Source organism: Streptomyces sp. H27-H1 (assembly GCF_026627445.1).
Taxonomy (GTDB): Bacteria; Actinomycetota; Actinomycetes; order Streptomycetales; family Streptomycetaceae; genus Streptomyces.
On sequence record NZ_JAPNLJ010000003.1, the window covers coordinates 115343 to 173013 of the forward strand.

General features: G+C 73.0%; 42 protein-coding genes and 1 pseudogene (2 of these 43 running past the window's edge). 21 read left to right on the forward strand and 22 right to left on the reverse strand.

Features of this window, described 5'->3' with window-relative positions:
- The 3 genes from OTB20_RS03990 to OTB20_RS04000 all read right to left on the reverse strand — a co-directional run.
- Positions 1 to 702 carry the start of a discoidin domain-containing protein gene (locus tag OTB20_RS03990; protein WP_267815197.1) on the reverse strand. The gene continues 1290 nt to the left of window position 1, outside the view, so 702 of the gene's 1992 nt are visible here — the first part of the coding sequence; its start codon is at positions 700 to 702; the stop codon falls past the left edge of the window.
- A gap of 106 nt (positions 703 to 808) precedes the next feature.
- Entirely contained in the window at positions 809 to 1363 is a 555-nt protein-coding gene (locus tag OTB20_RS03995) for a peptidylprolyl isomerase (protein WP_267815360.1), read from the reverse strand.
- Between the two features lie 304 nt (positions 1364 to 1667).
- Positions 1668 to 3545: a hypothetical protein gene (locus tag OTB20_RS04000; RefSeq protein ID WP_267815198.1), complete on the reverse strand. Its 1878-nt coding sequence runs from the start codon at positions 3543 to 3545 to the stop codon at positions 1668 to 1670.
- Between the two features lie 1080 nt (positions 3546 to 4625).
- Here OTB20_RS04000 and OTB20_RS04005 point away from each other — a divergent pair.
- The 4 genes from OTB20_RS04005 (at position 4626) to OTB20_RS04020 (ending at position 10901) form a co-directional block, all read left to right on the forward strand.
- Positions 4626 to 6827, forward strand: coding sequence for a discoidin domain-containing protein (locus OTB20_RS04005; protein ID WP_267815199.1), 2202 nt, complete (start codon positions 4626 to 4628; stop codon positions 6825 to 6827).
- Between the two features lie 151 nt (positions 6828 to 6978).
- Positions 6979 to 9156, forward strand: a complete 2178-nt coding sequence (locus tag OTB20_RS04010; RefSeq protein WP_267815200.1) for a discoidin domain-containing protein — start codon at positions 6979 to 6981, stop codon at positions 9154 to 9156.
- A 154-nt stretch (positions 9157 to 9310) separates the two neighbouring features.
- A complete protein-coding gene (locus OTB20_RS04015) occupies positions 9311 to 10297 on the forward strand; it encodes a glutathione S-transferase family protein (protein WP_267815201.1) in 987 nt (328 codons plus the stop codon).
- A 118-nt stretch (positions 10298 to 10415) separates the two neighbouring features.
- On the forward strand, positions 10416 to 10901 hold the full coding sequence (locus OTB20_RS04020; protein ID WP_267815202.1) for a DUF6328 family protein: 486 nt from the start codon (positions 10416 to 10418) through the stop codon (positions 10899 to 10901).
- Between the two features lie 611 nt (positions 10902 to 11512).
- On the opposite strand, the gene OTB20_RS04025 is transcribed toward OTB20_RS04020, so the two are convergent.
- Both OTB20_RS04025 and OTB20_RS04030 read right to left on the reverse strand, forming a co-directional pair.
- A complete protein-coding gene (locus tag OTB20_RS04025) occupies positions 11513 to 11959 on the reverse strand; it encodes a DUF5133 domain-containing protein (RefSeq protein ID WP_267815203.1) in 447 nt (148 codons plus the stop codon).
- A gap of 187 nt (positions 11960 to 12146) precedes the next feature.
- Complete coding sequence (locus OTB20_RS04030) at positions 12147 to 12500, reverse strand: PRC-barrel domain containing protein (RefSeq protein WP_267815204.1); 354 nt, start codon at positions 12498 to 12500, stop codon at positions 12147 to 12149.
- A gap of 210 nt (positions 12501 to 12710) precedes the next feature.
- Between OTB20_RS04030 and OTB20_RS04035 the strand changes: the two genes are divergently transcribed.
- Both OTB20_RS04035 and OTB20_RS04040 read left to right on the forward strand, forming a co-directional pair.
- Positions 12711 to 12917, forward strand: coding sequence for a hypothetical protein (locus OTB20_RS04035; RefSeq protein WP_267815205.1), 207 nt, complete (start codon positions 12711 to 12713; stop codon positions 12915 to 12917).
- A 46-nt stretch (positions 12918 to 12963) separates the two neighbouring features.
- Positions 12964 to 15489, forward strand: a complete 2526-nt coding sequence (locus tag OTB20_RS04040) for a SpoIIE family protein phosphatase (protein ID WP_267815206.1) — start codon at positions 12964 to 12966, stop codon at positions 15487 to 15489.
- Positions 15490 to 15509: 20 nt separating this feature from the next.
- On the opposite strand, the gene OTB20_RS04045 is transcribed toward OTB20_RS04040, so the two are convergent.
- The 5 genes from OTB20_RS04045 to OTB20_RS04065 form a co-directional block, all read right to left on the reverse strand.
- Positions 15510 to 15980, reverse strand: coding sequence for an ATP-binding protein (locus OTB20_RS04045; protein WP_267815207.1), 471 nt, complete (start codon positions 15978 to 15980; stop codon positions 15510 to 15512).
- A 13-nt stretch (positions 15981 to 15993) separates the two neighbouring features.
- The gene (locus OTB20_RS04050; RefSeq protein ID WP_267815208.1) at positions 15994 to 16359 is read right to left on the reverse strand and encodes an STAS domain-containing protein; all 366 of its coding nucleotides are present in this window, start codon (positions 16357 to 16359) and stop codon (positions 15994 to 15996) included.
- A 108-nt stretch (positions 16360 to 16467) separates the two neighbouring features.
- Positions 16468 to 16755, reverse strand: coding sequence for an STAS domain-containing protein (locus OTB20_RS04055; protein WP_267815209.1), 288 nt, complete (start codon positions 16753 to 16755; stop codon positions 16468 to 16470).
- 62 nt (positions 16756 to 16817) lie between these two features.
- A complete protein-coding gene (locus OTB20_RS04060; RefSeq protein WP_267815210.1) occupies positions 16818 to 16997 on the reverse strand; it encodes a CsbD family protein in 180 nt (59 codons plus the stop codon).
- A gap of 165 nt (positions 16998 to 17162) precedes the next feature.
- Entirely contained in the window at positions 17163 to 17318 is a 156-nt protein-coding gene (locus OTB20_RS04065; protein ID WP_267815211.1) for a DUF6131 family protein, read from the reverse strand.
- Positions 17319 to 17710: 392 nt separating this feature from the next.
- Between OTB20_RS04065 and OTB20_RS04070 the strand changes: the two genes are divergently transcribed.
- Positions 17711 to 18940 carry an MFS transporter gene (locus OTB20_RS04070; RefSeq protein ID WP_267815212.1) on the forward strand — a complete coding sequence of 410 codons (1230 nt, stop codon included), beginning with the start codon at positions 17711 to 17713 and terminating at the stop codon, positions 18938 to 18940.
- 67 nt (positions 18941 to 19007) lie between these two features.
- Here OTB20_RS04070 and OTB20_RS04075 read toward each other — a convergent pair whose 3' ends face one another.
- The 4 genes from OTB20_RS04075 to OTB20_RS04090 form a co-directional block, all read right to left on the reverse strand.
- Positions 19008 to 19424 carry a GNAT family N-acetyltransferase gene (locus OTB20_RS04075; RefSeq protein ID WP_267815213.1) on the reverse strand — a complete coding sequence of 139 codons (417 nt, stop codon included), beginning with the start codon at positions 19422 to 19424 and terminating at the stop codon, positions 19008 to 19010.
- Entirely contained in the window at positions 19411 to 20718 is a 1308-nt protein-coding gene (purB, locus tag OTB20_RS04080) for an adenylosuccinate lyase (RefSeq protein ID WP_267815214.1), read from the reverse strand. Before purB ends, OTB20_RS04075 begins: the two co-directional genes overlap by 14 nt.
- Before the next feature lie 201 nt (positions 20719 to 20919).
- The gene (locus OTB20_RS04085) at positions 20920 to 22203 is read right to left on the reverse strand and encodes a putative Ig domain-containing protein (protein ID WP_267815215.1); all 1284 of its coding nucleotides are present in this window, start codon (positions 22201 to 22203) and stop codon (positions 20920 to 20922) included.
- Between the two features lie 131 nt (positions 22204 to 22334).
- Positions 22335 to 23228 (reverse strand): LysR family transcriptional regulator, encoded by an 894-nt coding sequence (locus tag OTB20_RS04090; RefSeq protein ID WP_267815216.1) that lies wholly within the window; start codon positions 23226 to 23228, stop codon positions 22335 to 22337.
- Positions 23229 to 23896: 668 nt separating this feature from the next.
- Here OTB20_RS04090 and OTB20_RS04095 point away from each other — a divergent pair.
- From OTB20_RS04095 to OTB20_RS04135, 9 genes are all read left to right on the forward strand, one after another.
- Positions 23897 to 31786, forward strand: coding sequence for a type I polyketide synthase (locus tag OTB20_RS04095; RefSeq protein ID WP_267815217.1), 7890 nt, complete (start codon positions 23897 to 23899; stop codon positions 31784 to 31786).
- Entirely contained in the window at positions 31779 to 36416 is a 4638-nt protein-coding gene (locus tag OTB20_RS04100; RefSeq protein WP_267815218.1) for a type I polyketide synthase, read from the forward strand. Before OTB20_RS04095 ends, OTB20_RS04100 begins: the two co-directional genes overlap by 8 nt.
- Complete coding sequence (locus OTB20_RS04105; protein ID WP_267815219.1) at positions 36406 to 36750, forward strand: acyl carrier protein; 345 nt, start codon at positions 36406 to 36408, stop codon at positions 36748 to 36750. Before OTB20_RS04100 ends, OTB20_RS04105 begins: the two co-directional genes overlap by 11 nt.
- A 7-nt stretch (positions 36751 to 36757) precedes the next feature.
- Entirely contained in the window at positions 36758 to 37615 is an 858-nt protein-coding gene (locus tag OTB20_RS04110; protein WP_267815220.1) for an alpha/beta fold hydrolase, read from the forward strand.
- Complete coding sequence (locus tag OTB20_RS04115; RefSeq protein WP_267815221.1) at positions 37612 to 38787, forward strand: glycosyltransferase; 1176 nt, start codon at positions 37612 to 37614, stop codon at positions 38785 to 38787. Before OTB20_RS04110 ends, OTB20_RS04115 begins: the two co-directional genes overlap by 4 nt.
- On the forward strand, positions 38784 to 40757 hold the full coding sequence (locus OTB20_RS04120) for a class I SAM-dependent methyltransferase (RefSeq protein WP_267815222.1): 1974 nt from the start codon (positions 38784 to 38786) through the stop codon (positions 40755 to 40757). The genes OTB20_RS04115 and OTB20_RS04120 overlap by 4 nt, the downstream gene beginning before the upstream one ends.
- Positions 40754 to 41746 (forward strand): galactokinase, encoded by a 993-nt coding sequence (locus OTB20_RS04125; RefSeq protein ID WP_267815223.1) that lies wholly within the window; start codon positions 40754 to 40756, stop codon positions 41744 to 41746. The genes OTB20_RS04120 and OTB20_RS04125 overlap by 4 nt, the downstream gene beginning before the upstream one ends.
- A gap of 65 nt (positions 41747 to 41811) precedes the next feature.
- A complete protein-coding gene (locus OTB20_RS04130) occupies positions 41812 to 43086 on the forward strand; it encodes an alkaline phosphatase family protein (protein ID WP_267815224.1) in 1275 nt (424 codons plus the stop codon).
- A gap of 11 nt (positions 43087 to 43097) precedes the next feature.
- On the forward strand, positions 43098 to 44387 hold the full coding sequence (locus OTB20_RS04135) for an MFS transporter (RefSeq protein ID WP_267815225.1): 1290 nt from the start codon (positions 43098 to 43100) through the stop codon (positions 44385 to 44387).
- A gap of 58 nt (positions 44388 to 44445) precedes the next feature.
- Here OTB20_RS04135 and OTB20_RS04140 read toward each other — a convergent pair whose 3' ends face one another.
- Complete coding sequence (locus OTB20_RS04140) at positions 44446 to 45732, reverse strand: MFS transporter (RefSeq protein ID WP_267815226.1); 1287 nt, start codon at positions 45730 to 45732, stop codon at positions 44446 to 44448.
- 98 nt (positions 45733 to 45830) lie between these two features.
- On the opposite strand from OTB20_RS04140, the gene OTB20_RS04145 reads away from it, so the two are divergent.
- The gene (locus OTB20_RS04145) at positions 45831 to 47882 is read left to right on the forward strand and encodes a prolyl oligopeptidase family serine peptidase (RefSeq protein WP_267815227.1); all 2052 of its coding nucleotides are present in this window, start codon (positions 45831 to 45833) and stop codon (positions 47880 to 47882) included.
- A 203-nt stretch (positions 47883 to 48085) separates the two neighbouring features.
- Positions 48086 to 48337, forward strand: coding sequence for an EF-hand domain-containing protein (locus tag OTB20_RS04150; protein WP_267815228.1), 252 nt, complete (start codon positions 48086 to 48088; stop codon positions 48335 to 48337).
- A 208-nt stretch (positions 48338 to 48545) separates the two neighbouring features.
- On the opposite strand, the gene OTB20_RS04155 is transcribed toward OTB20_RS04150, so the two are convergent.
- The 4 genes from OTB20_RS04155 to OTB20_RS04170 form a co-directional block, all read right to left on the reverse strand.
- Positions 48546 to 49784, reverse strand: coding sequence for a cytochrome P450 (locus OTB20_RS04155; RefSeq protein WP_267815229.1), 1239 nt, complete (start codon positions 49782 to 49784; stop codon positions 48546 to 48548).
- A 25-nt stretch (positions 49785 to 49809) separates the two neighbouring features.
- Entirely contained in the window at positions 49810 to 51204 is a 1395-nt protein-coding gene (locus OTB20_RS04160; protein ID WP_267815230.1) for an NAD(P)/FAD-dependent oxidoreductase, read from the reverse strand.
- Positions 51197 to 51466, reverse strand: a complete 270-nt coding sequence (locus OTB20_RS04165; protein WP_267815361.1) for a ferredoxin — start codon at positions 51464 to 51466, stop codon at positions 51197 to 51199. The genes OTB20_RS04160 and OTB20_RS04165 overlap by 8 nt, the downstream gene beginning before the upstream one ends.
- Positions 51467 to 51537: 71 nt before the next feature.
- The gene (locus tag OTB20_RS04170) at positions 51538 to 52224 is read right to left on the reverse strand and encodes a hypothetical protein (RefSeq protein ID WP_267815231.1); all 687 of its coding nucleotides are present in this window, start codon (positions 52222 to 52224) and stop codon (positions 51538 to 51540) included.
- 135 nt (positions 52225 to 52359) lie between these two features.
- On the opposite strand from OTB20_RS04170, the gene OTB20_RS04175 reads away from it, so the two are divergent.
- From OTB20_RS04175 to OTB20_RS04185, 3 genes are read left to right on the forward strand one after another with little or no spacing between them, the layout of a single operon-like run.
- A complete protein-coding gene (locus OTB20_RS04175) occupies positions 52360 to 52827 on the forward strand; it encodes a hypothetical protein (protein ID WP_267815232.1) in 468 nt (155 codons plus the stop codon).
- A 53-nt stretch (positions 52828 to 52880) separates the two neighbouring features.
- Complete coding sequence (locus tag OTB20_RS04180) at positions 52881 to 53054, forward strand: helix-turn-helix transcriptional regulator (protein ID WP_420716327.1); 174 nt, start codon at positions 52881 to 52883, stop codon at positions 53052 to 53054.
- Positions 53051 to 54022 (forward strand): NAD(P)-dependent alcohol dehydrogenase, encoded by a 972-nt coding sequence (locus OTB20_RS04185; RefSeq protein ID WP_267815233.1) that lies wholly within the window; start codon positions 53051 to 53053, stop codon positions 54020 to 54022. Before OTB20_RS04180 ends, OTB20_RS04185 begins: the two co-directional genes overlap by 4 nt.
- Positions 54023 to 54251: 229 nt before the next feature.
- On the opposite strand, the pseudogene OTB20_RS04190 reads toward OTB20_RS04185, so the two are convergent.
- From OTB20_RS04190 to OTB20_RS04200, 3 genes and pseudogenes are all read right to left on the reverse strand, one after another.
- Positions 54252 to 54893: pseudogene (locus OTB20_RS04190) on the reverse strand (VanW family protein); the annotation flags it as partial.
- Positions 54894 to 55230: 337 nt separating this feature from the next.
- Positions 55231 to 56478, reverse strand: coding sequence for an MFS transporter (locus tag OTB20_RS04195; RefSeq protein ID WP_267815234.1), 1248 nt, complete (start codon positions 56476 to 56478; stop codon positions 55231 to 55233).
- Positions 56475 to 57671, reverse strand: partial view of a GH1 family beta-glucosidase gene (locus OTB20_RS04200; protein WP_267815235.1) — the 3' portion only. It continues 180 nt past the right edge of the window; only the last 1197 of its 1377 coding nucleotides appear in the window; its start codon lies off the right edge, out of view — the gene reads right to left on this strand; its stop codon occupies positions 56475 to 56477. Before OTB20_RS04200 ends, OTB20_RS04195 begins: the two co-directional genes overlap by 4 nt.

The window sequence follows — 57671 nt, forward strand, 5'->3', positions numbered from 1 at the left end:
GACAGCCGCGTCCCACGGGTGGTTGGAGTCGTTGAAGCCGAACCCCCAGATGCACACCACCGGTTTGCCGTTCTGGCGGGCGTAGGCGGGTGAGCCCGTGTGCGCGGACATCTTGGAGGTCCAGTCGGCCTTGATCTCCGACCGCATGTTCGTCCAGCCGCTCACGTCGTACATGACGTAGAACTTGCGCCCGTGGGTCTCGGCCGAGTTCCGGACCTTCACCGCCATGGCGTCCCGCGTGGGGCCCTCACTGCTGTTCGGGTTGAAACGCTGCAGAGCCGCGGTGTCGCAGCCGTTCTGCCGCATCGACAGGAAGTGGGCGTCGACCGTCTGCTGGTCGTAGGAGGAGAACAACGTGGCCGGCCCGCCGCTGCCCAGCCGGCCGTAGCCGGTCTGGTAGGCCTGCGTGTAGTCCCGCATGTCGGGCCAGGCTTTGATCACGTTGTTGCCCGGGGACGGGGCTTGCGACCAGTTCTGGCTCCAGTGCCACCAGGCGTTGATCGGGGCGCCGTCGCCGGCACAGGCGAACCAGCCTTGGTATCCGACGGTGATCTTGCCGACGACGTCACCGGGCGCACTGGCCGCGCCGTCGACCGCGACCGCGACCGCGGCTGCGAGCCGGGGAGCGGGGACGCCGAGCAGGGCTCCGGTGGCTGAGCCGACCAACGCGGTGGCGAGGAAGGTCCTGCGGGTTACGGCCATGACAACCTCTCGGCGACGGGATGCGCGGTCCACGGTGGGGTTCCGGATCGGCAGCCGCAAAAATTCCATGGCACAGAGAAAAAGTCGACGGTTCAGACGAAATTATCTATGAGCAGGGTTCGTTGGTGGCGGCGCTCCGGGTGACGGCGTAGGGCTTCTTCACGGGCAGGGAGCCGGAGTCGGCGATCCGGACCTCCTGCTGGGGCCGGTCGCGGTCGTCCGTGGCCGTCTTCTCGATGGTGCGGACGGTCTTCATTCCGCAGACGACCTTGCCGAAGACGACATGGCGCCCGTCGAGATGGCCCGTCCGCGCGGCCGTGATGAAGAACTGTGATCCGTTGGTGTCCGGGCCCGAGTTGGCCATCGACAGCCAGCCCGCGCCGTAGTGCTTGAGTTTGAAGTTCTCGTCCTCGAACCGCTCGCCGTAGATGCTGCGGCCGCCGGTGCCGTCGCCCTTGGTGAAGTCACCGCCCTGGATCATGAAGTCTTTGATCACTCGGTGGAACTTCGATCCCCTGTAGCCCTTCCCGCTCGGCTTCTGCGCAAGTTCCCGGAAGTTGCGAACCGTCTTCGGGGCGGTGTTCCCCATCAGTCCGAGGGTGATCCTCCCGGCCGGTACACCGCCGATCGTGATGTCGAAGTACACCGTGTCGGTGACCACGGCGTCGTTGGCAGGGGCAGGGGCAGGGGCAGGGGCAGGGGCAGGGGCAGGGGCCTGGGCCGACGGCATGGTGGGCGTGGTCGCCTGGGCGGTGGCCGTCTGGAGGAGTACGAGGGCCGACGCCAGCGCGCCGAAGGCAAGTCGATGAAGTGTCCGCATGCCCGGGAAACTCGCCACGTCCGCCCTGGTTACGGGTATCGCGGGGTGGTGTGCCGGCCGACCGCCCTGCCTGCGCGCCTGCGCGGCGCGGGAGGGGATCCGTCGTACTCGGCATCATGGTGTCCCCGGTCGCGCCGGTGCGGGGTCAGTCGCAGGGCCATGCGGCGGCGGTGGCCACTCGCTCGCCGGCGGGGAGCGCGGAGAGCTCGCGGGAGGTGAGGGGCTCGGGATTGCTCTCGCAGGCTTCGGCGACGAGAGCGCCGGCGTCGGGCAGTGAGCGGCTCTTCGTGTCGTCGACACGGGTGGCGTCGACGACGGTGAGGGAATCGTCCGTGATGACGATCAACCGCAGCGTTTTCCCGTCCGCGCGGACGGGCACCACCATGGTCTGTTCCCCTCCGGCGATGTCCGCGGCACTCGAGCCGGCCGGGAGTATGGCCTGGAAGGTGCGGCCCAGCTGCGGGACGGTGACCCGCACGGAGTAGACGTCGTCGGCGAACCCGCGGCGTTCCACGAGGTACCGGTGCGAGGCGTCGCTGCGGGTGCCGCTCCCGGGGCCGGTGGTGACGTGGCTGCCGTAGCGGGTCAGGACCTCACCCTTGGCGGACGCGGACGCGGACGCGGGCACGGGCACGGTGACCGCGGTGCCCTTCAGGCCGTCGAGCCGGACATCGCCCACCGCCGGGCCGCGGGGGAGGACGACGTCGCTCTCGACAATGGGTACGTCCTGGTGCACCGCGACCACCTCACCGCGGAGCGCGTCGCGGGGGCCGTGCGCGTACAGGAGGCGGTGGGTGTCGTTGTTGAAGTCCAGGAACTGGCGTTCGCCCGCCGCACGGTCCACACCGTCGCCGTTCGACTCGAACGCCTTCACCGGCTCGGCGCCCATCAAGTTCCACACCTCGCGATGCCCGTCCGGCTCGGCGAAGGCGAGCATCCCGCCGCAGTCGCTGATCGCGAAGGCGGAGGCCGGGTCGACTGCGGGGCCGACCGTCGCCCACTTGGGGGCGGTGGCGTCCTTGCCGAAGGCCAACACCTGCATCCGGGCCAGAGCCGAACCCTTCTGCCGGGTCAGGACCGCCAGCTTGTGGCCCTCCGGCGCGACGTCCGCGGCGAGCATCTCACCGGCCGGGGCCAGTCCGAAGTGGGTCGTCACCGTGTCCTCGTACGTACCGCTGGAGCGCAGCAGCGCACCGTACAGTGCGTCGTCGCCGGTCGGGCGACCGGAGGCACCCCAAGCGGCGAGCGCGTAACGGCGGCTGTCGCGGCGCGCCTTGCCGAGGGCGCTCCGTTCCGCGGGGCTGCCGCTCGTGACGCCGGGGGCGTAGCCGATCGCGGTCGTGGTCAGGGCCATCGCGCGGAGCAGCGCCCCGGCTTCGCGTCCGGCCGGGCCCGGACGGGGGTCCTGCGCGGCGGAGCCGCCCGCGGCCGGCTTGTCGTCGTTGTGGGCGGCGTCGACCACGAACGGCGTGGCGACGACCGCGAGCGCGACGCCGCAGCCGGCTACGAGCGCCACACCGGCCCGACGCGACCGGCGCTTCCCGGACGCAGGCCCGTGGGCGTCGACGTCGGCTCCGGCCGGGGCGGTGGCGCTGACAGTGTCACCGTCGGCGTCCGCGCCGCTTCCTGACGGTGCGCCGACCGCTCCGGCGCTGCCCGCGGTACGGGCGATCACCCGGCCGTTGCGGCCGACGGCCGGAAGGGAGGCGGCGGGGGCGGCTGAGGCGGGGACAGCGGCGGCAGGTGCCGAGGACGATCCGCCAGGGTGTCGGACCCCATCGGGGAAATCTGAAGAATCCGAGGTATCCGAAGAATCCGAGGAAGCGGGCTCCTGGCCGTCACCGGCGGCGTTCCCGCTGTCCGGGCCGGCGGCGTGCCGGTGCTGCGCGGGAACGGTGGCCTTCGGGCCGCCCTCGGCCTCGGCCGCGGCGGACTCGCTCGTGCCGGTCGGGGCGCCAGCCAGGGCACCGGTCGGGGCTCCGGTCGGGCCGGCGGTCGCCTCGGGTCGCGTCTTCCTGGTCACGTGGGGCTACTCCTCCATGGATGGCGTTTCGACCGCCGTTTCGTCGGCCGGACTGCGGGCGTGGTCCGGCGCCGGCCATGGACTTCCCCGTACAGGGCGCTCAACTGCGTAGATTCGGGCGGATTCCGGCGGCCCATTGGAAGCAACCCGCAGCCCCGGGGCAACTCGGTTCCCCGTTCGGGTGAGCGCTCCCTCGCGCTGCCCGTCGTACCTCTCCCATGGCGCGACAGCAGGTCACACCCCCTCGGGCAGGACCGTTCCTCCACCCTGACCGTGGCCCCTCCCCGCTGTACCCACCGCCCCGGCATTCCGGCCACGGACCGTAACCGGGCTGCTCAGCGCCCAGAGATGCGAGGGAACGCATGTCCACGTGGGCAGATGCTCTGCAGGGTGACACCTTGACGTCGCCGGCTGACGTCGGCCGACCACCCGCTGCCGAACCAGAACCATTCGATGGCGGTCCCGGGCCCATTGGCGGCCCGGATCAGCAGGTGGCGGACGGGGTCGAAGCGGGCGAGGCTCTCGGCGAGGCCTCCGGGGCGGGAGCGCAGCAGCCAAGTAGGCCCTGTCCACCTGGTCGGTGTTGGTGACGAACCTCAGCCCGGTGATCTTGGCGGCGGACTTCCCGTTGTAGAACACCTCGATCTCACCGTCCGGGTTCGTTTTGCCGTGGGTGACGGTGTCCTTGAGGCGCTGTACGAGGTTGACCCACTGGCCCTTGGGCCAGTGGATGTCGGTGGTCCGAACCGGGCCGGCAGATCACCCCGCCCCGTCCCGTGTCCACATCAGCGACCGGCCGGACGCGAGGCCGGCGGATGGCCGGCCGGAGAAGTCCTGGATGTCACGCCCGGTTGAGGTGGGCATCGAGGTACTGCGCGGCCTGGTCGGCCGGTCGGTTCCGCGGGTCAGCCCCGCCCTCGGCTATCGCGAAGTCCCGGAGCCTGACCGGCCCGTGGCAACTTCTGACCTTAATGAAAGATGAAAGAAAAGGCTGTCACGGTTCTTGACCGCTCGATTGCGTGACGGGCAAGGTCTGGAGAGCGCTCTCCCGCGTCAAGTTCGTCTCGTCAAGGAGCACCCATGCACGTTCTCAGAGCCGTGGACGCCCGTCCACACGGACGCCGTCCCTCATCTGCACGCAGAGGGATCGCCGGGGCGGTCTCCGCCGCCCTGGTCGCCGGTCTGCTCGCTCTGGTGTCAACCCCCTCCGCGCAGGCAGCTCCGGTGCTTCTTTCGCAGGGCAGGACGGTCACCGCGTCCAGCCAGGAGCACTACGGCACCCCGGCCGCGGGAGCCGTGGACGGCGACAACGGCACACGCTGGTCCAGCGCCGCGTCCGACGCGCAGTGGCTGCAGGTCGACCTCGGCGCCCCCGCCGAACTCGGCCGGGTCGTGCTGCGCTGGGAGGCCGCCCACGCCAAGGCGTACCGGATCGAGGTGTCGCTCGACGGCACCAACTGGTCGACGGCCTACTCCACGACCAACGCAGCCGGCGGCACCGAGACCGTGGATGTCAGCGGCACCGCCCGCTACGTCCGCATGCAAGGTGTCACCCGCGCCACCGGATACGGCTACTCGCTCTGGGAGTTCCAGGTGTTCGCCGCCACCGGCGGGGACACCGGACCCCTTCTGCCGGGCGGCGGCGACCTTGGTCCGAACGTGCACATCATGGACCCGTCCACACCCGGCATCCAGGCCGAGCTGGACCGTGTCTACCAGGAGCAGGAGTCGGCGCAATTCGGCAGCGGCCGGCACGCGTTCCTCTTCAAGCCCGGCACCTACGGGAACATCAACGCCCAGATCGGTTTCTACACCCAGATCGCCGGCCTCGGTCTGCGCCCGGACGACACCACCTTCAACGGTGACGTGACCGTCGACGCGGGCTGGTTCAACGGCAACGCCACCCAGAACTTCTGGCGTTCGGCCGAGAACCTGGCGCTCAACCCGGTGAGCGGTACCGACCGCTGGGCCGTGTCCCAGGCGGCCTCCTTCCGCCGCATGCACGTCAAGGGCGGCCTCAACCTCGCCTCCAGCAGCTACGGCTGGGCCAGCGGCGGGTACATCGCCGACAGCAAGATCGACGGGCAGGTCGGCAACTACTCGCAGCAGCAGTGGTACACCCGTGACAGCTCCATCGGAGGCTGGTCCAACGGCGTCTGGAACCAGGTCTTCTCCGGTGTCGAGGGCGCACCCGCGAACAGCTTCCCGGAGCCCCGCTACACCACCCTGGACACCACTCCGGTCTCCCGCGAGAAGCCCTTCCTCTACATGGACGGCGCGGAGTTCAAGGTGTTCGCCCCGGCCAAGCGCGTCAATGCCCGCGGTACGAGCTGGGCGACCGGCACCCCGCAGGGCGCCTCGGTCCCGCTCAGCCAGTTCTACGTGGTCAAGCCGGGCACGACCGCCGGCACCATCAACTCCGCGCTTGCCCAGGGCCTGCACCTGCTCTTCACCCCGGGCATCTACCACGTCGACCAGACGATCAATGTGAACCGGGCGGACACGATCGTCCTCGGGCTGGGTCTGGCCACGATCATCCCCGACAACGGTGTCACGGCGATGAAGGTCGCCGACGTGGACGGCGTCAAGCTCGCCGGCTTCCTCATCGACGCCGGACCGGTCAACTCGCCGACGCTGCTGGAGATCGGCCAGAACGGCGCCGCCGCCGACCACGCGGCCAACCCCACCACCGTTCAGGACGTCTACATCCGGGTGGGCGGGGCCGGCCCCGGCAAGGCCACCACCGGGATGGTCGTCAACAGCGACGACACGATCATCGACCACACCTGGGTCTGGCGCGCCGACCACGGTGACGGGGTCGGCTGGGAGACCAACCGGGCCGACTACGGCGTCCGCGTCTACGGCGACGACGTCCTGACCACCGGTTTCTTCGTCGAGCACTTCAACAAGTACGACGTCGAGTGGTACGGCGAGCGGGGCCGCACGATCTTCTACCAGAACGAGAAGGCCTACGACGCCCCCAACCAGGCCGCGATCCAGAACGGCAGCACCAGGGGCTACGCCGCCTACCGGGTGGACGACTCCGTCAACACGCACGAAGCGTGGGGCCTGGGCAGTTACTGCAACTACACCGCCGACCCGGCCATCATCCAGGACCACGGCTTCCGGGCACCGGTCAAGCCGGGAGTGAAGTTCCACAGCCTGCTCGTGATCTCCCTGGGCGGCAACGGCCACTACGACCACGTCATCAACGACACCGGCGCGTCCACCGTTCCCGCCGGCACGTCGACCGTGCCGTCGACCGTGGTCTCGTACCCCTAGGATCCCCGCCCTGCGCTCAGCCCTCCCCCCTCGGCCTCCGCCAGTGCGACGGGCCGGGCCCCGACTTCCCCGGGCCGGTGGATCTCTCCCCGCTCCCCGGCCCCGGGGACGCACCCGCACGTCTTCACCGCCATCGATACCAGGAGCCCCCATGTCCCCACGCCCCTCCGCCTACGCTCCACCCCGCCGCACGCGCGGCGCGGCGGCAGCCGTCGCGCTCGGAGCGATCTTCGCCTCGTCGCTCAGCCTGGTCACCGCGCCCACCGCGGTCGCCGCCGAGACCCTGCTGTCCCAGGGCAAGCCGGCCACCGCGTCCTCGCAGGAGGGTGAGGGACTGTCCGCGGCCGCCGCCGTGGACGGCAACCTCACCAGCACCCGCTGGGCCAGCCAGTGGCGCGACGCCGAATGGATCCAGGTCGACCTCGGCGCGGTCCAAAACCTCAGCCGGGTGGTCCTCACCTGGGAAGGCGCCTACGGCAAGAGCTACGAGATCCAGGTCTCGGACAACGGAACCGACTGGCGTACCGCCAAGACCGTCACCGGCGGCGACGGGGGCACCGACGAGCTCACGATCTCCGCTTCCGGCCGCTACGTGCGGATGAACGGCCTCGTCCGCGCCAACGGTTACGGGTACTCCCTGTGGGAGTTCCAGGTCTACGGCTCATCCGGGGGCACTGTGCCGGGCCCCGGAGGCGCCGTGCGCGTGGCCGGCTCGCAGGGGAACTGGCAGCTGACCGTGGGCGGCCAGCCGTACACCGTCAAGGGTCTGACGTGGGGTCCGTCCTTCGCCGACGCCCCGAAGTACATGCCCGACGTGAAGTCCATGGGCGTCAACACCATCCGCACCTGGGGCACGGACGCTTCGAGCAAGCCCCTGCTCGACACGGCCGCGGCGAACGGGATCCGGGTCGTCAACGGATTCTGGCTGCAGCCCGGCGGCGGTCCCGGCTCCGGCGGCTGCGTCAACTACGTCACCGACGCCGCGTACAAGAGCAACATGCTCACCGAGTTCGCGAAGTGGGTCGACACCTACAAGTCGCACCCGGCCACGCTGATGTGGAACGTGGGCAACGAGTCCGTCCTCGGCCTGCAGAACTGCTACAGCGGCACCGAGCTCGAGGCGCAGCGCAACGCCTACACGACCTTCGTGAACGACGTCGCGAAGAAGATCCACTCCATCGACCCGGACCACCCCGTCACCTCGACCGACGCCTGGACCGGCGCCTGGCCGTACTACAAGCGCAACGCCCCCGACCTCGACCTGTATTCGATGAACTCCTACGGCGACATCTGCGGCGTGCGCCAGGACTGGGAGCAGGGCGGCTACAACAAGCCCTACATCATCACCGAGACCGGGCCGGCCGGCGAGTGGGAGGTACCCAACGACGTCAACGGCATTCCCGACCAGAAGACCGACGTCCAGACCGCCGAGGGATACACCAAGGCCTGGAACTGCATCACCGGTCACCAGGGCGTGGCCCTGGGCGCCACGATGTTCCACTACGGCATCGAGCACGACTTCGGTGGCATCTGGTTCAACCTGCTGCCCGACGGGCTCAAGCGGCTCTCGTACTACGCGGTGAAGAAGGCCTACACCGGGTCGACTTCGGGTGACAACACGCCGCCCGTCATCAGCAACATGACGGTCTCCTCGGCGACCCAGGCCCCGGCCGGCGGCGAGTTCACCGTCCGCGCGGACATCACGGACCCGCAGAATGACCCCCTGACGTACAAGATCTTCCTCAGCGGCAACTACGCGAACGGGGACAAGCGGCTGGTCGAGGCGCAGTGGCGCTCGACGGGCAACGGGACCTTCGCCGTGACGGCGCCCGAGAAGCTCGGCGTCTGGAAGGTCTACATCCAGGCGGAGGACGGCCGCGGCAACGCTGGCATCGAGACCAAGTCCGTCAAGGTCGTGGCCCCGCCCGTCACCGGCACGAACATCGCGCTGACCAGGCCGACGACCGCCTCCTCCTTCCAGGCCTCGTACGGCGACTGCCCCTGCGCCCCCGGCCTCGCCACCGACGGCAAGGACGGCACCCGCTGGGCGAGTGACTGGAGCGACCCGCAGTGGATCCAGGTCGACCTGGGCGCTCCCAAGCCGATCCGCACCCTCCAGCTGGTCTGGGACGCCGCGTACGCCAAGTCCTACGAGGTGCAGGTGTCCGACGACGGCAACAACTGGCGCACCATCCACACCACCACGACCGGCAACGGTGACGTCGACACGATCAACGCGTCGACGACGGCCCGCCACGTCCGGCTGAACCTGACCGCACGCGGCACCGGCTGGGGCTACTCGCTCCACGAGTTCGGCATCTACAGCTGACCCGACCCGTGTGACTCCCACAGGCCGCCGCTCGACCGGGCTGACCACCCGGCCCGAGCGGCGGCTTCCGCACGAGCGGGCCGTCCGGCCCGCTGCGGAACCGATACACGGTGGAGCCACGAGTTTCCCGGCCGATCGCGGGCAGGAGCCAGGGGTGAGCTACGTCAGGACTGGCGAGGAGTACGCCCGGGACGGCCGGTACATCACCACCCGGATCACCGCCGACGGTCGCGACGGCTACCGGGTCGAGCCCGGCCGCTACCGCCTCGTGGTAAGCCGGGCCTGTCCGTGGGCGAGCCGGGCGGTGATCGTACGGCGGCTCCTCGGCCTGGAGCGGGCCCTCCCGATGGCGGTCGCCGGGCCCGTGCACGACGAGCGCAGCTGGAGCTTCGACCTCGATCCCGGCGGGCGTGACCCGGTGCTCGGCATCGAGCGGCTGGAGCAGGCCTACCTCGCGCGCGAGCCCGGCTACGACCGTGGCATCACCGTGCCGGCGATCGTCGACGTGCCGACCGGCAAGGTGGTCACGAACGACTTCCCGCAGATCACGATCGACATGGCGCTGGAGTGGAAGCCGTACCACCGGCCCGGGGCGCCGGACCTCTGTCCGGCCGCGCTGCGGCCGGACATCGACGCCGTCAACGAGGTGGTCTACAAGGACGTCAACAACGCGGTCTACGAGGCCGGATTCGCCGGGACCCATCAGGCCTACGCGGCCGCCTACGCCCGGCTGTTCGCCCGGCTCGACTGGCTGTCCGTCCGGCTGGAACGGTCCCGCTACCTCGTCGGGGACACCATCACCGAAGCGGACGTACGGCTGTTCACGACACTCGTCCGGTTCGACGCGGTCTATCACGGCCACTTCAAGTGCAACCGGCAGAAACTGACCGAGCTGCCGGTGCTCTGGGCCTACGCGCGCGACGTGTTCCAGACACCCGGCTTCGGCGACACCGTCGACTTCGCCCACATCAAGCGGCACTACTACCTCGTGCACACCGACATCAACCCCACGGGGATCATCCCGGCGGGCCCCGACCCGGCGGCCTGGCTCTCGGAGCACGGCCGCGCGGCCATGGGCGGCCGCCCCTTCGGTGACGGTACCCCGCCCGGACCCGTCGCTCCCGAAGAGACGGTCGGATAGGACAGGCACCCAGGGACCCCAGGTCCCCGAGAACCCCGCAGGCACCGAGGGCCGCGGAACATGATGCGCGGGCCCGGGGGTAGACGCCGCCCAAGGAAAACCTTGAGGGAGGAGCGGGATGCCGAGCGATACGGAACGGGGACGCGACGAGTCCACCGAGGAACGCGCGGACCGGCAGTGGCAAGAGCTCATCCAGGAGATACGCGTCGCCCAGACGGGCGTGCAGATCCTGTTCGGATTCCTGCTCACGGTGGCCTTCAGCCCCGTCTTCGAAGGGCTCGCGCAGACCGAGAAGACGATTTACGTCGTCACGGTGGTACTCGGTTCCCTGGCGATCGGGGCACTGATCGGGCCGGTCGCGTTCCACCGCATCGTCTCGGGCCGCCGGATCAAGCCCGAGGCGGTCGCGTGGGCCGCCCGCCTGACGTTCACCGGCCTCCTCCTGCTCCTGGCCACGAGCACCTCCGCCCTGCTCCTCGTCCTGAGGGTCGCCACCCACAACGCCCTCGCGCCGTGGCTCGTGGGCGGAGTGTTCGCCTGGTACGTCCTGTGCTGGTACATGCTGCCCCTGTGGGCGCGAGTCCGCTACACCGCCAAGCTCTGACCCCGGCAGGGGGACGCGGGTGCCCCACCCTTGTGGCGGGGCACCGCCGGTGCGCGACCATCTCGTCGCGGCCCCGAGATCGACCCGATCGAAGCCGCCGTCAACCAGCTCTCCGCCGACAAGGGCGTCCTCTTCGCCGTCGCCGTCGCCGTCGGCAACCAGGCAGCCGAACTCCGCGACGCCAAGCCCTTCGCCGCGCCTCGTACAAGCTGGTTGCCTCGTCCACCCAGTCCGAGACCGTCAGCCGCACCTCGTCCATGGTGACCGCGACCTGGTGTTCCGCTCCGGCACGACCGCGGCCGGCGCCCCGACGCAACTGCCCGTCTCCGTGGTCTGGTTCGCGCCGCCGGTGCGTCTGGACGGGACCGTCAACCCGGGCTACCCGCTCCGCGTACGCCTCCCTGCGCGGCACGGTGGTCGACACCGCGGGCAACAAGTCCGAAGTCACCGTCCTGCGCAGGACGTGGACCACCGTCGCGATGTCGTGGAACTCCATCCGGAGGCTCATCCGCAGGTATCCTGGCGCACGTCGACGACGTCCCCGCCGCCTCCGCGGAGGCCCACCGCCGCGATGGTGCTGGTACCCGCGTAGGCGGTGCTCGCAGAACCCCCTAAGCGGTTGTGGCGAGCTGTTCCTCTGCCGCGCTGATGGCTTCGAGGGCGGTGGCGCGGCCCATGAGGACGCACAGCGTGTATGCGGTGTCGTCCATGGCGCGCAGGGCCCCGGGGTCCTGGGGCGAGGCCGCGAGGCGGGCCTGGCAGCCGCGGAACCGGGTCAGGACCTCCTCGGTGCGGGCGGGGTTCGGCGCGAGCCCGGGACGGTCGGTGCCCGCAGGGGCTCGGGTGCGGGCGGCTTCGACGGCGCGGCGCAGGGCGCGCTCGAAGCGGGTGGGCAGGGTGGCTCCGCACGAGGTGGCGGTCATCGCGGTTGCCAGCTCTTCCGCGGAGACCTCGGCCAGGTCGGCGGCCGTCGCCAGGATGCGCTGCGCGTCGCGGGCCGAGCACGGGGTCGTGGCCATGAGCATCCCGACCGCCCAGCCGCCCGTCGGCGCGGGCACCGGGCGCGCCACCGGGTGCCCGTGCGTCCGGGCGGGGGGTGCCTGTCGGGTCGGTGGAGTGAGTTCTCCGGGTGTCGGCACGGGGGCTCCTGCGGTCCGGGGCGGTGTTGCGGTGCGGTGGTCCGCTTAGGGAAGGTATGCCCGGCGCCCGAGCCCGAGCCAGGCGGCGCGCTGGTCAGCGGCCGACTCACATGTGGGGCTGGTTGTAATAGCGGGCGAACTGCTCCAGATAGCTGGGCCCGGTGCCGTATTCGGCCTCGTCGAATTCCGGCGCGTTCTTGATCTGCTCCTTGCTCCGATTGACGTAGACGGTCTGTTCTTCCGTGTCGATCCGCGTGATGACCCCGGCCGGGAGCAGGACGTGCTTACCGAAAATCCACACGCCGGTGTCGACGACGATGAGGGAGGCCCCGACCTCCTCGGAATGCTTGTCGATCTTCCCGATGCCCCCGTCGTTGGCCTCGACCTTGTATCCGACGAGGTCGATCCCCTTCGAATAGCCCGTGGTGTCGTCATGGCCCCAGATGCCTTGCCCACTCATGGCTCAAGCCTCTCCGTGTGGGGTGAATCGTCCTTTCTGGGGGCGCCTTCCCGAAAGGGACGCGGGTAGGCATTGTGCGGTGGTCGGGCGGTCGGGATTCGGGGCGCCGTCATCTCGTACGCGCGTCCCCGCCGGAACCCGCCCCGGTTTGCGCGGCCGGGAGTCGGGCAGCCGCCCGTAAAGAGTTCCCGTCGAGCCGGGAGGACGGCCATGGAAGAGCAGGGTGGCTCAGGAGGAGCGCCGCTGGAGGGCGAGCGGAAACGGGACGGGCGCCGCAAGGCGCATGGCGACCGCCAGGACGACAGAAAGAAGACGGCGGCGGCCGACACGGACGAAGCCAGCCGCCTGGACCGTCCGCAGCAGCCCGAGAAGCCGGACGGGAAAGGGGCGCGATGGGTGAGCCCGCGCGAGGAGTGAGGCCTGGCCGTAGGCGGGCGGGGGAGGGGAGTGCCATGCTCAAGGGGTGAAGGGTGATGCCGCACCTGTGGGTGAGGGCGCTGCACCCGAGGTGGTGGCGCTCGCCAAGGCGGTGGCCAGACTCCGGTCGGAAGTCGTGGACCTGGAAGGCATCGCCGGGATCACGGCTGTGGTCGAGCGGGCCAAGGGTGTACTGATGGCCCAGTCCGGGGTCTCTGCCGACGCGGCGTACGAGCTGCTCCTGGAACGGGCCGGCCGACGGGACCGCACCGTGCTGGAGGAAAGCTGGATCACGCTCGGGCAGGTCCGCTCGCCCCCCTCGCCGGGGACCGCCCGGATCTCCCTGCCCACCGCCGAGGCCACAGGAGCCGGGGACGACGCGAAGAACGAGCCCGGCATCTCGGTGCTCAGCCCGCGACCCCGTCCCACCGCTCGCCGCGACCGTGGCACCACGCGGCGTGAGATCCTGGCACGGCTCGCCGACGGCCTGGCCGCGGTGCACGGCGGCGACGACATCGCCGAACTGCTGGTGAGCGTGGTCGGCGCGGCCGTCGACGCGGACGCGGTGATGATCTACGCGGTGGCCCCCGCCGGGAGCCTGGATCTGACCGGCAGCGCCGGAATCGACGAGGCGCTGGCCGAGCAGTGGCGCCATGTACCGCCGCTGAGCGGAGTCGCCGCCCACGCGGCGATCGCCGGCCGCCGCGCGCTCTGGCTGGAGGACCCCGAGCAGGACGCCCGGCGCTATCTGCTGATCGGCGACCCGCCGGAGCGGTGGCTCGCCCGCGCCTGGGTCCCCGTACCCGGCGGTGGCGGGCCTCCGCGGGCGGCCATCGGGTTCCTGCGCACACGGCCGGGCCCCTTCGACGCCGACACCCGGGCGTTGCTGCGCCAGGCGACCCGGCTGTGCGCGGGCCCGCTGGGAACGCCGGCACGAGCCCGCGGCATCGACGCCGAGGGGCCGCGCGGCGCCGATGACACGGCCACCGTCCAGCTGATCATGGACGCAATGGCCGGACCGGCCATCCTGCTCACCCCGCTGCGCTCGGAGGACGGCGAGGTGGACGACTACCGCATCGACGCGGCGGCGCCCGAGTCGGTGGATGTGGCCGGCCGGCGGGGGAAGGAGCTCGTGGGCCGCCGGATCCTGGAGACCTACCCCACCGTGGCGGGCACCGCCCTCTGGGACGGGTACCTCAAGACGCTCATCACCGGCGCCGGCTACGAGGGGGAACCCTTCACCTACGAGGAGGTGGTCGCCGGCGTCCCCCGGCAGTCCGTCTACTCGGTCCGGGCGTCCAGGCTCGGAGACCACCTGGTCGTGTCCTGGATCCGCCACGACACGAGCCGGCGCGAGACCCGCAGGCTGGCCGACATGCAGCGCCTCGGCAACCTCGGCTGGGCGGACTGGAACCTGGTGACGGACACCGTCAGCTGGTCCGAGCAGGTCTATGCCATCTTCGACCGCGATCCCAGCCGGGGGCCGATGCTGCTGGAGGAACTGCCGCGCCACGTCGTCCCCGAGGACCTTCCCCGGCTGAGGGACGCCATCCATCGGCTGCTGAGCGAGGGGGAGGCCGTCGACCAGCCGTTCCGGATCACCACCGCTCTCGGGGTCCGCCACCTCCGCATCGTCGCCGAGGTCCAGGTGGACGCCGACGGAACCCCCATCGAGGTGCAGGGCTTCTTCCAGGACCTGACCGCGCAGCACGGCGTGGAACTCGCCCTGCACGAGGCCGAGCGGGCCTTCCTCCGTCAGCAGGGAATGCTCCAGGCCGAACGCGCGCTCGCGGCAAGCCTTCAGGACACGCTGCTGCCCATCCCGGAGCAGTCCCTGGAGCTGGCGGGCCTGCGCATCGACGTGGCCTACGTCCCGGCCGACAGCGGGATCAACGTCGGCGGCGACTGGTACAGCGCCATCGAACTCCCGGACACGAGCGCCCTGTTCGTCGTCGGAGACGTGGCCGGCCACGGGCTGGCCGCCGTCGGGACCATGGCCCAGCTCAGGTTCACCACCAAGGGCATGACGGTCACCGGCTCGTCCCTGCCCGGCGTCCTGCGCCGGCTCAACACGCTTCTGCTGCACACCGGTTCGGAGGAGTCCGGGAGCGCCACCGCCACCATGGTGATGGCCCGCTACCAACCGTGGGACCGGCGGCTGATCTGGGTACGGGCCGGACATCTGCCGCCCCTGCTGATCCGCGGCGCTCGGGCACAGTTCCTCGAACAGCCGCAGGGCACCCTCCTCGGTGCGACCTTCGAAGCCTCCTACGAGCAGGCCGTCATCGACCTGCTGCCCGGCGATCACCTGCTGCTCTACACCGACGGGCTCGTGGAGGAACCGGGCGAGGACATCGGTGTCGGTCTGGACCGCCTCGCGGCAACAGCCCTGCGGCTTCTCCGGGAGGAGCGCGGCGAAACCCTCTCCCGAACGCTCGTCACGCTGTGTGCGGCCAACCGCGACGACATCTGCGTCCTGGACATCCATGTCCCGGACGTCGATGGCCGCGACGCGGATGTCCCGGACGCGGTTGTCCCGGACGTGGATGTCCCCGACGCCGAAACGGAGTAGACGGACCGAGGCCCGGGGAGCTACCGGAGCGCCGGTGGGGCGGCGACCTCGAGCCACACGCACTTCCCGCCTTCCACCGGCTCGGACCCCCACTGGCGGGCCAGCCGCTCCACGATGAGCATTCCGTGGCCCCCGGGACGGGCCGGATCGGCGGGGACCCGCAGGGCCGGTACGACCGGGCTGGCGTCCGTGACCTCGATGCGCAGTCGGCCGGCGGCGCAACGCAACAGCAATGAACTCGGGCCGCCCGCGTGCAGGCAGGCGTTGGCCACGACTTCGGATACCAGGAGCAGTACGTCGTCCACGGTGTCGCCGGTGTCGGCGGTCTCGTCGTCGCCGCCCATTCCGCCGCCCTTGCCGCTGCCGGCCTCCGGCAGCCACTGCCACTCGGTGAGGGCCCGCCGGGTGAAGTCGCGGCATTGGCCGACGACATCCGTGGTCCCGCGCACCACCAGACGCCGGGTCCACTCGGGTGACCGGCGCTCGCTCATCGGTACTCCTCCGCTACACGCGCTGCTGGTTCGCCAGCGCGGCGTCCACATCGGGGTGCAGCGGGAACAGCCCGTCCGCACCGGTGGTGTGGAACATGCGTGCGACCGGCCGGTGGAGGCCGATCAGTTCGAGGCTGCCACCCGATTCCCGGGACACGAGCCGGTTGCGCAACAACACGTTCAAGCCGGTGGAATCACAGAATTGCAGCGCGCTGAGATCGACCAGCAGGCGCCGTTCGCCGTGTGCCCGGGCGGCTTCGAGGGCAGCGCGCAACGGTTCGGCGGTGTCGTGGTCGAGCTCTCCGGTCAAGGTCAGCACGGTGGCCCCGTCGAGGGGTCGTACGTCGACCGTGAAGCGCTCCTCGGTCGCCGAGGGCATCGCGCGCCCCCTTCCGCCGGTGGTTGGGTACCGATACCGGGTGCGTCTCGCGCCTACCCCGTCGTACGCCGCCAAACCCGGCCGGCGGGGGCCGGCCGGTGCTCTTCGTCAGGCAGGGGGAGAGGGGTCGATGGGAAAGAGGCCGAGGGAATCGGTGATCTCCAGCAGGCGCAGCATCTGGGCGCCGGGAGCGGCCAGGCGCAGCGTGTGGCCGGACTCCTCCGCCTGGAGCCGGGCCCGGAGCAGCAGGTTGAGCCCGGCCGAATCGCAGAAGGTGAGATCGCTGAGGTCGACGACGACAGCGGCGGGGCCGTCCGTGCGGGTCACTGCTGCGAGCAGCAGAGCGCGCACCTCGTCGACCCGGCTGATGTCCATCTCGCCCGACAGACGCACCACGGCCGCCTCCGGGGCCGAAGCCTGCGGAGGCGGCTGAGTGGGATCTTGCTCTTGAGGCATTCTCAGAGTTGTCCCTTGGCCTTCTTCGTCTTGTCCGAGGCCTTCGAGGTCATTTCCTCGGCCTTACCGGCCATTCGGTCGGCGCTGCCCTCCGTCTGCATGTGCTTGTCGTCCGTCGCGCTGCCGATGTTTTCCTTGAGCTTTCCCTTGACCTGCTTCGCCTTTGCCTTTGCCTTGCCCATGACGAGATCGTCCTTCCTGAGAGGGGATGCTGCTGCCACCATGCGCCAGCGGGCGGCAGGCTGCAATTTGTAGCGAATTGTCGGATTCTCTATCTCGTGGCCTCCTGACGTCGCGAGGCGCCGGGTCCTGCCGCGAAGCGGGGTGCGCGGGTGTACTCCTCCGCGCTACCAGTAGTGGCGTCTTCCTCCGACCGTGTGTCCGACGGAGCCGAGGACCCACAGGACGACCCCGACGACGACGAGGATGATGCCCAGCGTCCACAGGATGGAAATGCCGAGGAGGTAGCCGATGACCAGCAGGACGATGCCAAGTGCGATCATGATGTTCTCCCAACTCGCAGGCTCCTTCTGCCCCGATCCGGCGCCGCAATGCGCGCTGCGGCGACCCTGCCGAACCCCTCCCGCGTGCGGGAACGTCGACTGAGGATCCTCCGGCTGCGTGCACGCCGGGCACTCGTCCATCGCCGCACCTCCGAGGCCGCCGAGACCGCGAAAGTATCTTGACGTCGAGATTGATCTCCGGCAGGCTGCCGCTGGTATCTCGATATCGAGATACTTTCGCGGGGGCTCGGAGGCACGGGATGCGGCGGCGCGGTACGAGGATCCGAAAGGGTTCGCAGGACCGGCAGGACCAGCAGGGCCGGCAGGGCCAGCGGCGGTCCGGGCTGGTGGCGCAACTGCGGCGGCCGCCGGGGGGTCGGGACGCCCGGATCATGCTGTTCGCCCAGCTCCTCGACCGCACCGGAACGGGCGTCTGGGGCGCCTCCTCGGTCCTCTACTTCACCTTCGTCATCGGCCTGGACGCCGGCCGGATCGGCCTCCTCCTGGCCGCCGCGGCCGTGGCGGGCATCGCCGGATCGCCCCTGGCGGGGCACTTGGCCGGCCGGTTCCCGGTCCGGTCCCTGCTGATCGGCTGTCACCTGCTGCGCCTCGGAACCCTCGGCGCACTGCTCGTGGTCACCCGCTTCGACGTGCTGTTGCCCCTCGTCGCCGTCACCTACCTCGGGGACCGGGCGGCCAAGGCGCTGGAGATGCTCTTCGCCACGCGGGTGGCGGGTGAGCGGCGGGCCACCTATCAGGCACTGTCGCGCAGTACGGCGAACGCCGGATACGCGGTGGGCGCGGGAATCGCGGCGGCCGGTCTCGCGCTGGGGACCCGAGAGGCCTACCAGGCGCTGATCCTGGCCGACGCGCTGTCGTTCCTAGCGGCCGCCGCACTCGTCGGGCGCACCCGGGAGCCGCGGGCCGAGGGGCGCGTGGCCGCGGGCGCCGGCGAAAGGGCGACGGGCCGGACGGGGGCGCCGAGCCCGTGGCGGGACCGCGGCTACCTGCGCTTCGTACTGCTCGACATCCCGATGAACCTCGACGACTCGATCCTGGCCGTCGGCCTGCCGCTGTGGCTGGTGACCCACACCGACGCACCGCACGCCCTGATCCCGGCCTTCCTCGTGATCAACACCGTGCTGGTCGTCGTACTCCAGCTGCGCGTCTCGGCGAGGTACGAGCAGCCCCGCCAGGCCGCCGCCGCGGTCTCCGCGTACGGGCTGACGATGCTCGCGTGCTGCATCCTCCTGGCCCTCACCGCGGGGGCCGGGGCCGTGGCCGCGTCGGTGGCGCTGCTCGCCGCGGCGGTACTGGTCACGGCGGCGGAACTGCTGCGGTCGGTGAGTTCCTGGGAGCTGGCGGTCTCGCTCGCCCCCGAGGGAGCGCGGGCGTCCTACCTGGGAGTGGCCGGCATGGCCCAGTCCGTCCAGAAGTCCGCCGGTCCACTGCTCCTGACCGGCGCGGTGATGACGGCCGGGCCCGTGGGCTGGATCGTCCTCGGTGCGGGGATCGCGGGTCTGTCGGTGGTCCAGCGCCGCTCCGCCGTCCGCCGCCTGGACTCCGTACTCGCCCCGGCGGGTCCCACCGCGCCTTCGCGATCCGCCGCGCACGCGGGCTGAAACCGCGGACCCCGGTCCCGTTCCTCGGGGCCGGGGCGCGCGTGTGGGGCTCAGGGTGCGGTACGGCTCAGGCCTGGGCGGCCGGACCGTCCATCGTCCAGGCGGAGTTGTGCGCGGTGAACCCGACGTGCGGGTAGTAGTTCACGGCAGCCGGGGCCGACAGCAGGATCAGCTTGGCCTGCGGAGCGGCCTCCCGGGTGGCGCGGATGAGGTCCCGGCCCACGCCCTTGCCCTGGTAAGCGAGGTCGACGGCGAGGTCGCTGAGGTACGTGGAGTACACGCCGTCCGTGATCGCGCGGGAGATGCCGATGAGACGGCCGTCCTCGTCGCGGGCGACGATGACCAGGTTGGCCCCCGCGAGCATCTGGGTGAAGCGCCGGGTGTCCTGCACCGGGCGGCGTTCGGCGAGGGTGGATGCCCGGTACAGGGCGGCAGCCTCCTCCACGTCGAGCGCGCCGCCGATGACCTGTTCACACTTCCACATGCTGGTACAGCTCCTTGCTGAGTTCTTCGAGTCGGGACTTGAGGTGGTTTCGGTTGGCGAGGAACCGCCGGGGGTCGAGGAGGCCGGCGGGGACGGTGACCCCGCGGGCCGCCAGGGCATCGGCCAGCGGAACCTCCGTACGCCAGGTTTCGTCGGCCGCCGCCTGGACGAGCCGGTACGCGTCCTCGCGTTCCGCGCCGTCGGCGACGAGCCCGAGGAAGACCTCGGAGGAGTGGACGAGTCCGTGGGTCTGGGCGATGTTGCGGGCCATCCGCTCGGGGAAGACCTCCAGGTCCCGGATGACGGCCGCGGCCGAGACCAGCTGATAGTGCGCGATCGTCAAGCTGTCCGGCAGGACGATCCGCTCCACCGAGGAGTGCGCCAGGTCCCGTTCGTGCCACAGGGCGACGTTCTCGTACGCGGCGCCCGCGTTGGCCCGCAGGACCCGGGCGAGACCGCACAGCCGCTCGCTGGTCGTCGGATTGCGTTTGTGCGGCATGGCACTGGAGCCCTGGTAGGCGCTGGTGCGGGGCTCGTCGACCTCGCGCACCTCCGTGCGCTGGAGCATCCTCATCTCGAGGGCGAACTGCTCCACGACGGCGCCGGTCACGGCGAGGGCGGACAGCAGCTGGGCGTGCCGGTCGCGGGCGACGACCTGCGTCGGGATCGGCTCGACGCCCAGTCCCAGCTCCCCGCACACGAATTCCTCGACCTGGGGCGAGATGTGGGAGTAGGTGCCGACGGGGCCGGAGACGGTGCCCACCGCCACCGCCGTACGGGCATCCGACAGCCGGGTCAGGCAGCGGTTCATGGCCTGGGAGTGGACGGCCAGCTTCTGTCCGAAGCTGGTCGGCTCGGCGTGGATCCCGTGGGTACGGGCGATGCAGACGGTGTCCCAGTGCTCCAGGGCCCGGTCCGTCAGGATCCGGGTGAAGGAGCGGGCCGCGTCCAGGACGAGGTCCATGGAGCGGGCGAGCAGGTGGCCTTGCGCCGTATCGACGAGGTCGTAGCTGGTCATGCCGTGGTGCACCCAGCGCGCCGAGTCGGCCGGCATCGTCTCCGTGTAGGCGGCCAGGAACGCGAGGATCTCGTGGTCGCGGTCGGCCTCCAGCTCCCGGATCCGCGCGACCGACGGCGCCGGAGCCCGCCGGATGTCGGCCAGGGCCTCGTCCGGCACGACCCCGAGCCCGGCCTGCGCGATGGTGGCGAGCACTTCGACCCGGACCCACGTCTCGTACGTGGACTCCGCGGTCCACAGCGCCGCCATCTCCGGCAGCGCGTAGCGCTGGATCATGGCACACCTCTTCCCGTCGCCCGAGGGCACGCCGTGCCGTCGGGCGTGGTCCCGCTTCCGTCCTTCGTACGGTAATAGATGAGGGCGCAGTTTGGCTATTACCGAATGGGGGTTCGGGGGTGGGGGGCGGGACCGTGCGGGTTTACGGGCCTTTGGTCCTTCCGGTACGGGGCCAACCGCACTTGGCGGTCGGCGTCCGCATCAGAACCAGTTGAGGGTGAGGGGGAAGGTGGTGGTGGGGGTGGTTTGGGTGGTGTCGGTGGCGGTGGTGGTGATCTGGAGGGTTCCGGTGGCCCAGGGTTTGCCGGTGATGCGGCCGGTGGTGGTGTCGAGGGTGAGGCCCCAGGGGAGTCCTGTGGCGGTGTAGCGGACGGGGGGTTTGCCTCCTGTGGTGGTGAGCTGGATGGTGCAGGTCTGGTTGAACTTGCAGGTCTGGGGGCCGGGGTTCACCAGCTTCAGATCACCGCCGGTGGGGGGCGGAGTAGGGGTGGGTGTCGGTGTCGGCGTGGGAGTGGGAGTGGGCGTGGGAGTAGGCGTCGGCGTGCCGCCGCAGCCCGGGGCGGCCTCCGGGGGCAGCGGGACGCGCCAGATCTGGGTGTCGTTCTCCGAGCCGACGAGCAGGCTGGTGCAGTCGGCGTAGGTCACCGTCTCGCCCTGCGCCTGGGCGGGCAGGGCCACGTCCGCGAGCTTGGTGCCCGCGGTGTCGTACACCGAGGCCGTATTGGCCCCCAGCGGGCCGCCGCTGCGCAGGGTGTATGAGGCCCCGGACGGGGAGAACGCGCCGTCGGTGGCGAAGACGGGGCCCGGCCGGACCGCGGTCAGGGTGCCGAGCTGCCCGGGCACCGGCGACGGCGGGGCTTGGTACAACTGGCCTGCCGCTCCGATGACTTTGCTCGCGATGTAGATCTGTCCGGTGGCGGGATCGGCGAGCAGGGATTCGGCGTCGTGCCTTCCGTCGGCGTAGGCGAAGCGGTACGTCACGGGCGTCACCGAGGCGTTGGCGAGCTGGTCGGGCTCGGCGAAGGAGTGCACGGTGATTTCGGCGCGGCCGGCGAAATTGTCCCCGATGTCGCCGACCAGGATCGCGGGGCCGCCCGAGGAATCCTTGCCGATGGCGAGCCCTTCCCAGTCGGTGTTGCCCACTCCGGAGACCGTGTACGTGGCCCTGAGCCGGCCGGTGGCGCCGTTGCAGTCGATGGCGAAGACCTGGTTGGTGTTCCCGCTGTCGTTGACGGCGTAGAAGACGCCGGGGTGTTTGCGGCTCATGGCGAGCCCGCTGAGTTCGGCCAGTCCTGCGGGGAGGGTGCACTTGCGCTCGGGAGCGGCGGCGACGCCCGTCAGGGGTGCGGACGCGGGCAGGATTGCGGCGGCGCCGGCGGTTCCGGCGGAGGGTCCGGCCAGCCAGGCCGTGGCCGGCAGGATCGTGGCGAGGGCCGCGGCGGCGAGGGCGGCGGCCCGTGGGGGCGTGAGGGGTAGTGGGAGCATGCCCATTATGTGAGGGGGTGTCAGGTGTCGACGCCAGGGCCAACCGCTTCCCGTTCGAGCATCGTTCAATGCCGGACGGGCATGTACGGCCGTCGGGAGGGGCCTTCGGGCCGGCCGGCCCCGGGGTGTGGTCACCGGGAGGGTTCGCGTACGGGTGCCTTGTGCCGGGCGTGGGCGATGAAGGCGCGGGCCGCGCGGCTCAGCGGCCGGCGGGCGTGCGCAAGGCCCACCAGGCGCAGCAGGGGCGGGGTGAAGGAACGGCTCTCCGCCCTGCTGCCGAAGGCTCTGGAGACGACGTCGCGGTACCAGATGAGGGAGCCGCGGCCGTCGGTCACCCCCGTCACCCAGCCGAGGCGTTCGTCCACCTCCAGGCAGGGCACCGGGCGCACGCCCAGACAGCTGAACATGGCCTCCAGTTCGGTGCGCCGGCCGGTACCGGGCGTGGGCAGGACCATCGGCAGCCCGTCGAGCGCGCGGAACGGCAACGGGTCGGGCAGCTGGGAGCCGACGGGCGAGACGAGCACCACCTCGCGCTCCTGGATGTGGTGGGTGGAGAGTTCCTTGTCGACGGGCAGATCCACGATCGCCAGCTCGGCCCTGCCCTGGGTCAGTTCCTGGACCACGGCCTCGCGGCTGTCGTACTGGTGGAGTCCGACATCGAGGCCGGGGTGCCGCTCGGTGAAGGTGTGGACCAGCTCGGAGGCGAGATCGAGGGCCAGGGTGGGGGTGGTGACCAGGGAGAGGACGGCCCTGGCGCCCGGCCCGTGGGGGGTGCCGATGTCATCGATGGCTTCCACCGCGTCGAGTACGGTACGGGCCAGCCGGACGACCCGGGCCCCTTCCGGTGTGAGGTCCACCCCCCTTCCCCGGCGGGCGAGCAGATCGACGCCGAGGTCGCGTTCCATGGCCTGCACGGCCCGGGACAGGGCTGACTGGGCGACGAACACGGAGGCCGCCGCGCCGGTGATGGAGCGGCAGTCCGCGACGGCGGCGAGGTAGCGGAGCTGGGCGAGGGTGGGGGTCATGACCGGACGGTAACCGGGCAAGGGTGTACCTGTAAGAGCGCGTCGGGTGAACAACCCCCAGACTTCGCAAAGGCGTTCATGCCGGGCCGGTGACAACTCATACCCATGCGGCATGACCCGCGCGTCTGTGGTGCGTCGGCCGGTCGGCCGCGGCCGGGCCGCCCGGGCCGCGACATCGCAGGCCACGGCGTCGGCGGGAGTGTGCCGGTGGCGTCGCCGGGGGGCGGTTCGGGTGGGCGCGTGCCGCCCGGGCCGCGAAGTGGACTGCTCCGGTTGGCCGTTGACAGTGCGGGGTCGTCCCCGCACGATGCATCGCGGCAGCAGGGAATTTGACCAAAGTTCAACCCTGCCCCGCCGGATCGCCCGGCCGTTTCGCGCGCCGCACACCTCGGATCGCACTCGGAGGGCATTGCGCCCGCCGGTTTCCCCAGCGTCTTCCCGCCGTCTTCGCTCTGCACTGCGCCATGTCACACCGCACTGGAAGAGGAGCGCCCGTGTCCCCCCAGCCCGAGCCGTCCCCCCAGCCCCCACGTGCCCTGCCGGCGCAGCAGCCCTCGCCGGCTCCACGGACCACGCGCCCTTCGCGCCCCCGGCGGCCCGGGCGGCCTTCGCCTACGCCGTCGGCGTTCGAGCGGCCTGAGCGGCTCGAGTCGCCTGAGTCGCCGGAGATGCCGGCCCCCGCACGCCGGCCCGGGCGGCTCCGCGCCACCGACCGCGACCTCGTCGTCGCGGTCAGCCCGTTCGAGGAGCCCAATCCGCGGATCGTCACCGCCGCGGAGCGCGCCGGCGCCCTGGGCCTGCTCGACCTCGGCCGGGACGCAGGGGCCGCGCGCCGGGCCATGGCCGAGGTCGCCCGCCGCCTCGGCGCCGGACGCTACGGGGTAAGGGTGCCGGCGGGCTGCCCGATCGGACCGGGGGAGTTGGCGCCCGAGGTGGACACCGTGCTGCTCTGCGACCCCGCGACCCACACCCCGGACGGGGTGGCCGGCTGGGCGGCCGCCGCCGGACGGCCCCGGGTATGGGCCGAGATCACCGATCCGGTACGGGCCGAGGCCGCTGTCGTCGCCGGCGTGGAGGCGCTCGTGGCCAAGGGGCACGAGGCAGGCGGCCGGGTGGGCGGGACCACCACCTTCGTACTCCTCCAACAACTCCTCTCCGAACCCGCGTCCGCGGTGCCCGTGCGGGCGTACGGCGGAATCGGGCCGCACACGGCGGCCGCGGCAGTCGCGGGCGGAGCCGCCGGGGTGGTGGTCGACGTACAACTGGCCCTCACGCCCGAGGGGGAGGCCGGGCTGCCCACCGAAGTGGCCTCGGCCGTACGGGCCATGGACGGATCCGAAACCAGGGTGGTGCGGGGCCACCGGGTGTACGCGCGCCCCGATCTGACCCCGCCGTCGGGTCCGGTTGCCGGCCTGTTGGGGGCCCGGGACCTGCGGACGCAGCTGCTTCCGGTCGGGCAGGACGGGGCCTCGGCGGCCCGGCTGGCCGCCCGCTACCGGACGACCGGGGGTATCCTCCATGGCATTCGGTCGGCCGTCGTGGGACATCTGACGGCCGTCGTACGGGCCCGCCCGCTGGGGGGCGGCCACGGCCCGGGGCGGCCGCTCCCGGTGGCGCAGGGGCCGATGACCCGGGTCAGCGACCAGGCGGCCTTCGCCGAAGCCGTGGCCGCCGCAGGCGGCATCCCCTACCTGGCGCTCGCCGTCATGGAGGGGCCGCAGGTGCGCCGCCTCCTCGCCGAGACCGCCGAACGGCTCGGGGACCGGCCCTGGGGGGTGGGCCTGCTCGGCTTCGCCCCGGCCGAACTGCGGGCCGAGCAACTGGAGGCCGTCGCCGAGGTGCGTCCGCCACACGCGATCATCGCGGGCGGCACGCCGGGGCAGGCGGCCCCGCTGGAGGCCGCCGGGACCCGGACCCATCTGCACGTGCCCTCGCCGGGGCTGCTGGAACGGTATCTCGCCGAGGGAGCACGGCGGTTCGTGTTCGAGGGGCTGGAATGCGGGGGCCACGTCGGGCCGCGCGCCTCGTTCCCGCTGTGGGAGGAGCAGATCGAGCTGCTGCTGTCCTGCCCCGAACCGGGCGCGCTGGACGTGCTGTTCGCGGGCGGTGTGCACGACGCGCGCTCCGCCGCGATGGCCGCCGCCGCGGCAGCGCCGCTGGCCGAACGGGGTGCACGGATCGGCGTGCTCATGGGCACCGCCTACCTGTTCACCGAGGAGGCGGTGGCGGCGGGCGCGGTGCTGCCCCGCTTCCAGCGGGCGGCGCTGGAATGCGCGGACACCGTACTGCTGCACACCGCGCCCGGGCACGCCACGCGCTGCGCGGTCACCCCGTACGTGGACACCTTCGAGGCCACCCGGGTACGCCTCGCGGAGGGCGGGGCCGAGCCGCGCCAGGTGTGGGAGGAGCTGGAGCGGCTCAATCTGGGAAGGCTCCGGATCGCCAGCAAGGGACTGCGGCGCGGCCCCGACGGCTCCGGACTGGAGCACGTGGGAGAGGAACAGCAGGACGCCGAGGGCCTGTTCATGATCGGCCAGGCGGCGACCCTGCGCTCCGGGACCACCACGATCGCCGCCCTGCACACCGAAGTCACCGACGGTGCGACCGAGTTGCTTCGGCAGCGGGCCCAGGAACTCACCGGCCCGGAGTCCGAGGGCGAGACGGCGGCCGAGGCGCCCGCGGATCGGCCCGAGCCGCTGGACGTCGCCGTCGTCGGCATGGCATGCGCCTACCCCGGCGCACCGGACCTCGCCGCCTACTGGGCACGGATCCTGTCGGGAACCGACGCGGTGACCGAGGTGCCGGCCGAACGCTGGGACCCGGCGATCCACTTCGACCCCGACCCGGCACGCGCGGGCGAACGCACCCCGTCCCGCTGGGGCGGCTTCCTCGGACCGGTGCCCTTCGACGCCCTCGCGCACGGCATCCCGCCCGCCTCGCTGGCCGGGATCGAACCGGTGCAGCTGCTCGCCCTGGAGATCTCGGCGCGGGCCCTGGCCGACGCCGGGTACGGAAAGGACCGGGAGTTCGACCGCTCCCGGACCTCCGTCGTGTTCGGCGCGGAGGCGGGCACGGAGCTGGCGGGCGCGTACGGGCTGCGCGCGCTGTACCCGGGATACCTGGGAGAGCTCCCGCCCGAACTGGACGAGCAGCTGCCGAGACTCACCGAGGACTCCTTCCCCGGTGTCCTCGCCAACGTGATCGCGGGCCGGGTCGCCAACCGCCTGGACCTGGGCGGCGCGAACTGCACCGTCGACGCCGCCTGCGCCTCCTCGCTGGCCGCACTCGACCTCGCATGCCGCCAACTGCGCGACAGGGACAGCGACATGGTGCTGTGCGGCGGCGCCGACGTCCACAACGGCATCAACGACTACCTGCTGTTCTCCTCCGTCCGCGCACTGTCCCCCGGAGGCCGCTGCCGGCCCTTCGACGCGGCCGCCGACGGAATCGCCCTCGGAGAGGGGGTGGGAGCGCTCGTGCTGAAGCGGCTCGCCGACGCGGAACGGGACGGTGACCGCGTGTACGCCGTGATCAAGGCGGTCGGATCCGCCAGCGACGGGCGCTCCCTCGGCCTGACCGCGCCCCGGCCCGAGGGGCAGCGCAGAGCCCTCGACCGGGCTTACGCGCGGGCCGGGATATCCCCCGGCGAGGTCGGCCTGATCGAGGCGCACGGCACCGGCACCGTGGTTGGCGACACCACCGAACTGGCCGTACTGAACGCACTGTTCACCGAATCGGGCGCCGCTGCGGGAGCCTGCGCGCTGGGCTCGGTGAAATCCCAGATCGGGCACACCAAGTGCGCGGCCGGGCTGGCCGGACTGATCAAGGCGGTGCGGGCGGTCCACTCGGGCGTACGGCCGCCGACCCTGCACCTCGACGCACCGGTCCCGTCCTGGAGCGCGGAGACCAGCCCGTTCTTCTTCGACACTCAGGCCCGGCCCTGGGCGGCGCCCGCGCAGCGGCGGATCGCGGGGGTCAGCGCCTTCGGGTTCGGAGGCACGAACTACCACGCGGTGCTGACCGGCTACGCCGGAGCCGAGGAACCCCGGCACGGACGGGAGGAATGGCCGGCCGAACTGTTCTGCTTCCGCGGCCAGGACCGGCGCGCGGCGGGCCGGGCGATGGCCCGGCTGGCGGCCAGGCTGGAGGAGAACGACGCGGCCGGGCGTCCATGGGCGCTGCGGGACCTCGCCGCCGAGGCCGCGGCCGACTCCGGCCCGGTACGGGTCGCGGTCGTGGCCGCCGACCTGGACGAGCTGGCGGCCCGGCTGGAGAACGCGCGGGCCTTCACCGCGGGCGCGGGGGTCCACCTACGGGGGGAGTCGGTGGAACCCGGACAGGTGGCCTTCCTCTTCCCCGGCCAGGGCAGTCAACGCCCCGGCATGATGGGAGAGTTGTTCACCTCTTTCCCCCGGCTGCGGGAACTGCTGGACACGGCGCCGAACGCGGTGGTCTCCGCGATGTTCCCCCCGGCGGCCTTCACCGCGCAGGGGCGGACCGCACAGCGGGCCGCGGTCACCGACACCCGGGTGGCCCAGCCCGCCCTGGGGCTGGCGGGCTCGGCGGCGCACCTGCTGCTGGGGGAGCTGGGCGTACGGCCGGACTGCGTGGCCGGACATTCGTACGGCGAGCTCACCGCACTGTGGGCGGCGGAGGTATGGGACCACGGGAGTCTGCTGAGGCTGAGTGCGCACCGGGCCGAGGCCATCGTCGCGGCGGCCGGCGCCGATCCGGGATCGATGGCGGCGGTGGCCGCCCCGCCGGAGGAGGTACGGGAGATCGCCGCGCGTGCCGGGTGCGTGGTGGCGAACCACAACGCACCCCGGCAGTGTGTGATTTCGGGTCCCGCCGACGCCGTGGCCGAGGCGGTGACCGCGCTGAGGGAAGCGGGCCTGTCGGTGGACCCGCTGCCCGTCGCCTGTGCGTTCCACAGCGCGGTCGTGGCGGGGGCGGGCGCGGCCCTCGCCGAGGAGCTCGCCGGGACGGAGCTGTCCGACGCGGCCGTCCCGGTCTGGTCGAACACGACGGCCGCCCCCTACCCGGTGACCGCCGGGGAGGTACGGGACCTGGTGGCCCGGCAGGTCGCCGAGCCGGTCCGGTTCGTGGAGCAGGTGGAACACATGTACGCGGCCGGGGTCCGGACCTTCGTGGAGGCCGGGCCGGGCCGGGTCCTGTCGGGCCTGGTCGGCCGCATCCTGCACGACCGGCCGCACACGGTGGTCCCGCTGGACGTGCCGGGCGAGCACGGACTGCTGCGCCTGGTCACGGCCCTGGCGGAGCTGGCGGCCGCGGGAGTTCCGGTCGATCCGGATGCCCTGTTCCGCGGCCGGTCCACCCGCCTCCCCGAGCGTGCTCCGCGGCGCCCGGGCTGGCTGGTGGACGGCCACCTGGTCCGCACATCCGACGGCAACCCCGTCCCCGGCGGACTCCGCCCGGCCCGGCGGGTCCACATCGCGGTACCCGAACGAAAGGGAGCCCAGCAGATGGCACAGCCGACGAACGGCAGCGGCCCGGGCGGGGACTTCGACCCGCCGGCGGCCCATGTGAAGGGCGGACCCGCGATGTCCGGGAGCACCGCGGATGCCGCTGTGGGCGGGGACCGGCTGCCGGTCGGCGGGCCGGACGAGGGCGGCTCGGCCGGGGGCTTCGACCGGGTGGGGGGCACGGCGGTTGGGCAGGCGGTCGCCCACTTCGGTACCGGCCGGGCCGGGGTTCCGGCTGCCGAGGGGGAGCCCGCCCTCCTCGGCAGCGCTGAGTCGATGGCCGGACCGGCCGCCGGGGGCGCGGTCGGCCGCCCCGTCCAGGCTGCGAACGGCTTCGCCGGGGGAGGTCTCGAGCCGTCGGGGGACCCGGCCGCCGACCGGGCGGGCGGGTACTTCGAGCCGGCGGTGGAGCGCGCCGGTGCGGCCGCCGCCGACCACCGTACGGAGGCGGTCCTGGAGTACCTCCGGGGCTCGCGCGAGCTGGTCCAGGCGCAGCGGGAGGTCCTGCTCGGCTATCTGGGGTCCCCGGTGACGGCGTGGCCCTGGCCCGGGTCGGCCCCGGCCCGGCACCCCGCCGTCACGGCCCCGGCCACGCTCCCCGCACTCGGCGCAGGCTCTGGCCGAACGGACCCGCAGGGTGTGGCGGTGGCCCGGGGGCGCGGCGCCGGACAGGGGGCGGCGGGCCCGCAGGGTCCGGGGAGCGCACCGGAGTTGCTTCAGGGCGCAGCTCCGTCCGTCCTGCGGGCCGAGCTCCGGCCGGACGGCCGAAGCCTGCCGGCAGGGGCTGCCGGCTCCTGGTCCGCGGACTACGTCGAGGCCCCGGGGGTGTTCACGGACACGGCCTCGGCTCCGTTCCGGCCAGTCGGTGTGGTTCCGGCGGGCAGCGCCGACCCCTCCTGGTCCGCAGCCCGCGGCGAAGACGGGGACTCGGGCCCCGGCGGGGCGGCGCTTGCCGGCGGGGCCCCCGTTTCCGGGCTGGCCGGTGGCGAGGTCCGCGGGGAGGGGCCGCCCGGGGGTGGAGGCCGTGGGAGCGGTATGCCCGGCGGCGCGGACCAGGGGGAGGGGATGCCCGGTGGCGGCGCCCGTGCCGGCGGTCTGCCCGGGTGCGACGGGCATGTGGGCGGGATGCCTGGAGGGGCCCGTGCGGACGGGATGCCCGGTGGCGTGGGCCATGGGAACGGGATGCCCGGTGGAGTCGTCCATGAGGACGGCCTGACCAGGGGTGGGGTCGGCGGCGGCGGAAGTGTGGGCGAGGTTCGTGGGGGGTCGCGGTCCGCGGAGGAGGTGATGGACGTGATCGTGGAGATCGTCCACACCCGGACCGGGTACCCCCGAGACATGCTCGCTCCCGACCTGGACCTGGAGGCGGACCTGTCCATCGACTCCATCAAGCGGGTCGAGATCATCGGCGCCCTGGCCGACCGGATCGGCTTGCCCCAGGATCCGGGCGGTTCCGCCGAGTCCGCGATCGAGGAGTTGTCCCGGATCAAGACCCTGCGCGGGATCGTGGACTGGGTCTGGGGCCACACCGCCCGCCCGGGGCCGCCGGCCCCCGCGGAGGCGACCACGGCGTTCACGGCGACTACCACGACGGGCACGGCGGCGGCGGCGGCCCCGCCCGCCCTCGCCCGGCTCCGGGTGGACCTGCACGCACTGCCGCCCGCGCCGGGTGATCCGGAGGTCGTGCGGGGGCTGCGGATCGGGATCGTAGGGGATGGCCACGGCGTCGGGACCGCGATCACCGGGGCGCTGCGGACCCACGGCGCGGACGTACGGATGCTCGGTGAGGCCGAAGCCGGGTTCGACGCGGTCCTCGATCTGTCCGCACTGAGTCCGGGAGCGGCGCCCGTCCTGCCCGACGTCTTCCCGGGGCTGCGACGGGCCCTGACCGGCGGTGTGCGCCGGCTCCTCCTGGTCACCGCCCGCGCCGACTCCGCCGGAGCGGGAATGCACGGCTTCGCCCGCAGCGCCTCCCTCGAGTACCCCGGCCGGCTCGTCCGCGCCGTGGAAGTCCACCCCAAGGAGGACCCCGAGCGGATCGCGGCGCAGCTCCTCGCAGAGCTGAGCTGCGAACCGGCGGCGCCCACCGGCTCCTCCGTATCCGTCGAGGACCCCGCCGCCCACGCCTCCGTCGGGTACACCGCCGAGGGGCTGCGGGTCACCCGCCGGCCGGTACCCGCGCGGCTCGTCCCCGGCGACGGGCCGCCTCCCCTCGATGCGGGCTCGGTGGTCCTCCTCACCGGCGGGGCCCGCGGGATCACCGCCCGGATCGCGCTCGCGCTGGCCCGGGCCACCGGATGCCACGTAGAGCTGATGGGACGTACCCCTCAACCATCTGCCGAGGGGGATGAGTTCGGGAACGCCGCCGACCGGGTCGCCCTGCGCGCCGCACTGATCGCCACCGGCCTGCGCACTCCCGCGGAGATCGAGGCGGCGGCCTCGCGGATCCTCGCCGAGCGCGAGGTACGGGCCACCCTGGCATCCCTCGCGACCGTGGCCGCATCCGTCGGCTACCACTGCGCGGACGTCACGGACGAGCAGGCGGTACGAGCCGTCGTGGCCGCGGTACGGGCCCGCCACGGCCGGCTGGACGGCATCGTGCACGGAGCCGGGACCCTGAGGGACGGGCTTCTCCGCGACAAGCAGCCGGCTGCCTTCGCCGAGGTGTTCACCACGAAGGTGACCGGCGCCCGCCACCTGGCCGCCGCGGCGGCCGAGCACGGCACGGCGCCGGCGCCCCGCTTCCTCGCCCTGTTCGGCAGCGTGGCGGGAGTGTACGGAAACCGGGGACAGAGCGACTACGCCGCCGCCAACGACGCCCTCGACGGCCTCGCGCACATCTGGGCGGAGAACTTCCCCGGCCGGGTGCTGTCCGTCGACTGGGGGCCCTGGGCCGCGGAGGCGGGCGGGATGGTCGGCCCCGAACTGGCGCGCGCCTATGCCCGCCGCGGCATCGCGCTCATCGACCCGGACGCGGGCAGCGCCGCCTTCCTCGCCGAACTCGCGCACGGGACCGACGTACAGGTGGTCCTGATGGCGGCCGGCGGCCACGAGGGGACTGAGCGGCGTGACTGACCGCAAACGCCAGGGGCAGGGGCGGCGTCACCGCGGCCCGCGTCCCACCGACGCGGCGATCGTCGGGATGGGCGCCGTGTTCCCGGGCGCCCCCGACCTCGCCTCGTACCGCCGCAACCTCCTCGCCGGCACGGACTGCATCGGCGAGGTCCCGCCCGGGCGGTGGGACCCCGAGGTGTACTACGACCCGGACGGTGCCACCGGACCGGTCTCCGGCGACCGGTTCTACTGCCGGCGCGGGGGCTTCGTGGACGGGCTCGCCGCCTTCGACCCGACCCGGTTCGGCATCATGCCCGCCACCGTGGAAGGGGCCGAACCGGATCAGATGCTGGCCCTGCACGCCACGGCCGAGGCCATCGCCGACGCGGGCGGCGAGAGCCGCCTGCCGGCCGACCGTTCGCGCATCGGGGTGGTGCTGGGGCGCGGCGGGTTCATGGGGGTGGCCACCGCCCGGCTCGATCAACGGGTGCGTACAGCTCACCAGTTGGCGCAGACCCTGCGGGAGCTCGCGCCCGAGCTCGGGGAGCGGCGGATCGCCGCGGTGCGCTCCGCCTTCCAGGAAGCCCTGGGTCCCGAACGGCCCGACGCGTCGATCGGGCTCGTACCGAGCTTCACGGCCGCCCGCACCGCCAACCGGCTCGACTTCCACGGACCGGTCTACACCCTGGACGCGGCCTGCGCCTCCTCGCTGCTGGCGGTGGACCAAGCGGTGGGGCTGCTGGCCGGCGGGCGCTGCGACGCGGTAATCGCCGGGGCCGTGCACCACTGCCACATCGCCACCCTGTGGAGCGTGTTCACGCAGCTGCGCGCCCTGAGCCCCAGCGAGCGGATCCGGCCCTTCGACCGGCGCGCCGACGGAACCCTGCTGTCCGAGGGCACCGGGGTGGTGCTGCTGAAGCGGCTGGCCGACGCGGAGCGGGACGGCGACCGGATCTACGCCGTGATCCGCGGTACCGGCGTGGCCGGCGACGGCAGGGCCGCGAGCCTGATGAGCCCCCTCGTCGCGGGCCAGGTACGGGCGCTCGAGCGGGCCTGGCGGGAAGCGGGACTCGATCCGCGGGCGCCCGGCGCGCTGGGGCTGCTGGAGGCGCACGGCACCGGGACCCCGGTGGGGGACACGGCCGAACTGCACACCCTGGCAGAGGTGTTCGGCCCGTTGACGGGTGGGGGCACAAGAACCGGCGCCGGGAACGAGAGCGAGATGGGGAACGAGAGCGGGATCGGGAACGAGATAGGGGCCGGGAACGAGATCGGGGCCGGGAACGCGATCGCCTTCGGCTCGGTGAAATCGATGCTCGGGCACACCATGCAGGCCTCCGGCATGGCCGGGCTGATCAAGGCCGCGCTCGCGGTGCACGAAGGGGTGCTGCCGCCGACCCTGCACCTGGAGGAGCCCCACCCCGACCTGGCGCGGACCCGGATGCGGCCGGTGACGGCGGCCTTGCCGTGGGAACGCGGTCCGGAGCCGCGCCGGGCGGGGGTGAACGCCTTCGGCTTCGGCGGGATCAACGCGCACGTGGTGCTGGAGGAGGCTCCCGGCGCCGGGCACCGGAACGCGCCCTCGGGCCGGACGGCGCCCGCGCGACCGGCCGCGCCCGTAAGGCGTTTCCTGCCCTTGGGCGGCCCGGCCGAGCCCGTGGGGGCGCCCGCGCGGGAGGAGGTGCTCCTGCTGGCGGCCTCCGGCGCGGCGGAGCTGTCGGCCCGACTGGCGGCCGGCAGCCCGGCATCCGGCGGGGACGGGCCCTGCCGGCTCGCCGTCGTCGGACCCACGCCCCAACGGCTCGCGCTGGCCGCGAAGGTGGTGGCGCGCGGCCGGGCCTGGCGCGGGCGCGGGGAGGTGTGGTTCACGCCCGAGCCGCTGGGCGGCCGGGTGGCGTTCCTGTTCCCGGGGCTGGAGCCGGAGTTCGCCCCTGTACTGGACGACGTGGCGGACCGGCTCGGGCTGCAGCGGCCCCGGCTGAGCGGAGGCGAAGAGCTGACGGAGCGGGCCCTCGACGCCATCGCCACGGGCCGCTTCCTCGCCCGGGTGCTGCCCGAGCTCGGCATCGAGGCCGATGTGCTGGCGGGCCACAGCCTGGGGGAGTGGGCGGCGATGGTGTCCGCCGGGATGTACCGGCAGGACGCGGCCGACGCCTTCCTCGACTCGCTGCGACCCGGTTCGGTGAAGGTGCCGGATCTGCTTTACGCGGCGCTGGGGTGCGGAACCCGGCGGGCGGAGGCGGCGCTGCACGGCCTGGACGGGGTGGTGGTCAGCCACGACAACTGCCCCCACCAGTCGGTCATCTGCGGGCCCCCCGGCCAAGTGGCCTCCGCCCTCGCACGGTTGAAGACCGAAGGGGTCATCGGTCAGGAACTCCCCTTCCGTTCGGGCTTCCACACCCCCATGTGGGAGCCCTACCTCGGACAGGTCCGCGCCGCGTTCGGCCGTCTGCCGCTCCAGGCCGGGACCTTGCCCCTCTGGTCGGCGACCACCTGTGCGCTGTTCCCCCCGGAGCCCGAGGAGGTGCGCGAGCTCGTGGTACGCCATCTCCTGGAGCCGGTCCGGTTCCGCGAGCTGACACTGCGGCTGTACGAGGACGCGGGCGTCCGCGGCTTCGTCACCCTGGGCCCGGGCAGCCTTCCGGGCTTCGTCGAGGACACCCTGCGCGAGCGCCCCCACCTCTCGGTGGCGGCCTCCTCACCCCGGCTCTCCGGCCTCGCCGCCCTGCGGCGCACCTGCGCCGCCCTGTGGACCGAGGGCCACGCCCCGCGCTGGGACCGGCTGGCCGCCGCGGGGACGGGGGACCCGGAACGGGCCGGCGACGCAAGCCTGGTACCGCCCACGGCCGGACGCGGCGTGCTCCTGGACCTCGGTTCGCCGCTGGTCCGGCTCGGTGAGACGGCGCGCACCACCCTGGCGGGCCTCCTCTCACAAGCCACCTCCCCGGCCGGCGCCGTCACCACCACCCCGCCCGTTCCGGCGGCGGCCGCGGACCCCCGGCCGGTCCTGCTCTCCGCCCTGGACGCGGATCCCACCGAGAGCCGGACGGGGAGCCGGACAGAGAGCCGGGCCGGGAGCGAGACCGGGATCCAGGCCAGTAGGCACACCCTGCGGCTCTCGCTGGCCGCGCTGCCCTACGTACGGGACCACTGCGTCTATCTGCAGCCCGACGGCTGGACGGAGGACTCCGACCGGTTCCCCGTCGTCCCCATGACGACCATGCTCGAGCTGGCGGCGGAGGCCGCGCTGCGCGACGCACCGCCCGGACTGGCCGTGATCGGCTACGACCGGGTGCGGGCCCTGCGCTGGCTCGCCGTGGAACCGGCCCTCGAACTGGAGGTCACCGTACGGGCCGCCGGGCCGGGCCGGATGCGCGTCACCTTCGGGGAGTACGCGGAGGTGACCGTGCTGCTCGGCGAGCGGTACGGGCCCCTGCCCGGGCCCGATCCCACCCCGTTGCGCGAGCCGCAGCCGGCCCCCGTCAGCGCCGAGGCCCTCTACCGCGACCGGTGGATGTTCCACGGCCCCCGCTTCGCCGGGGTGCACGAGGTGCGGGCCGTCGGCTCGGACGGCATCCGCGGCGTACTGCGGGCGCTGCCCGACCCGGGGGCGCTGCTCGACGCCGCCGGGCAGCTGTTCGGGCACTGGATGCAGCTGAGGCTGCCCGTGGACCGGCTGGTGTTCCCGGCCACCGTGGACGGCATCCGCTTCTCCGGGCCCCCGCCCGCCCCGTACGAGCTCCTGGAGGCAACGGCCCGGATCCGCGAGGTGCGCGATGTCACCGTGCGCGGCGACATCGAGCTGCTCCGCGCCGACGGCCGGGTATGGGCCCGGATCGACGGCTGGACGTACCGCCGATTCGGCGCCGACGAACGGGTCTGGCCGATGAAGTTCACCCCCGAGGTCTGCGGCATCGGCGAACCCCGCCCCGAGGGCTGGTGCCTGGCCCGGCGCCGCTGGACCGACCCCGCCTCGCAGGAGCTCGTCATGCGCCGCTACCTCGGCGCCGCCGAACGCACGGCCTACGAGCGGCTGGCGCCGCGCGCCCGGGCGCCCTGGCTGCTGGGCCGGATCGCCGCCAAGGACGCGCTGCGGCACCTGCTCTGGGACGGCGGAGCCGGGCCCGTCTTCCCCGCCGAGGTGCCGATCGGCAACGACCCGGCCGGCCGGCCCGTCGCCGGGGGCGCCCTGGCCGGGGGCATCCGCCTGACGATCGCCCACAAGGACCGGATCGCGGTCGCCCTCGCCCACCCCGACCGGCCGGTCGGCATCGACGTGGAGCCGGTGACCACCGATCCGGACGCGCTCATCCGCATTGCCCTGGTGCCGGGCGAACTCGGCCTCGCCGAGCGGCTGGCGGCCCAGGAGGGCACCGGACTGCCGGCCGCGCTCACCGCCCTGTGGTGCGCCAAGGAAGCGTCGGCCAAGGCCGCCGGAACCGGACTCGGCGGCCGCCCGCGCGACTGGCGGGTTGCCGGTGACCCGGACTCCGGCGAGCTGCGGGTGCTGTCCCCCGACGGGCACCCGTACCCGGTCCGCACCACCCTGCTCGCGGACGGCCCGCTCGACCACGTCGTCGCCTGGACCGACCCTCCCACGAGCCCGTCCCCCGCCCCCTCCCACCTCACGGAGACCAGTCATGGCAGCTGACATCCTCGCCGAGATCACCGGCATGCTCGTGGAGATCGTCGGTGACGAACACCTCCTCGCGGACGAGGTCACGATGAAGACGACGTTCAACGAGGACCTCGCCCTGGAGAGCATCGAGTTCGTCGCCCTCGCCGAACTGCTCCACAACCGCTACGGCTCCGACGTCGACCTGATGGGCTTCCTCTCCGACAAGGACATGGACGGCATCCTCGCCATGTCCGTGGGCGAACTCGTCACGCACATCGGGCGGATCACCCACGCCTCCCTCAGCCACGCCTCCCCCGCCCGTTCCCCGGCGGCCGCCTCAGCCGCCGCACCCGGATCGGACGGCTGACCCCGCCATGGCCTTCGTTCCCGCGGGAGACGTCCGCTTCCACGTCCAACAGCTCCCGGCCAGCACGGGCGCGGCCGGCCCCGACGCCGCCGACCGCCCGGTGGTGGTGTTCCTGCACGGACTGGTCGTCGACAACCTGTCCTCCTTCTACTGCCCCCTGGCGGTCCCGGTGGCCCGCGCCGGGCACGAGGTGCTCCTCTACGACCTGCGCGGCCACGGCCGCACCGAGCGGCCGGCCACCGGCTACGACAGCCGCACCGCCGTACGGGACCTCTTCGCCCTGCTCGGCGCACTCGGCCTCCGCCACCGCCCGGTCCACCTGGTCGGCAACAGCTACGGCGGCACCCTGGCGCTGCACGCCGCCCTCGCCCGGCCCGATCTGGTCGCCGGGCTCACCCTGCTCGAACCACCGCTCAGCGGGGCCTGGGTGGACAACATGGTGGACACCCTGTCGGCGGCCGCGCTCAGCCTGGAGGACAGCGCGGTACCCGCCGAGCTGCTCACGCTGCGGCTGCGCAAGGCGGCCAACCTCACGGCCATCGCCGACGACCTGCTCAACCGCACCACGCTCATCGACGACATCGCGGCGAGCCGCACCTTCACCCCCGCCGACTACGGCGGCCTGCGCTGTCCGGTCCTGATCGTCTGCGGCGAGCACTCCGAACTGGTGCCTGGCGCAAGGGAACTGGTCCGCCACGCCCCGCACGTCACCTCGATCGAGATCCTGCCGGGCCTGGGGCACGACGTGCTGAAGGAGAGCAGCGGAGCGCTGCGAGCGGCCGTACTCGCCCACCTCGACGAGGCGGCCACGCTCACCCCCGCGGACACGGCGGTGCGGTCGTGGGCGGGAGCGCTGGTCCCATGAGGGTGCTCTTCACCGTGCCGCCGCTGGCGGGGCACGTCAATCCGACGGTCGCGGTCGGCGCCGAACTGGCCGCCCGGGGACACGAGGTCGCCTGGACCGGCCCGGCCGGGGCGCTGTCCCGGCTGCTGCCAGAGCACGCCCGGATCCTGCCCGCCGGCGAGGACGCGGGCGGCGACTACGCGATGCTGCACTCACGCTGGCGCGATCTGCGCGGGGTCGGAGCACTGCGGTTCCTGTGGGAAGAGGCGCTGGTGCCCCTGGCCCGGGCGATGGTCCCAGGCGTGGTCCGGGCGGTCGGCGCCTTCGAGCCGGACGTGCTGGTCGCCGACCAGCAGGCCCTGGCCGGACCGGTGGCCGCACGGCGGCTCGGGGTGCCCTGGGTGACCTCCGCCAGTACCTCGGCCGAACTCACCCTGCCCTTCGCGGACTTCCCGAAGGTCGGCGAGTGGGTGGACGCACAGATCGCCGGACTGCTGGCGGATTGCGGAGCCCGCCCCGGGCCGGCCGAGGAGGTGTGGGACCCGCGGTTCTCGCAGCGGCTGGTCCTGGTGTTCTCCAGCCGTGAACTCGTAGGCGGCGAAAAGGAGTTCCCGTCCCACTTCGCCTTCGTCGGCCCGGCCTTCGGAGCCCGGCCACCCGCCCCCGGATTCCCCTGGGAACGGCTGGACCCGGCCAGGCGGCGGGTCCTCGTCTCCCTGGGAACCCTCAACCAGGAAGCCGGGGGCCGGTTCTACGGGGCCGTGCTGGGCGCCGCCGAACGGCTCCGCGCAGACGTCCAGTTCGTGCTGGCCGCGCCCGCGCCGCTGGTCGGGGCGGCCCCGGGGAACGTACTGCTGCGCGAGAGCGTGCCTCAGCTGGAGCTGCTGCCGCACTTGGACGCGGTCGTCTGCCACGGCGGCCACAACACCGTCTGCGAGGCCCTCGCGCACGGACTGCCGCTGGTGGTCGCCCCGATCCGCGACGACCAGCCGATCGTCGCCCGGCAGGTCGTGGAGGCCGGGGCCGGAGTACGGGTGCGGTTCGGCAGGACCAGGGCCGAGGAACTGCGCGACGCGCTCACGGCCGTACTGGACGAACCCTGCCACCGCCGGGGCGCCCGGCGGATCCAGGCCTCATTCGCCGCGGCGGGCGGGGCCGCCGCCGCGGCCGACCGGTTGGAGGAACTCCTGTGACGCGCTCCCCGTTCCCTGCCCTCGCCCCGACCCCCCTCTCCGTGCCCCTGCTCCTGTCCCGGGTCCGGTGGACCTCCGCGGTCCTGCTCGCCGCCCTCGGCGCGGGCACCGTGCGCGCGGCCCGCCGGCTGCGGGCGATCCCGGTACTGCCCCTGGCAGCGCCCACGGACGCCGGGGTGCCACGCGCCGCCGGCTGGCGGCTGCTCACCGCCGACGGGGTCGAGCCCGACGCGGCCACCTTCCTCAGCGCCTGCGCGCACGCCGACCGGGAGGGGCTGCGGGTACTGGACCTGCTGCCGGGCGACCTGCCCGCCGAACGGGTGCTGGGCCTGCTCCGCCTGGTCGATCCGGCCGGCTACCGGCAGGACCGGCTCGGGGAGGGTCGCGGAGCGGGCTTCGCCGTGCTCGTCGCCGAAGAGGTACTCGCTCGGGCCGGGGCCGGGGCCGACCCGGCGGGCCCCGACCCCACTCCGGCGGAACTCATGGCGGTGACCCGGCGGTTGAAGGAGTACGCCGCCGACGCCACGGGACTGGCCATCGCACCCGCCCTGAGCTGCGGACCGCGGGCCGACGCGGGCGGACCGGAGCGGGCGGCCGAACTACGGGCCCAGGGGCTGCCCGCCGGGGCCCTCGCCGCCGCACAGCTCGCGGGGCTGGCACTGCTGGCGGGCGTCGCCGTACGCCAGGGCCGCTGGGGGGCCGCCGCCGCGGGGCTGTACTGGATCCAGCCCTACCTCGCCCTCGGCCTGCCCGGAGCCCCGCTGAACCCCGCCGACCTGGCCCGGGCCACCGCCGCCCGGCCGGCACGCGCCCTCGGCGCCGCCCTGCGCACGGCCGCCGCGACGGCCCGTACGCCGGGGCCCGGAGCCGCCGCGCCCGAGAACGGCGGGGCGGCCGCGCGGGACGCGGAACGGGAGGCCGCGCGGGACACGCAACGGGCCGGGGCCGCCCGGGCGTACCGGGCCGACCTGGCCGCCGGGACCGACCGGTTCCTCGAAGCACGCCGGCCGGACTGCCCCTGGTGCGGCTCCCGGCGGCTGTCCGTCCGGGTCCGGGTGCCCGACCTGCTCCAGGGGAAGCCCGGCCGGTTCACCCTGGAACAGTGCGGAGCCTGCGGGCACGTCTTCCAGAACCCCCGGCTCTCCCCGGAGGGACTGGAGTTCTACTACCGCGACTTCTACGACGGCCGCGGCGGCGAGGGCGCGGCCACCGTCTTCGGAAGGCTCGGCGCCGCCTACCGGGGGCGCGCCGAGATGCTCCGCCCCTACACCGATCCCGCGTCCTGGCTCGATGTCGGCACCGGCCACGGCCACTTCTGCAACGCGGCCCGCGCCGTCTGGCCGGACACCCGGTTCGACGGGCTGGACATGGGCGACGGGGTACGCGAGGCGGAGCGGCGCGGCTGGGTGGAGACGGGACACCAGGGCCAGTTCCCGGAGTTCGCGGTGAAACTGGCGGGCCAGTACCAGGTGGTCAGCATGTACCACTACCTGGAGCACACCCGGAACCCGCTCGCGGAACTGGACACGGCCGCCGCCGTCCTCGCCCCCGGCGGCTACCTGACCATCGAACTCCCCGACCCCGAGTCCCGGATGGCGCGGCTGCTCGGCCCGGCCTGGCTGCCCTGGTTCCAGCCGCAGCACCAGCACCTGATCCCGTCCGCGAACCTGCGCGAGGCGCTGGCCGACCGGGGCTTCACCGTGCTCGCCGAGGAGCACGGGCCGGCCCACCAGGGCAACGACTTCTTCGGCGCGGTGGCCCTGACCGCGACCCGGCTGGCCCCCGACCCGGACCGGCCCTGGGGGCCCCCGGCCACGCCCGGCCGACGCGCCCTCACCGGCGCCGTACGGCTGGCCGCGCTGCCCTGCTTCGCCGCCGCGGCGGTGCTCGACGGGCTGCGCACCGCCGCGGCCCGGCGCACGGACGGCGGCAACGCCTACCGGATGCTGGCCCGCAAGGACGAGCGGTGACGGGCCCCGGCGCGCCCACCGGCCCCGGCCCCGCCACCCCCGCGCCCGCTGCCGCCCCAGGGGCCCCCACCGGAGGCGACCTCGCCCGCCGGGCCACCGCCGACCCGCTCCTGCGCCTGGTCGCCTACGCCCTGGAAGCCGCGCACGGCCGGCCCCCGACCGCCGTCTGGAGCGCCCCGTACACCTTCCACCTGGGCTCCCCGGGCCTCGTCGCGGCGGCCGGCTGGCCGGTGGCGGCCGCCGCGGCGCCGCGCACCGACGGCCTGGTACGGCTCAGCTCCCTGGCACACCCGGCGGACGGCTGCGATCTGCCGCTGACCCTGTCCGGGCCGCCGCCGGACACCCCGGCCTGGGCCGCCCGGCCGTACGCCCTGCTGCGCGCGCTGGCACGCGCCGGGTACGGGCGGGGCGGCACCGACCTGCACGTGCAGGGCTCCCTCACCGCGGCCGCCGGGCTGGCCACCGAGGAGGCCGCGGACTGCGCGGTGGCGCTCGCGGTGGCCGACGTCCACACACCGGCCGGCGAGGACCCGGACCGGGCGCGGCTGGCCCGGCTGATGGCCGGGGCGCTGCCTGACGGCGACGACGCCCTGCGCCGGGGCGCCCTCTTCGCACGACCCGGCAGGGCCCTGCTGCTCGGCCACGGAACTCCCCGGCCGGAGCAACGGCGGCAACGACAGCGGTACGTGGTCTTCGACCCGGCCCGGTCGGGGACCCGCCTGGTGCTGCTGGCCCTGCGGGCGGCCCCCGGCAGCAAGCGGGACCGTGCCGCCGATTCGGCCCGGGCCGTAGACCTCGCCCGACGGGCCGGGGCCCTGAGCGCCTGGCCGCCAGGGCCGCGGCCGGGAAGGAGCGTGCTGGTGCTGCTGCCCGAGGCCCGGCTGACGGCGGTGCGGGCGGCGGTCACGGAGGACTTCCGAGACCGAGGGCTGCCCGTACCCCGGTTCCTGAACATCACCGTGGCCGGCGCGGCCCGGCGCGAGGCATGACCCCGGTCGTGACACCGGGCCGTGACACCGCGCACCACACCACCCATCACGAGGAGGAACCACCCATGCCCATCCGTCCCTCGACTGCCCCGGGCGCGACAGCGCCCGCTCGTGCGAGACACCGGGTCCACCGGTCCGCCCTGACTGCCGGACTCGGCGCGCTCGGCCTGCTGGCCGCCTTCACCATCGCCAACTCCCAGGCCGCCGAGAGCGGTTCGGCGGCGTCTCCGGCCGCGTCCGCACTGCCGGCGTACGCCCATGTGGTCGTCGTCGTGTACGAGAACAAGCAGTACGGCGAGGTCATGGGCAGCGCCAACGCCCCGTACATCAACCAGCTCGCGGGCGGCGGCGCGAGCCTGACCGGAATGAAGGCGCTGACTCACCCCAGCCAGCCGAACTACTTCAACCTCTTCTCCGGCGCCACGCAGGGCATCACCGGGGACAGCTGCTACACCCCGCAGTCGATGACCGCCCCCAACCTCGGCCAGGAGCTGATCGCGGCCGGCAAGACCTTCGCGACCTACAACGAGGACCTGCCCGCCGAGGGCTCCACGGCCTGCACCAACGGCCAGTACGCGCAGAAGCACAACCCGTGGTTCGCCTTCAAGAACGTGCCGCTGAACACCGGGAAGACCTGGGCCCAGTTCCCCCAGGGCAACTTCGCCGCGCTCCCGGACCTGTCGTTCGTGGTGCCCAACCAGTGCAACGACATGCACTCCTGCTCGGTCGGCACGGGCGACACCTGGACGAAGAACAGCCTCGACGCCTACGCGCAGTGGGCGAAGGCCAACAACAGCCTGCTGGTGCTGACCTGGGACGAGGACAACTACCTGGGCTCCAACCAGATCGCCACGGTCTTCTACGGGGCGAACGTCAAGACGGGCAAGTACGCGACCGCCTTCAACCACCACCACCTGCTGCGCACCTTCGAGGACCTGTTCGGTACGGCGACGCACGCGGGGAACGCGGCCAACGTCCAGCCGATCAGCGAGGTGTTCGGCGGCGCCACGGAACCCACGCCGACGCCTACTCCCACCCCGACCCCAACCCCAACCCCCACTCCGTCCCCTACCAGCGGTGATCTGAAGCTGGTGAACCCCGGCCCCCAGACCTGCAAGTTCAACCAGACCTGCACCATCCAGCTCACCACCACCGGTGGCAACCCCCCCGTCCGCTACACCGCCACAGGACTCCCCTGGGGCCTCACCCTCGACAGCACCACCGGCCGCATCACCGGCAAACCCTGGGCCACCGGAACCCTCCAGATCACCGCCACCGCCACCGACACCACCCAAACCACCCCCACCACCACCTTCCCCCTCACCCTCAACTGGTTCTGAAGGAGGCCTCCGTGTACCTGTCGACCAGCCGCGCCGCGGACATCGCCGTAGGACCGGCGGCTCCGAAGGGTCCCCTGCGGGCCGTCCCCGGCACCGTGCTCGCGCTCGGCCTGGTCAGTCTGGTCACGGACGTCTCCGCGGAGATGGTCACCGCGGTCCTGCCCCTGTACCTGGTGGCCGGACTCGGGATGTCCCCGCTCGCCTTCGGCGCCCTGGACGGGATCAACCAGGGCGCCACCGCGCTGCTGCGCCTGGTGGGCGGACGGGTTTCGGACCGCACGCAGCGCCGCAAGCTCGTCGCGGGCACGGGCTACGCGATCTCCGCCGGGTGCAAGGCGGCCCTGCTGCTGGTCGCCACGCCCTGGTCGGTGGCGGCGGTGCTCGCCGCCGACCGGACCGGCAAGGGCCTGCGCACCGCCCCTCGCGATGCGCTCATCTCGCTGTCCTGCCCGCCGGAGGAACAGGGCAGGGCCTTCGGCGTACACCGGGCGATGGACACGGCGGGCGCGCTGCTCGGCCCGCTGGCCGCGTTCGCGGTGCTGTGGGCGGCCGTCGACGGATACGCGGCCGTCTTCACCGTGAGCTGCTGCTTCGCCGTGCTGGGAGTCGTGGTGCTCGCCCTCTTCGTACGCGAAAGCCACGCATCCGCATCCGCATCCGCACCCGCCCCCGCGCCGCCCGTCGGCCCGCCCGCGGCCCGGACCCTCCTGCGGATCCCCGGCCTGCGGCGGCTCTGCCTGACCGCGGCCGTTCTCGGCCTGTTCACCGTCGGCGACGCCTTCCTCTACCTGCTGCTCCAGCGGCGCCTGGACCTGCCGGTCGTCTGGTTCCCGCTGCTGCCGGTCGGCACGGCCGCCGTGTTTCTGCTGGCCGCGCTTCCCGTGGGCCGGCTCGCCGACCGGGTGGGACGCCACCGGGTGTTCCTCGGCGGCCACCTGCTCCTGCTCGGCGCCTGCCTGCTGCTGCTGGCCCCGCTGCCGCCCGGCCCCGCGCTCGCCCTCGGGGTCCTCGGGCTGCTCGGCCTGTTCTACGCGGCCACCGACGGGGTCCTGATGGCCGCCGCCGCGCCGCTGCTGCCCCCGGGGCTGCGCACCACGGGGCTGGCGGTCCTCCAGACCGCGCAGGCCCTGGCACGCTTCGCGGGCTCCCTGTTCTTCGGCGCCGCCTGGACCCTGTGGGGCCCGGGCCCGGCGCTGGCCGCGGCGGCCGCCGGACTACTGCTGGCCCTGACCACAACGGCCCTGGCCACGACCGGGTTCGCGAGCGGCCCCGCTGCGGGGGAGGGCTGCCCCGAGGGCTGAGGACGGCCGGGACCGGCACCGGGGCGGACCGGCCCCGCCCCTGTCCCGGGCCTTCCCGTCAGGCCGGTGTTCCGCTCGGCTGCTTCGCGGCCCGGCGCCGTAGGGCGTCCTCGTCGGTGTCCGCGTCGTAGGAGATCAGCTTCGGCAGCAGGGCGGTCAGGGCGGCCACCGCGGCCACGCAGGCCAGACCGCCGCTCCAGAAGGCCGCACGGGTGCCGGTCCAGCCGGCCATCGTTCCCGCGCGGACCTGGCCGAGCTGCGGGCCGACGCTGTACGAGAGCACCTCGATGCCCGCGAGCCGGCCCCGCAGCTCCTCGGGGATCGTCTGGTTCCAGATCGTGGCGCGCCCCAGCCCGCTGAGCATGTCGCCCGCGCCGGCCACCGCGAGGCACAGCAGTACCAGCCAGATGCTCCCGGACCAGCCCGCGGCCGCGATGGCCAGCCCCCACACCCCCGCCCCGCACACCACCAGCAGCCCGTGCCGGCGTACCCGCGAGACCCAGCCGCTGGTCAGCCCCAGCACCATCGAACCCACCGCGCCCGCCGCGTACATCAGCCCGAGCGCCCATACCGCGTCGAGCTCGTCCGCCAGGAAGGGGAAGACGGCGTTCGGGAACGCGAAGATCATCGCCGCCAGGTCCACGGCGTACGTGCCGAGCAGCACGGGCCGGCTCCACGCGTACCGCGCCCCTTCGGCGATCCCGCGCAGCGAGGGCCGCTCGGCGTCCCGTCGGGGCGGGGCCGGCCGCAGCCGCAGGCACAGCAGGACCGAGACGAGGAACCCGAGGACGGTGACCGCGTACGCGGCGGCGTATCCGGCGTAGGCGACGACCAGACCGGCCAGCGCGGGACCGGCGATCGCGCCGAACTGGTAGCGCAGCCCGTTCAGCGCGGCGGCGGCGGTCAACTGGTCGTGCGGCACGATCCGGGCCATCAGCGAGTCCAGGGCGGGCCGCTGCAGTCCGGCCAGCGCCGATACGCCCGCCGCGACCACGTACAGCGGCCACAGCAGCGGACTCGGCAGGGCCGCGTTCACCAGGAGGACCAGGGCGAGCACCCCGAGCCCGGCCTCGGTCAGCAGGATCATCCGCCGCCGGTCGACGGCGTCGGCGAGGGCGCCGCCGTAGAGACCGAAGACCACCAGCGGGAGCAGCTCCACCGCGCCCATCGCACCGACCGCGAGCGGCGAGTCCGTCAGGTGCTTGATCTGGAGCGGCAGCGCGATCATCGCCATGAACGAGCCGAAATAGGTGACCGTGCCCTGGTGGAACAGCAGCCGGAAGTCGGGGCTGGACCGGAAGGGGGCGAGGTCGGGAAGTACGGAGGCGAAACGGGAGGTGCTCACGACGGGTCATCGTCGGTCTCCGCCCCCGCCCGGGGCAACGCATTTTCGGCGTGGGCCCGGCGGTCGGCGGGGGCCGTACGATCCTGCACAATCGGCGGATGAGCGATGAAGACCCTTACCTCTGGCTGGAAGACGTCACCGGCGAGGCCGCCCTCGCCTGGGTGCGTGAGCGCAACGAGGAAACGGTGTCCGCGCTGGCGTCGGATCCCGGGTTCAAGGTGCTGGAGTCGGGGATCCGCGAGGTCCTCGACGACGACGGCAGGATCCCGTACGCACGCCGGCGCGGACGCCACCTGTACAACTTCTGGCAGGACGCCGACCACGTTCGCGGCCTGTGGCGGCGCACCACGCTGGAGGAGTACCGCAAGGAGCGGCCCGACTGGGAGCCGGTCCTGGACCTGGACGCGCTCGCCGAGGCGGAGGGGGAGAAGTGGGCCTGGGCGGGCAGCGCCGTCCTGGCGCCCGACCACCGTCACGCCCTGGTCATGCTGTCGAGGGACGGCGCGGACGCCTGTGTGGTCCGCGAGTTCGACCTTCAGGAGCTGGAGTTCGTCGAGGGCGGGTTCGAGGTCGCCGAGGCCAAGACCCGGATCGGCTGGATCGACCGGGACCGGGTCTGGATCGGGACGGACTTCGGCCCCGGTTCGATGTCCGCGTCCGGCTACCCCCTCCAGGCGCGCCGATGGCTGCGCGGCACGCCCCTGGCGGAGGCGGAGACGGTCTACGAGGGCCGGCCGACGGACCTGTCCGCCTCCGCCTGGCACGACGACACACCCGGATTCGAACGGGACTTCGTCCACCGGCAGATCGACTTCTGGAAGCAGGAGCTGCTCCTCCTCCCCGGGGGCGGGAAGGGCGCCGAGCCCTCGGAGACGGCCGAGCCCGTGAAGATCGAGGTTCCGGCCGACGCCAGTGCGTCCGTTCACCGCGAGTGGCTGCTCGTCGCGCCGAAGTCGCCGTGGCTCGGCCACGCCGCGGGCAGTCTGCTCGCCTTCGACTTCGAGGCCTTCCTGGCGGGGGAGCGGGAGGCGGCGGTGCTCTTCACCCCGGACGAGCACACCGCGCTCGCGGGCTGGAGCTGGACCCGCCACCACCTGATCCTCACCGCCAGCGCCGACGTCTCCTCCCGGCTGGAGATCCTGACCCCCGGGCCGGGCCCCGGCGGCTGGAGCCGCACCCCGCTGGCCGGCGTCCCGCCGCTGTCCACGGCCTCCGTCACGGGTACGGACCCGGACGTGAGCGACGAGTTCTTCCTGAACGTCGCGGGATACCTCCAGCCGTCCACCCTCTACCGGGGGACGGCCCCGTCCGGCGCCGACGAGACCGTCAAGCAGGGCCCCGCCCTCTTCGACACCGACGGTCTCGCGGTCCGCCAGCACTTCGCGAGCTCCGCGGACGGCACGAGGGTGCCGTACTTCGTCGTCGGACCCGAGGACCGAACCGGCCCCGGTCCCACCCTGCTGTACGGGTACGGCGGCTTCGAGGTCTCCATGGTCCCGGGCTACAGCGCCGTCACCGGCCGCGCCTGGCTCGCGCGGGGCGGCACCTACGTGGTGGCGGGCATCCGGGGCGGGCACGAGTACGGGCCCGACTGGCACAAGGCCGCGATCGGCGCGGGCCGGGTCCGGGCCTACGAGGACTTCGCCGCCGTGGCCCGGGACCTCGTCGCCCGGGACATCACCACCCCCGCCCAGCTCGGTATCGAAGGCGGCAGCAACGGCGGGCTGCTCATGGGCGCGATGCTCACGCGCGACCCCGAACTGTTCGGAGCGGTCGTCGCCCACGTGCCGCTGCTGGACATGCTCCGCTTCCACAAGCTGCTCGCCGGCGCGAGCTGGATCGCCGAGTACGGGGATCCCGACAGCCCGGACGACCGGCCCCACCTGGAGCGGATCTCCCCGTACCACCAGATCCGGACGGACGGGCCCCCGTACCCGCCGCTGCTCCTGCTGACCTCGACCCGCGACGACCGCGTCCACCCCGGGCACGCCCGCAAGATGGCCGCCCGGCTGCGGGAGTCGGGGCACCCCGTCCTCTTCCACGAGCACCTCGGCGGCGGCCACGCGGGCGCCACCGACCACGGGCAGACCGCCTTCAACGAGGCGCTGGTGCACACCTTCCTGTGGGAGCGGCTGACCCCGTCGAGGTGAGCGGGGCTCCGGTGCGGCGCGCGGCCCCGGCCGTCCGGGCGTCCGCACCGCCGCCCGGACGGCCGCCTCCGGGGCGTGGGGGACACCGGAGACGGGCGCCCGGGCGGCGGGCGTACGGCAGGGGGGTCATAGGCTGTCGGTCCGGCGGCCCCCGCCGCCCGGTGGCCTCCCGCCCCCGCCGCCCTGCGAAAAGGACCTACGTCATGAGTGAGAAGGCCCGCAAGCTCTTCGACGCGCTCGACCTGAACAGCGACGGTGTGCTGACCCGGGTAGAGGTGATCACGGCCCTGCGCAGCAAGGGCCCCACCCTCGCCGCCCACGGCGACCTGCCCTTCTGGGCCGTGGGCGACGTGGACGCCTCCTCGGCCCTCTTCGACCGGGCGAACCTGGACGGCGACGAGGTACTGACCTTCGAGGAGTTCGAGCACGAGGTGGACCGCCGCTTCGGCTGGTAGCGCCTAGTCTAGTGCGGTGACCGGAAAGGTTCACCGTGTCGCGGCGCCCGGCACGGCACTTCTCCCCCAGCTACCGCTGGGAGGTGCCCCCTGCGTTGTCGGACCGGGCAAGTACGTCCGGTACGAGCCTCGGCCCTCCGCCTTGCGATGCACCGCACCGGACACCGCGACCCGGCACACCTTCCCGGCCACAGCACTAGGTCGTCGATCAGTCGCGGATCCCGTCGCAGGCGATCCGCAGGTGCCGGGGCCCGCGCAGGACCGCGTTCTGCCGGTAGGGCGGCGGATCCTCCAGCAGCCGCGGGTTCTCCAGCCGCCGGGCCAGCTCGCTCAGCGCCAGCTGCGCCTCCAGCCGCGCCAGCGGGGCGCCGAAGCAGCTGTGGATGCCGCTGCCCAGACCCAGGTGCTGGATGTCCTTGCGGTACGGGTCGAAGCGGTCCGGGTTCTCGAAGCGGTTCGGGTCCCGGTTGCCGGAGGCCAGGATCAGCCACATGGACGAACCCTTGGGGATGGTGACTCCGCCGACCTCGATGTCCACGAGCGGGGTGCGCTGCGGCAGCAGCTGCACCGGCGGCTCGAACCGCAGCAGCTCCTCCACCAGCGGTACGGCCAGACCGGGGTTCTGTCGCAGTTGCTCCAGCACATCCGGATTGCGCAGCAGTGTCAGCATCCCGTTGGTGATCAGATTGACCGTGGTCTCGTGGCCGGCGATCAGCAGCAGGGCCGCCGTGCTGAGCAGCTCCATCGTGGACATGGCCCCGTCCGGGCCGTCCGCCACGGCCAGCTGGGAGAGCATGTCGTCGCCGGGGGCCTTGCGCCGCTCCTCGATCAGCCCGGCCAGGTACATGCCCAGCTCCATCCGGGAGTCGTGGGTCTTGCGCTGGCGTTCGGCGGGATCCGAGTCGGGATCGGGGTCCAGGCTGGCCGCCAGGGTGTCGGCCCAGACGTGGAAGCGGGCCTCGTCCTCGCGCGGGACGCCCAGCAGCTGGCAGATCATCGTCACCGGGAACGGGTAGGCGAACTGGTCGACCAGGTCGATCCGTTCGGTGTCCCCGAGGTTGTCGATGAGGCCGGTGACGATGTCCTTCAGCCCGCCGCGCATCCCGTCGACCCGGCGCGGGGAGTGCGGCGGGCCGAAGGGCCGGTTGGTCATCCGGCGCAGCCGGTCGTGCTCCGGCGGGTCCAGCTTCAGGAAGCTCGGCGGCAGCGCCGTCTGCTCCCCCTCCCCGCCCTCGGCCAGCGGGTCCCCGGCCGTGGCGGCCAGGTTGCGGGAGTCGGAGCTGAGCCGTGGATCGTGCAGCAGGTTGTGGATGTCGTAGTAGGAGCTGACGACGTAGGGTCCGGTCCCGTCGTGGAAGACGGGAGTCTTGCGCAGCTCCTCGTAGAGGGGGTACGGGTTCGCGCGGTTGGCGTAGTCCAGGATCTGGCTCAGGATGCCGTGGGACATGGCGGATCCTCCGGGAACGTGCGGGTCAGTGCCCGGCGGGGGTGAAGGTGGCGATCCGGCGGTCGGCCGGCGAGTACCCGCTGAGGGTGATGGTCGGGCCGTGCGTGGGGATCGAGGGGTCGGGGAAGTCCGCCGGGATCGGCCGCTGCCCGTCGGCGCGCCGGTCCACCGTGGTGAACGGGGGCGGGAAGGGTGCGGTGCACTCGATCTGCCGCTCGTAGAACGGCAGCCAGCGGGCGTTGTCGAAGGTGACGGCGCCGATGACCCGGCCCTGGTAGCCGTAGACCCCCGTGAAGCGGCGCTCGGCCCGCGACCCCTGGGTGATCATGATCTCGGTACCCATGGAGGGCACGCCGACCGACTTGATGTTCACCCCGAACTGGGAGGACCAGAACGCCGGCACCCACAGGTGCGGGCGGCGGTCGGTGCTCTCGCTCAGCATGTTGTGGGCGGCCGTCTCGGCCTGCGCCACGGCGTTGCCCCAGTGCTCCAGGGAGAGGAACTGGTAGCCGAACAGGGCGTGCGGGGAGCGGGCCACGTCGCCCGCCACGTAGATGTCGTCGGTGACGATCCCGCGCAGGTCGAAGGCCCGGCAGCCCGCGTCGCAGGCGATGCCGCGCGGACCCGCCCCGAGTCCGGAGCCGGTCAGCCACTCGGTGTTGCGCTGGGCGCCGAGCGAGACGACCACCACGTCGCATTCGAGTGTGCTGCCGTCGGAGAGGTGCGCGGCCCGCACCCGTCCGCTGGAGTCGCCCTCCAGGCCGGTCACCATGATCCCGGTCCGCAGGTCGACGCCGTTCTCCCGGTGGAGTTCGGCGGCGACCGCCCCGATCACCCCGCCGAGGGCGCCGACCAGGGGGGCGTCCCCGCGTTCGGCGACGGTCACCTCCAGCCCGCGTTCGCGGCACGCCGAGGCGATCTCGGAGCCGGTGAACCCGGCGCCGATGACCAGGACCCGGCGCGGTCCGGCCGCCAGCGCACGGGCCAGCCCCGCCCCGTCCTCGCGGGTGCGCAGGGTGAAGACCCCGGAGAGTTCGCCCTCGGCCTCGTTCGGCCAGGGCCGGGCCCGGACTCCGGTGGCGATCAGCAGGCGGTCGTACGGGACTTCGTCGCCGTCGGCGAGCTTGACCGTACGGGCCGCCATGTCGAGGCCGGTGGCCGCGACGCCCAGCCGCCATTCGGCGTCGATGTCGCGTCGCCGGGGAAGCAGGGTGTGCTCGGCGTCGGCCCGGCCCAGCAGCACCTGCTTGGACAGCGGAGGGCGGTCGTACGGCTCGTGGGGCTCGTCGCCGATCAGGGTCAGCGAGCCGGCGAAGCCCTTCTCCCGCATGACCTCGGCGGCACGCAGACCGGCCAGGGAGGCGCCGACGACCACGATCCGGCCGGAGCGCTTGAGCTGGTCCAGGGCGGTGTCAGGCATCGGATGCCTCCCCGCCGGCCGCGGCGGCGGCAGGGGTGCGCCGGGCGGTGGCACCGCCGGGATCGGGCAGGTCCAGATCGTCCACGAGGATCGCCTGCACGGGGCAGGCGGCGACGGCCTGGGTGATGCGTTCGCGCTGGGCTTCCTCGGCCTGGGGATCGTAGAGAAGCCCCTCGTCCCCGTGCATCGCGAAGACGTCGGGGGCGAGGAAGGCGCACTGCGCGTACCCCTGGCACCGGTTGAGATCGACGACGAGCCTCAGCAAGGTGTGGTCCTCTCGGAGCCCCCCTGGGCTTCCCGACCAGCCTGCGCGCGGTGGGGCCGGGGAGCCCGTCAGCCACCGCCATTGGAGTGCCGTCCGTGCGCCGGGCCCGCAGGATCCGGGGCGGTGGCGCGGCCCCGCCCCGACCGCAGGATGTAAAGGCTCACGATCAGGGCCCAGGCCGGGAAGACCAGCTCGGACCAGGGCACGGAGGAGCCGGCCACCAGCAGCACCAGGCCCGCGAGGTATCCGGTCAGGGCCAGTGGGCGCGGGAAGACCCCGAGCCGGCGCCCGATCGTGGCGGTGGCGAACACGAACACGGCGGCCATCCGCATCCCGTACGTGGTCAGCAGTGTGTAGGCGAAGTGGCGGCCGAACTCCTGGGGCTGATCGTCGTCCAGCACCGTACCGGCGGCCGCGGCGGCGCCGAAGAGACTGGCGACGAAGATCAGCCCGCTGCCCAGGAAGACGGTGGTGACGAACCGGTCCTCGGCCTCACCGGCGTGTTCGCGCAGCGCGCCCATGAACCACAGGAAGGCGATGCCCGCGAAGGGGACGAGCTCCAGCGCCGTGGTCACCGCGTCCCGCTGGCCCGCGGTGACCTCGATCCGGGCCGCGCCGCCTCCCTGCGGCAGGGCGATCCGGGCCAGCACGATCGCCGCCGCCATGAGGGCGGCGAAGAGGATCCCCGCCAGCCCCGCCGCCCGGGGGGTGCTCAGGCTCTGTCCCGGGGCGGTCCCCGGTGTTCCTAGTCTCATTCGTCCAGCAAGCCCGGGGTACGGCCGTGGTGCCAGCGGGGCCGCGCGCCCGGGTGACGGCGGGCCGGGGTTCCGCCCAAGGCAGGGTGATGTAAGAAATCATTGACATCGAGTATGGGTTCTTTTACCTTCGTGATGTCAAAGTTCTTTTACATGGGAGCGGGTGCGGTCGTGGCCTTCGAAGAGAAGCGCGCATGGATCATGGGGGTGGTCGCGGTCGTCGGGTACGCCGTCTACCTGGCCCTCGTGCTGGGCCGGCCCGGCGACGGCGTCCCCCTCGCGGAGGTCCCGTACATCACCCCGCTGCTCTGGACGGTCGGCGGCGCCATCGTGGCCGCGATGCTCATGAACATCGCGGTCGCGGCGGCCGCACCCGGTGAGGCCGACGTCAAGGACCAGCGCGACAAGGAGATCGGCCGCCTGGGCGAGCACGCCGGACAGTCCTTCCTCGTCATCGGCGCCGTGGCCGCGCTGATCCTCTCCATGGCCGGGGCCGACCGTTTCTGGATCTCGAACGCCCTCTACCTGGGCTTCGTCCTCTCGGCGGTGCTCGGCTCGGTCGTGAAGCTCGCCGCCTACCGCTGGGGGTTCCAGTCGTGGTGAAGCCGACCGGCATCACGAACCGGATCAGGACCCTGCGCTTCGAGCGCGCGGAGATGACCCAGGCGGAGCTGGCGGAGCGCATCGGCGTGACCCGGCAGACCGTCATCGCCATCGAGAAGGGCCGTTACTCGCCCTCGCTGGAGACGGCGTTCAGGATCGCCCGCGTCTTCGCGGTGCCGCTCGAACAGGTATTCCAATACGGGGACGAGGAAGGGGAGACGCCGTGAAGGCGATCACGCAGTACAGGTACGGCTCCAGCGAGGTGCTGGAGCTGAGGGACATCGAAACCCCGACACCGGGCGAGGGCGAGGTGCTCATAGCCGTGCGGGCAGCCGCCGTGGACGCGGGGGTCTGGCACCTCATGAGCGGCAGGCCCTACCTGCTGCGGCTCATGGGGTACGGACTGCGCGCACCGAGCGTTCCCGTGCGCGGCCGGGAGGTCTCCGGGCTGGTCGAGGCGGTCGGGGAGGGGGTGAGCGCCTTCCGCGTGGGGGACGAGGTGTTCGGCATCTGCGAGGGCTCCTTCGCGCAGTACGCGACCGCCCGGCAGGACAGGCTCGCGCACAAGCCCGCCGGCCTGCCCCTGGAGGAGGCCGCCGCCCTCCCGATCTCCGGGCTCACCGCGCTCCAGGCGCTGCGCGACGCGGGGCGGGTGCGGCCCGGGCAGCGGGTCCTGGTCATCGGCGCCGCGGGCGGGGTCGGCACCTTCGCGGTGCAACTGGCCAAGGCGTACGGGGCGCACGTCACCGGAGTGTGCAGCACCACCAAGACGGAGCTGGTGCGCGCGCTCGGCGCGGACGAGGTCATCGACTACACCCGCGAGGAGTTCGCCGACGGCGCCCGCCGCTACGACCTCGTCCTGGACACCGCGGGCAACCGCCCCCTGGCCCATCTCAGGCGCGCCCTGACCCCGCGCGGGACGCTCGTGATCATCGGCGGCGAGGGCGGCGGCCGCTGGCTGGGCGGCATGGGCCGGGTCCTCTGGGCGGCGCTGCTGAACCCCTTCGTGCGCCACGGCCTCAAGGGGTTCATCTCCGCCGAGCGCCAGGCCGACCTGGAGGTCCTGCGGCGGCACGTCGAGGACGGCACGCTGTCCCCCGCCGTCCAGCTCACCTGCCCGCTCGCCGAGGCCCCGGACGCCATCGACCGGCTCCACCGGGGTGAGGCGCGCGGGAAGATCCTCATCACGCCTTAGGGCGCGTCCCCCGGATCGGGCCGGATCAGCCCGTGGCGCCCGGGGACGCGACCCGGGCGGACGGTGTCGAGCCGGTGCCGGACGGGGTGGGCGAAGCGGTCGCGGTGGGCGTGGCAGGCGCTGCGGACGAGCCAGGCGCTGCGGAGGCGCCGGGCGCCGCCGGTGTGGCCGTGTCCCCGGGGGTGCCCGGCGGCGTCGTGCCGGGCGTGGCCGTCGGGGATTGCGGGGCGCAGATGATTTCGTCGCGCGGGGTGTAGTGCGTACGGAACGTCTCCCGGCCGACCTCGTGGCCGGCCCGGACGAAGACGCGGTCGACGGAGACGTCGAATCCCTCCAGCGGGGTCTGTGCCTCGCAGGTGGGGCCGGTGTCGGTGCGCTTCGCCGGCGGCGTGACGTGGGTCCGCGGGCCCTTGGTCGCGCGGATCTCGTCGTACTGCTTCGTGCCGAGCAGGGTGACGGTCACCGAGGTGTCGGTGGACTTGGCGAGGACGGTGACCGGGGACCCGGAGTCGTTCTGCCAGCGCAGGTCGAGGGTGCCCCAGGCGACGGTGGCCTCGCGGCCTTCCGGGTACCGCTCGATGTAGAAGGAGTGCGCCCCGTGCTCGACCGGCTTCAGGCCCGCGAAGAACATGGCGTTGTACATGGTCGTCGCGACCGCGGAGACGCCGCCGCCGGGCGATTTCACGTAACGGCCGTCGTTGATCATGATGCCGTCGACGAAGCCGTTCTCCTTGGTGCGCTCACCCACCGCCTGGTTGAAGCTCCAGATCTCGCCGGGCCGCACGACCGCGCCGTTGATCAGCTCCACGGCGCGCGCGATGTTGTGGGTGCGGTAGGGCGCGGCGGGAAAGGCGACGGTGAAGGAGGAGAGCACCTGCTGCCCGGCGGGGGCCTGGGGGGCGGCCGTGTGGCCGGTCGCCCGGTCCGCCGCGGGCCCGTCGGCTGCGGCCGCGGGACCGGCGGCCAGGCCCCCGAGGCCGAGTACGGCGGCGGTGCCCGCCGATATCAGGGCGATCCGCGTGGTGGCGGTACGGCCGTGGGCGCGTCGCATGTCTCTCCCTGTCGCTCTGGAATCCCCGAACCACACAAGCTTGGTCTAAATCGGACCAAAAGGGCGAAAAATGTGCCGGTTCTCACGTGGGCGGCCAGGGCAGCCAGGGCAGCCAGGGCAGCCCGGGCAGCCCGGGAGGGTAGGGCGGGGAGCCGGCCTACGGAACCGACCGGATCCGTCGGACCAGCAGCGATCCCGCGAGGGCCAGCGCGCCCGCCAGGGCGTACAGGGCCGTGTACCCGCCGAGGTGGGTGACGACCGGGGCCGCGATCACCGGGGCCAGCACCTGCGGCAGTGCGTTGGCGATGTTGATGACGCCCAGGTCCTTGCCCCGGTCCTCGGCGGTCGGCAGTACGTCCGTGAGCAGGGCGAAGTCCACCGCCGTGTACACGCCGAAGCCGAGGCCCAGAATGAGTGAGGCGACGACCGCGCCGGTCCAGGTCTGCCAGACGGCGAGCAGCAGCGTGGCCGCGGCGATGACCAGCCCCGAGCGGATGACGTAGGACTTCCGGCGGCCGCTGCGGTCCGACCGGACGCCGCTGATCACCACCGTGGAGAGCAGGGTGAGGGCGTTGAGCGCCGTGAGGATCAGGACGCCGGTGTCCGCGTCGCCCCCGTAGCGCACGGCGTCGGTCAGGTAGTACAGCAGGTACATCGTGCTGATGGAGTACGAGAGGTTCATCAGGAACCGGGTCAGCCAGGCCCAGCCGAAGTCGGGATGGCGGCGCGGGTCGATCCAGAAGCCGGTCACGAAGCTGCGCCACCGGAAGGCCGGCCGGGCGGCGCGGGCCAGCACCGAGTCCCGCCGCATCAGCAGGTACGGCACGGCCGCGAGCACGGAGAAGGCCGCGCAGGCCAGATAGCCGGCGGTGATCCCGCCCGCGACCGTGGCCAGCGCCGTGCCGACCAGGATCCCGATGACCTGGGAGACGCCGAGCCAGCCGCCGACCAGGCCGCGCTGCCGGGCCGGGACCTGGTCGGGGACGGCCGCGGTGAGCGCGGAGAAGGCCGCGTTGAGGGCGAGCTGGACCAGGCACCAGCCCGCGATCACCACCGCGAGGCTCTGCGCGAACCCGAGGACCACGAGGCCGGCGGCCCCGCCCGCCACTCCGCCCGCCACCCAGGGGATGCGGCGGCCCGCGCGCGCCGTCGTACGGTCGGACAGCGCTCCGAAGACGGGATTGGCGACCATCGAGACGGCCGCTCCCAGCCCCGTCACCACGGCGAGCGTGGACGCCTTGTGGTCGGGGGTGAGGTGCTCGGCCTGGCGCGCCAGGAGCAGCTGCAGCGGTCCGAACCAGCCGACCCAGACCCCGAGGTTCGCGAAGGACAGCGCGCTCACCCACCGGCCGCCGGGCGCCGCGGCGGTACCCGCATCCGCCGCGGCCTTCGGCCCGGCGGTCACCTGCCGCTCTTGATCAGGTCGCGGTACCAGGCGTACGACTCCTTGGGGGTCCGCGCCAGCGTCTCGTAGTTGACGTGGACCAGGCCGAACCGCTGCCGATAGCCCTCCGCCCACTCGAAGTTGTCCAGGATCGACCAGATGAAGTAGCCGCGGACGTCGGCGCCCTCGGCCATCGCCTCGTGCAGGGCGCGGACGTGGCCCTCGTGATAGGCGATCCGGCGCGCGTCCTGGATCCTGCCCGTGCCCGGGTCGGGCCCGTCGCCGTACGAGCAGCCGTTCTCGGTGATGTACAGGGGCGGCAGCCGGTCGCCGTAGCGTGCGCGCAGGGTGGCCAGCAGTTCGCGCAGTCCGTCCGGGACCACCGGCCAGTCGAAGTCGGTGCGCTCGTACCCCTCGATCTCCCGGATGCCGAAGGGCAGGCCGGAGGGCATCTCGATGCCGCCGAAGGCGGAGGCGCCGGCCGGGGTGGGGGCGCCGACGAGCATCGGGTTGTAGTAGTTGACTCCGTACCAGTCCAGCGGGGCCGAGATGGCCTTGAGGTCCTGTGCCACCGGCCCGGGCAGGAGCGCCTCCAGGCCGGCCGGGTAGGCGCCGGTCAGGATCGGGTCCGAGAAGAGCCGGTTGGTGAGCGTGTCGTACAGCTCGGCCGCCTCCCGGTCCTCCTCGCTGTCCCCGGCGGTCCACACCGGGCTGTGCGAGGCGGCTATGCCGATGTGGCGGGCGCCCGCCGCGCGCAGGGCCTGTACGCCCAGACCGTGGGCCAGCAACTGGTGGTGGGCGGCGGGCAGGGCGTCGAAGACGAGCTGTTTGCCGGGGGCGTGCTCGCCGAGCCCGTACCCGAGGAGGGTGACCTCGGCGGGCTCGTTGATGGTGATCCACATGGGCACGCGGTCGGCGAGCCGTTCGGCGACCACCGTGGCGTACGCCGCGAACCGCTCGGCGGTGTCGCGCTTCAGCCAGCCGCCCCGCTCCTCCAGGGCGAGCGGGGTGTCCCAGTGGAAGAGGGTGGGTACCGGATCGATCCCCGCAGCGCACAGCTCGTCGACGAGCCGGTCGTAGAAGTCCAGCCCCGCCCGGTTGACGGCCCCCTGCCCGTCGGGCAGGACCCGGGACCAGGAGACGGAGAACCGGTAGGCGTCCACGCCCAGTCCGCCCATCAGGGCAACGTCCTCGCGGTAGCGGCGGTAGTGGTC

Excerpts from the sequence above, each read along its gene's own strand:
- OTB20_RS04050 (WP_267815208.1), bottom strand. The coding sequence starts at position 16,359 with ATGCCCTCGGCGACCGAGGAGCGCTTCACGGTCGACGTACGACCCCTC.
- OTB20_RS04065 (WP_267815211.1), bottom strand. The coding sequence starts at position 17,318 with ATGATCGCACTTGGCATCGTCCTGCTGGTCATCGGCTACCTCCTCGGC.
- OTB20_RS04110 (WP_267815220.1), top strand. The coding sequence starts at position 36,758 with ATGGCCTTCGTTCCCGCGGGAGACGTCCGCTTCCACGTCCAACAGCTC.
- OTB20_RS04115 (WP_267815221.1), top strand. The coding sequence starts at position 37,612 with ATGAGGGTGCTCTTCACCGTGCCGCCGCTGGCGGGGCACGTCAATCCG.
- OTB20_RS04090 (WP_267815216.1), bottom strand. The coding sequence starts at position 23,228 with ATGACCCCCACCCTCGCCCAGCTCCGCTACCTCGCCGCCGTCGCGGAC.
- OTB20_RS04060 (WP_267815210.1), bottom strand. The coding sequence starts at position 16,997 with ATGGGCAAGGCAAAGGCAAAGGCGAAGCAGGTCAAGGGAAAGCTCAAG.
- OTB20_RS04075 (WP_267815213.1), bottom strand. The coding sequence starts at position 19,424 with ATGTGGAAGTGTGAACAGGTCATCGGCGGCGCGCTCGACGTGGAGGAG.
- OTB20_RS04045 (WP_267815207.1), bottom strand. The coding sequence starts at position 15,980 with ATGAGCGAGCGCCGGTCACCCGAGTGGACCCGGCGTCTGGTGGTGCGC.
- OTB20_RS04085 (WP_267815215.1), bottom strand. The coding sequence starts at position 22,203 with ATGCTCCCACTACCCCTCACGCCCCCACGGGCCGCCGCCCTCGCCGCC.
- OTB20_RS04175 (WP_267815232.1), top strand. The coding sequence starts at position 52,360 with ATGTCAAAGTTCTTTTACATGGGAGCGGGTGCGGTCGTGGCCTTCGAA.
- OTB20_RS04170 (WP_267815231.1), bottom strand. The coding sequence starts at position 52,224 with ATGAGACTAGGAACACCGGGGACCGCCCCGGGACAGAGCCTGAGCACC.
- OTB20_RS04030 (WP_267815204.1), bottom strand. The coding sequence starts at position 12,500 with ATGAGTGGGCAAGGCATCTGGGGCCATGACGACACCACGGGCTATTCG.
- OTB20_RS04160 (WP_267815230.1), bottom strand. The coding sequence starts at position 51,204 with ATGCCTGACACCGCCCTGGACCAGCTCAAGCGCTCCGGCCGGATCGTG.
- purB (WP_267815214.1), bottom strand. The coding sequence starts at position 20,718 with ATGATCCAGCGCTACGCGCTGCCGGAGATGGCGGCGCTGTGGACCGCG.
- OTB20_RS04180 (WP_420716327.1), top strand. The coding sequence starts at position 52,881 with ATGACCCAGGCGGAGCTGGCGGAGCGCATCGGCGTGACCCGGCAGACC.
- OTB20_RS04105 (WP_267815219.1), top strand. The coding sequence starts at position 36,406 with ATGGCAGCTGACATCCTCGCCGAGATCACCGGCATGCTCGTGGAGATC.
- OTB20_RS04130 (WP_267815224.1), top strand. The coding sequence starts at position 41,812 with ATGCCCATCCGTCCCTCGACTGCCCCGGGCGCGACAGCGCCCGCTCGT.
- OTB20_RS04070 (WP_267815212.1), top strand. The coding sequence starts at position 17,711 with ATGCTGTTCGCCCAGCTCCTCGACCGCACCGGAACGGGCGTCTGGGGC.
- OTB20_RS04150 (WP_267815228.1), top strand. The coding sequence starts at position 48,086 with ATGAGTGAGAAGGCCCGCAAGCTCTTCGACGCGCTCGACCTGAACAGC.
- OTB20_RS04005 (WP_267815199.1), top strand. The coding sequence starts at position 4,626 with ATGCACGTTCTCAGAGCCGTGGACGCCCGTCCACACGGACGCCGTCCC.
- OTB20_RS04145 (WP_267815227.1), top strand. The coding sequence starts at position 45,831 with ATGAGCGATGAAGACCCTTACCTCTGGCTGGAAGACGTCACCGGCGAG.
- OTB20_RS04035 (WP_267815205.1), top strand. The coding sequence starts at position 12,711 with ATGGAAGAGCAGGGTGGCTCAGGAGGAGCGCCGCTGGAGGGCGAGCGG.
- OTB20_RS04095 (WP_267815217.1), top strand. The coding sequence starts at position 23,897 with ATGCCGGCCCCCGCACGCCGGCCCGGGCGGCTCCGCGCCACCGACCGC.
- OTB20_RS04010 (WP_267815200.1), top strand. The coding sequence starts at position 6,979 with ATGTCCCCACGCCCCTCCGCCTACGCTCCACCCCGCCGCACGCGCGGC.
- OTB20_RS04155 (WP_267815229.1), bottom strand. The coding sequence starts at position 49,784 with ATGTCCCACGGCATCCTGAGCCAGATCCTGGACTACGCCAACCGCGCG.
- OTB20_RS04020 (WP_267815202.1), top strand. The coding sequence starts at position 10,416 with ATGCCGAGCGATACGGAACGGGGACGCGACGAGTCCACCGAGGAACGC.